Here is a 57,671-nt window from a genome sequence, read left to right on the forward strand (position 1 = left end):
AACAGGAATTGCAGCAACAAGGTGAATTGCTGGAAGCACATTTAAGAAGGTTATCGAGGCGAACAGCCGAAAAGCTCTTTAAAAATGGACTTTAACAATTCCCACCCCGAAGCGTTCAACTTCGGGGTTTATTGATTAATCAGAAAATTTCTTTAAATAAATTAGGCCTTTAAAATAAGTAGAATACTTAACTGCAAGGCCTATAAGATATGTTGTCAAAAAAAAGCTTTTGTTGCCGGGATCAATAATTGCCAGGACTAATTCCGGGACCTCAATAACGTACCTTCTTTTGCCTGGGGTAAAGTCCTTCTTACAAACGTAAATTTCTAAAGGGAATTTATTTTGAGGTCCAACCTTGCCAATTAACCCAACTGATCCTTCATGGTTTTTGTAATAGCCCGTTACAATAATTCGACCTTCTGTAAGATCAGCCTCATTAAATGGGGGCGATGTAACAGGGGCCTCAATAGCTATCTGCGTTAATTGACTGACCTCGGATGCCGCTTCGTGTGCCTTTCTTTTTCGTATATCCTTTTGTGATTTTTTATAAATTCTTTTGAGTTTTGAAAATTCGGACGGGGTTGGATTAGTGTATTTATCCCTTTCTTCCTCAGTAATAAACGTACTGTATTTGCCAACTAAAGAATAAAACTGCTTGATTTTTATGTCCTCCTCGGTTTCTTTCTTGACTTTTGTCGGCGGATCGGATAGGTCAGCTTTTTGAATTTGTGCACTAAACTTTTCCAGGGCTGTTGTGAGGCGATTTACCAAAAAGCCTATGTCATCAATAGTTATTTTTTCTTTAGGCATAAGGTGAATTTAGGAATGCGAAAGCGATTTAAGCGATGCGTTCAAGCGCGGGCGTAGGGTTTCACTGAACACAATGTTGAACGGTGTGCAATTTTGCACCGATCTTTTATTGATTTCGGTATTTTTCAGTTGCTTGATTAACCATATCTATTATTTCCCGCCTTTTCCTATCTCTTTCATTTTCATCTTCCATTTCAACCACCTTAAATCTCGTATCAATAAAAAAATAATACCTACTTAAAACCAATGCACCAAATTTGTTTTTGGCTCTAAAAGTATGTACCAATGAATATCCCTGCAACTTAGGGCTAAATTTTACAGATAATACTGAGTCTAATTTTTTCAAGCTGTCAATTATTATTTCCCCGCCTGCTTTAAGTGACATGTGCTCGTGATAGTCATCATTATTTAATAGCTCTTCATCTCTTTTACCAATTTTATCGACAAAAATAAGATGATCAACTTTGTCATTAAGCGCCTCATACTTTCTTTTTTCAAGGTCTAATTCACTGTGTCTTTCAGATGAATAATAGTCGCTATATTCTTTTTTTAATTTTGTCCACGAAACCGGCTTGTAGCTACCAGGATCATTCATAGCTTTTAGCAGAGAGCTTATGCATTTTTTGCGTGCTAATTCTTGTGACTTTGCCAAAAATGGCAACATTGCAATTGTTAAAAGGAATAGGTATTTTTTCATCACGGCAGGTATGCTAAATATCATCCTGGTTAATAAGATGCCTACAAACATCATTACGCCTGATACAATTAAATAACCGGTAAGGGCAGCTGATTCCATTTTTTTAAGATTAGTAGTGAAAAGTTGAGTGTTTAGATCAGATAAACCTACAATTAAATAATTGGCCGAACGACAAAAGAAAGATTAAATAAATTACTATTGTCATATTCATTTTATTTACCTCTGTACATTTTTAATTTATTGATGTTAAATAATTGCAAATAGTAGTAGATTTACAGGCATTGCAATAGTATGTTTGCAATTGTGCGTGCAAGGTTAATTATAAAAGCTACATAACTAATTGATAATAACATATTTATAACGACATGAATTTTCCCGCTGAATTAAAATACACTAAAGACCACGAGTGGATAAAAGTTGAAGGCAATGAAGCTACTATCGGCATTACCGAATTTGCGCAAAGCGAACTGGGCGATATTGTTTATGTAGATATAGCATCCTTAGGGAAAGAAACTGCCAAAGATGAAGTTTTTGGCACGGTTGAGGCTGTGAAAACAGTATCGGACCTGTTTATGCCGGTAACCGGAACAGTGACGGAAATTAACCCCGCCCTTAATAATCATCCCGACCTTGTAAACGCTGATCCGTATGGCGAAGGCTGGATGGTGAAAATCATCGTTTCCGATCTGTCAGAAATAGACGGCTTGTTATCTGCTGATGACTATAAAGCGGTTGTTGGCGCTTAATGAAAGCAATATTAAAATATCATGGGCTCACAATTTTGTGGGCCTTATTTATTTTTGTCATTTGCTCTGTTAACTTGAGCTCTGCCAGCGATTCGCCGATGTTTTTCCCCGGCTTTGATAAACTTACGCATACCGGGCTGTTTTTTACGCTGGTTGTACTGTTTTGTAACGGTATTATAAGGCAACAAAAAAGGCATACTTTCACGTATAAGCAGATAATAGTTGTTGTTTTAGCCGCTGTTTTTTTTGGCGGAGTGATAGAAATCTTGCAACTAACTATTTTTACCTGGCGCAGTGCCGAGTGGAACGATTTGTTTTGCGATGTGCTTGGCATTTGTATGGGGATTTTTGCTGTTGTATTAACATTAAGCGCGGTTGGTAATGAGAAAAAGTAAACTGATTATAATTGGAGCGGTGATACTATTCAGTTGCTCTTCTTGCGGTATATTTAAAAAAGGCTGCGGATGCCCAACATTTGGTGTTATCAAAAGTGCAGTTGATGCCCATAAATTCTGTTAAACTTTATTTCGATAAACGGTTCAATGATGTTGAACCGCTAAAAAAATAAGAATCTGTGAAAGCTTACGTTTTCATACCAAGAAGTTTTCACAAAAAATATTTTTTCAAAAGTGATCCTTGTCATTTTTAACCATTCTTATTTGGATTTAATATAAATAAGCTTACATTTGCTCAGGTTAAAAAATATACGATGACACTTTCACAACTTGAGGTAGGCGAAATAGGTATTGTAAAGGAGTTTACTGATCTTGAAATGTCGGTAAAATTGATGGAAATGGGATGTTTACCAGGTGAGGAAATCAGAATTTCGCGTATTGCACCTCTTGGAGATCCTATAGCTATTCACGTTTCCGGCTACCAGTTAAGCTTGCGTAAATTTGAAGCCTCCACCATTATTTTGCAGTAGTTTTGTAAACATTGAAAGCCGATATAAGAGTTGCACTTGTAGGAAATCCAAACACCGGTAAATCAACTCTCTTTAACATTTTAACCGGTCTTAATCAAAAAATAGGAAATTTTCCGGGCGTTACTGTTGATAAAAAAACAGGATTTTGCCAGCTGCCTGATGGTCGCACGGCTGAGATCATTGACCTGCCCGGTACCTATAGTATTTACCCCAAAAGTAAAGACGAATCCATTGTATTTTCTGTTTTAGCCGATAAAGCCAGAGGCCTTGTTCCGGATTTGATTGTTGTAATACTTGATGCATCAAACCTGAAACGCAACCTGTTGCTGTATACCCAGATAGCCGATTTAAAAATACCTGTTGTAGTAGCACTCAACATGATCGATGTATCTGAGAAAGCGGGTATTACTATTGACGTTGATTTGTTTGCCAAAAAGCTGGGTGTGCCGGTTGTACCTATTTCGGCCCGGAAGATAAAAGGGATCGATCAGCTTAAAAGTACCATCGCCTATGCCAATAAAATTGCGCTGCAGCTGGAGACTATTGACGTTGAACCCATTGCCCCGCAACTGATAGCCCAGATACAGCAGGAATTAAAAATTGATAATCCCTACTTTGCCCTGCAGCTTGCCCATCAGCATGAAACCCTGAATTTTTTATCGGCTAAAGAAAGCGATCGTATAGAGGAGCTGGAAGCACTGCATTCTTTCCATTCTCAAAAAGCCCAGGCTACAGAAACCATCGCGCGTTACAGTTTTATAAACGATCTGTTGTATGATACGGTTAAGAAGCCCGAAACTGCCCAGGACGAATCTGTAAGCAATAAAATTGATAAGATACTTACGCATAAGATATTCGGCTTTATCATATTTTTTGCCATACTGATGTTCATATTCCAGGCCATATTTTCATGGTCGGCCTACCCGATGTCGCTTATCGAGAATTTATTCATCTGGCTGCAAAGCAGTGTAAACAAGGCTTTACCAACCGGTCCGTTCACCAGTTTACTGGTTAATGGTATTATTGCCGGTTTAAGCGGAGTGTTGGTATTTGTACCACAGATAGCCATTTTGTTTGCAATGATATCCATACTGGAAGATACCGGCTATATGTCGCGCGTTACTTTTATGATGGATAAGGTGATGCGCAAAGTTGGCCTCAACGGTAAATCGGTAGTGCCGCTTATTGGTGGTTTTGCCTGCGCCGTGCCATCTATCATGAGCACCCGCAATATCGAGAACTGGAAAGACAGGATGATCACCATTATGGTTACCCCCCTGGTAGCCTGCTCTGCCCGTTTGCCGGTTTATACCTTACTTATTGCCCTTGTAGTGCCAAACCGCAATGTTTGGTGGCTGTTTAATTTGCAGGGACTGGCACTTACAGCCATGTACCTGTTGAGTATTATATCGGCGGTAGTAGTGGCTTTTGTAATGAAGTTTATTTTAAAGGCCCGCGAGCGCGGCTATTTTATTATGGAGCTTCCTGTTTACCGGATGCCCCGCTGGAAGAACGTAGCCTTTACGATGTATGATCGTTCAAAAACATTTGTACTGCAGGCGGGTAAAGTTATTATTGCAGTATCCATCATTTTATGGGTATTGAAATCATACGGTCCTGGTGATAGGTTTGCACAGATTGACAAAACATACAGCCAGCCGCAATATACTAAATCCATGAAACCCGATAGCCTGAGCAAGGTTATCGCGTCCGAAAAATTAGAAAACTCCTACGCCGGTGTATTTGGTCACGTAATAGAGCCGGTTATTAAGCCGCTTGGTTTTGATTGGAAGATAGGTATAGCCCTTATCAGTTCGTTTGCTGCCCGCGAAGTGTTTGTAGGTACCATGGCCACCATTTATAGCGTGGAGGGCGATGCGGACAAGTTGGAATCTGTGCAGCAAAAAATGCATAGCGCTACTAACCCTGATACCGGTAAGCCGGTGTTTACTTTAGCGGTTGCCTTTTCGCTGATGATGTTTTACGCTTTTGCCATGCAGTGCGCCAGCACCGTGGCGGTAGTATATCGCGAAACCAAGGATTGGCGCTGGCCCGCCGCGCAATTCGCTTATATGACGGCTTTGGCATATACCGCCAGTTTTATAGTTTATCATTTCCTGAAGTAGGTTTTGGTTCATGGTTGATAGATCATGGTTCATGGAATGTTTTTTATTGGCACTCAACTGTGACCTGCTTATCTGCCTTAAGTTCTGCCTATAATCCATGAACTATCAACCGTGAACCGCTAACAAATAATAATCTCTTTGTAATTCTTTAAAAACTATCAGCTATGATCAATGAACCATCTACAATGAACTGATGAAATCATTATATTTGTGTTGAGGTAAACATTGGATAAAGTAAAAGTTTTAGAAAGATATGTCCCACCCGACGCTGCCCCACTCATCGGCCGCTGGATCGACTACTTTAAATGCGAATTTAAAATTTCACGTAACCGGGGCACCAAGTTTGGCGATTACCGTTCGCCACATGCCGGTAAAGGTCACCGTATATCGGTGAATTATGATCTTAATCCCTACGCTTTTTTGGTAACTACCGTACACGAGTTTGCACACCTGCATACCTGGAACCAGCATAAACAAAAAGCAAAGCCCCATGGAGCCGAGTGGAAAAACAATTTCAAAAAAATGATGCAACCCTTTTTTGAAAAAGACATTTTTCCGCATGATGTAAAGCACGCCATAACCAGCTACCTCGATAATCCTGCGGCCTCCAGTTGTTCAGATCTTAATCTTTACCGGTCATTGCGCAAATATGATGCGCCTAAGGAATCATCTGTGCTCACAGTGGAGAAAGTTCCCTTCAAGGCCCTGTTTAAAATAAAAGGCGACCGCGTTTTTCGTAAAGAAGAACAGTTGCGCAAGCGTTTTAAATGTGTGGAGATAGAAACCAAGCGGGTGTATTTGTTTAGTCCGGTTGCTGAGGTAGAATTGGTGGAGGGGTAGTTAATGCCCCTGGCCGCCCGCCCAGCGTCATTGCTTCGTCCCTCGCAAAGACGTGTTGCTAAAAAATCTTTTTTTGTCATTCTGAACGCAGTGAAGAATCTGCTATTCGCCATGCTTCTTTGCCCTGTAAAGTCTCCGATTAGATCCTTCACTATCGTTCAGGATGACAAAGCTATTAGAAGTCATTTATCTTTAGCGTCCCCCAATTTTACAACTCCCAATCACGTTTTTTTCAAACCTTCATACCCAACAAATTAAATCCGTACTTTTACCCCATGGCAGAAGTTAAATCATTTGTAAATAATCCTTACCAGGAAAACACTTATATTTTATATGATGAAACCGGCGAATGTGTTATTATTGATCCGGGAATGTATACCGCTACAGAGCAAAATGTTGTGGTTAATTTTATAAAGGATAATAACTTAACTCCCGTTCTGCTGCTAAATACCCATTGCCATATTGATCATGTGCTTGGTAATAAATTTGTGTTTGATAAATACGGGCTTAAGCCTAAATTTCATGAGGGGGAGTTGCCTGTATTGGCAGCCGTAGTGGCTTATGCGCCTCAAATGGGTATCAGGTACGAGGTTTCTCCAATACCGGAGGAATATCTGCCCGAAACCGGAACCATAAAATTTGGCAATACAGAGTTGGAGTTGATCTTCGCGCCAGGTCATTCTCCCGCGCATTTGTGCTTTTATGATAAGGCGGCGAATATTTTAATAGGTGGCGATGTTTTATTCAGGATGAGTATAGGCCGCACAGATTTGCCTGGTGGTAATTTTGCCCAGCTGATGGATAATATCGAAACCAAGCTTTTTGCTCTGCCCGATGATTGCACCGTTTATCCGGGTCATGGGCCGGAAACTACGATAGGTTTTGAAAAACAAAATAACCCGTTTCTTACTTAAGCACATAACGTAATACTTATCACTCAAAACCAATTTGAATACTTCGGTCTATATAGCTAAACGGTACTTGTTCTCGGGCAAGAAGATGCACGCCATCAATATCATATCGGGCATATCCATGCTGGGCGTGCTGGTAGGCAGCGCGGCCTTGATTATTATATTATCGGTGTTTAATGGGTTCGAGAAAGTTATCCTTTCTTTATATAGCAATTTCACTCCCGAAATAAAGATCGAAACCCGGCTTGGCAAAACTTTCGATCCTAATACGCCCTATTTTAATGCATTGCATAAAGATGCCAGCCTCTTTTCATTCACGGAGGTGCTACAGGAAAAGGCCCTGATAAGATATGGAGATAAGCCGCTAATTGGAATTATAAAGGGTGTGAGCGATGATTTTTTAAAAAACAAACAGCTGGATAGCACTGTACAAAACGGATCTTTTACCTTAAAAAGCGGGGATAAGTATTTTGCAGTAGTTGGGGCAACTATACAAGGTAGCCTGGGCATCAATGTTCATGATGATCTATCGCCCATACAAATATTTTCACCACGGCGTACTGTGGTAAGTTCGGCAAATCCGCTTGATGAGTTTGAAGTGCGATCCATTAACGCATCCGGAGTGTTTGCCATACAGCAGGAGTTTGATGATATTGTGGTAACACCAATAGAGTTTGCCCGCGACCTGCTTAATCAGCCAAAAGAAATTACATCGCTGGAGCTTACCTACAAAAAAGGCACCGATCTATCGGTGGTACAAAACAAAATTAAGGATGCCATAGGCAAGCAGTACACTATAAAAAATCGTAAGGAACAAAATACCGAGCTTTATAAAACGTTAAATTACGAGCGCTGGAGTATATTTATGATTTTGACCTTTGTACTTATCATAGCCATATTTAATATCATAGGTTCATTAACCATGCTGGTTATTGATAAGCGCAAGGATATAGCCATTTTAAGTAGCCTGGGTGCCAATAAACGATTAATACAAGGGATATTTTTTTTTGAGGGGATGATGATATCAATATTTGGTTGTATTGTTGGCATAGCACTTGGCCTTGCATTTTGCCTGGTGCAACAGCGCTTTGGATTTATAAGGATGGGCGCGGCCACTTCGGTGATTGATGCTTACCCGATAGATCTTAAGATAACTGATTTTGGCCTGGTATTTTTAACAGTAGGGGCCATATCTGTTATCGCATCGGGTATTAGTGCACGATTAAGTATTAAAGGATTGGATGAAATCAAACAGGATTTGTAAATTTGTTATATGAGGATAAGGTATATTCAAAATTTCGCCTTCTTAATTATTCTTTTTTTGGCAGCGAGCTCATGTAACGGAAATTCGAAAAAAGTAGATATACCTCTTGTTTACAAAGGTTTGTACAGCTTTGGTCCCGAAATAAAATCATTTAAAGATTGCGACAACGGCACAGAATTTTGGGTTGCAGATAGCTCGGCAACGTTGGAACTGCAATACTCGCAAATGAACTTCGAAAAACCATATGAGCCGGTTTATGTTGAGGTAGAGGGTATTAAATCAAAATCGGGTAAAGAGGGGATGGGATCTGAATATGATAGCACCCTTGTTGTAAAAAAAGTAATAAAAATAACAAAAGAGATACCGCAGGATATGTGTAATTAACACGATATTCAACAAAGGTTAATCAAAATAAATAAAACTCATCTGCCGCAGTGGCGTTAACTTATCATCATGGAATCAAAACGTCAGCAAAAATTTGCCGGAGTAATACAGGAAGACCTGGCAGCTATATTTCAACGCGAGGGTATGAACTATTTGCCTAATACCCTGATAACCATAACCAAAGTACGGGTAACCCCCGACCTGGCCATCGCCCGCATATTTTTAAGCTTTTTTGGCAATACTAATTTGCAGCTGGCTTTGCAAACTATAAAGTCGCATGCTTCAGAAATTCGATATAAACTGGGAGCGCGTATTAAAGACCAGGTAAGGATAATTCCGCAGTTGGAATTTTTTGTGGATGATACCAGCGAATACGTGGAACGCATGGATAAAATATTTGATAAAATAAGCAAGGAAGAACGCCAGCCGGATACAGAATAGCGATTTATCCCGATGGATCATCATGAACAGCTTCATAGTTATTTAAAAAACCACCCGGATGCCATTGGCAGGGTGGTTGATTATAATGCCGGCACCGACCGGCTTTTTTTGTTAGATTTTACTGCTGCCAACACGGAACTAACTACGGATATTATTGCCGATACCCAAAAGTTTACGGATTGGGTAAACGACAAACTGAAAGCAAATAACTGCCGCTACGGAATTGGTGGTTATATGGAGCACCGCACTATTTATGCAGTAAGTGCCCATTTTGATACCGAAGATGAGCCCCGCCGCTTGCATTTAGGCGTTGATATTTGGGGGGCCGAAGGCACACCCATCTATACTCCCTTTGATGGTAAGGTACACAGCTTTCAGGATAACAATAACCTGGGCGATTACGGCCCTTGTATTATTTTAGAACATAACCTTAGTGGCTTAACGCTGTATAGTCTTTACGGCCACCTGAGCCGCAAAAGCCTGGAAGGCTTGATCGTTGGGAAGCCTTTAAAAAAAGATGAGCGAATAGCCAGCCTTGGCGATAATACGGAGAACGGCCAATGGCCGCCACATCTGCATTTTCAGCTGATGTTTGATATGGAGGGGAAGTTTGGTGACTATCCTGGCGTATGTAAATATTCGGAGATGGAAAAGTATAGGACGAATGTGCCCGATGCGGGATTAGTGCTGGGGTTTTAGCCCCCCGGCGCCCTGAAGGGGGAGCTTAGCGTACACAAGTAAAAAGAGCAGTCTGCACCGTTAGGTGCAACCTGTTTGTAGAAAGGATATACCCATTAACTTTGCCTCGTTAGAGGCTACCTTTCAATAGCAATGTTATTTACCTTGTTAATTGGGGGGCACTTACATTTTTTATTTACTGTTTATAACTAATAAAGGGGCAGTCTGCACCGTTAGGTGCTACCTGTTTGTAGAAAACATATGCGATTACCTTTGCCTCGTAGAGGCTACCCCTAAACAGCAATGTTATTTACCCTAACAATTGGGGTTGCACCTACGGAGCAAAGCTTGATTGTTGTTCAAAATTGCTACAAACAGGCAGCTCCTGACGGAGCATACTTGCATGCGTACACATCATAGCTGTTCGGAAGAAATAAAAAGGCGGTCATGCCGATGCAGATCAACATCTCACTTGCAGGGCAACCCCTGTGCTGGCTTCGAAATTATCTATAAAAAACTCAACCTTTCTGATTGGGTGCTGAAATAAATTCAGCATGACTTGTTGTTTTTTAAGCAATTATACGATAAGCAACGTGCATAGCATAATGATTACCGGTTCTGTAAGGTGGCGAAATAAATCCGGCCTGAATCAGCATAAATTACGACATAACAATTCCACAAACCCAATCATTATCCCCGTTTTATTGTCGATATTTATACTATGATAAGGCACTTGCTCATAGGTATAATAGCGCTAACTACGGTGTTTGCTGCAAAAGCTCAGCCTGCGTTTAAAGGTGGGCAAAATGCACTTGATAACTTTCTGCTATCAAAAATTGTTTATCCCGAGTATTCCAGGCAAAATTGCATTTCGGGTACTGTTACTGTTGCTTTCAAACTGGATAAGACTGGTAAAGTGATGGAGGCCAGGGTACAAAACGGACCCGGTATCGATCTGGATGATGAAGCCTTAAGAGTGATCAGGTTAACATCGGGCCAATGGATAATTCCGGCTGACTATAGTTCAACAACTTACCTGTTTCAGCCTATACGCTTTGATCCCGACCCAACACGTTGCAACTCATCAACGGCAAATGATGTGCAGGCAGCAATTGCCAATTACAGGAGCAGGCAGGAACTGGAAAACGCGGTTACCAATTATTATATCAATAAATATCAGGGTAAGGCCGATCCATCTAAAGAATCACTCATCATTGCCCTAAAAAAACAGTTGGGATTTGATGACGAATTGGTGGGCGATTTGCTTAACCAGGCTAATGAAAAACTAAAACAAGGGGATAAGGAAGGCGCCTGTACCGATTGGAACTTTATCCGCAATATTGGCAGCGATAGGGCCGATAGTTTTATTGAAAAATATTGCAGTAAAAAGCCTTAACCAAATTATAATTCGATTAAGGCTTTTTGATTGCTTGCAGAATAAAAATCAGGCAGTTAAGCTTACCAGCTCAACTTCTTTAATGGCCAGCAACATAAGGCGGCCCTGGTATTCAACCCAAACATCGGCAAAACCGTTACCATCATAACCTAAAAACTTCATGAAGGGGTTGCTAATGTTGAGGTTTTTCCACCTTTTACCAATGTACTTAAGTAACTGACCACTTTTTAATGTTGTGTTTGCCATAAGTTTTAATTTTTAAAGTGTGAAACAATGAACTAAGGTAATTAACATTTGCGAAAATATTTAACCCGTAGAAAATAAATTTTCTTTTGTATCCGGTTTATTACAGCAAAGAAAACAGTATTAAGTTGCCGTTACTCTATGATAAAACCAATGCCAAATGGGTAATGTTTTGTTTGTTAGTGCTTTATCGGTAAAATGTTATTTTGCTTTGGTATAGCTTTTGGGGTCGAGCGCACCGGGCGACCAACCTTTAAAAAAATCCAATATTTTGTCCTTACTGTAACCTTTTCCCTCTTCCAGGTATTCGGAGTTTTGAGTGTGGAGGCGCGTTCCTTTACCATCGAGCACAATAAAAACCGGGAACCCAAATCGTTGAGGATAACCCAGTTTGGCTAAGGCCTCTTCGTTCTCGTTTTCCTTGCTGTAATTTACATGTAAAACAATATAGTTGGCATTAAGGTATTTATCCAGCGTGGTGTCTTTGGTTACCAGGTCATTAAAGCGGATACACCAGCTGCACCAGTTGCCGCCTATTTGTAAAAGTACATTTTTATGTTGCGTTGATGCTTGTTTAACAGCAGCTGCAATATCTGCTTTGGCATCGGCCGATGGATTGTAAAGATGAGGCTTCTCCTGTGCCCTTACAGCCAAAGAAAATGCGGAAATCAATATTAAAAAAAGCAATTTTTTCATAAGTGGAAAAATATTTTTTCGCTGCTGTATCAGCAATAAACCGTCGTAGATATGTAAGATGAACAAATTACAGGTTTAAGGTAGAGAATTATTTATAATAATTCAACAAGATTGGTCAAATACAGGCACTTGTAAACACAATGTGGAAAACTTCCAAATTGAATGGTAGCTGAAGAGTAATATTTTTGATATAGAATACCCTAACAACACCCCGATTATTATCGGAAACTTAGGGCCGATATGTGAAAGCGCTTATTTAAAATTGAGTTTTTTCAGTTATAAATAGTTAATATGTGTTAAGCCCCGCCCAATGCGGGGCTTTTTTTGGCACTGTGCCGGGATTTTACCTGGTAAAATATTTTTCAAGAACAGTGTCTTTACATCAAAATCATCCACAGGTTAATTTGCATACCAACACCTCCCGAAAGTTTTCACATAGGCTTATCTAAGATTTAACATTTACATTATTTATCCTTTGCTTTTTTTTTACGACATTTGCGCCGTTAGAACTTTTAGTTATAGGCTATAACCAATAATTTATATGAATTATACCATCAATAATTTACCCGACCGTACAACTAAACCCCGTGATAAAGGCATTACCATGGTGATGGATAAAGGTTTAAGTTTGAGGCAGGTGGAAGATTTTATTGAGGTTGGTGGTACACATGCCGATATTATTAAGTTGGGCTGGGCCACCTCATACGTGACCCCTAACCTAAACGAAAAAATAAAGCTATACAGAGAAGCAGGCATTCCGGTTTATTTTGGAGGCACTTTGTTTGAAGCATTCATTGTACGTAACCAGTTTGATGATTATTGCCGTTTGCTTGATAAATACCAGATGGAGCATTGCGAAGTATCCGATGGGTCGATCACTATTGAACATGATGTTAAATGTGAATACATCCGTAAACTGGCAAAACAGGTTACCGTTATATCAGAAGTTGGGTCAAAAGATGTGCAAAAAATATTTGCGCCATACAAATGGATAAAACTGATGAACGCCGAAATTGAAGCGGGTTCATGGAAGGTGATTGCAGAAGCCCGCGAAAGTGGTAACGTAGGGATCTATCGTGATTCTGGAGAGGTGAGGCAGGGTTTGGTTGATGAAATCCTTACCCAGATACCCGAAGAGATGATAATATGGGAAGCCCCCCAAAAGGCACAGCAGGTTTGGTTTATCAAATTAATTGGTGCCAACGTAAGTTTAGGTAATATTGCCCCGGCCGATATTATCCCGCTGGAAACATTACGCCTGGGCATCCGGAGCGATACTTTTGATCATTTTCTGAGCTTATAATTAACCTTATCATACAGTGCCAAAGCCTTCGGATGAAAATTCAGAGGCTTTTTTTATGCCTTTTAAACCAATAATTAATACTCCATGTTTAGTTACAATAGTCTATTATAATTTTGGGTATGGCAGTTACCGTTTCTGTGTATATCTTTAGGCATTCATTTTAGGGGATAACAAATTATAATACATGAAACATTACGGGCTGATAGGTTTTCCACTTTCGCACTCCTTTTCAAAAAAGTATTTTACCGAGAAATTTAAAACCGAGGGCATTGAAGATGCTGTTTATGACCTATACCCGCTTGAGCATATTAAAGATCTTCAGGATCTGCTGGACGAGAACCCTAACCTGGTAGGTCTTAATATCACCATTCCGCATAAGGTTTCAATTATACCCTACCTGGATTGGATAGAGCACGATGCCCGTACAGCTGGAGCCGTAAATTGCATTTGCATTAGTGCAGAAAGCCCCTTACAGGCCGCTTTTACCGGCGAAGTTGGTATACAAGGTCACGATTTCAGGCTTGAAGGTTATAATACAGATTTGTATGGTTTTGAGATGTCGATAAAGCCACTCATCAATGATACTAATGACGAGGCATTGGTATTGGGTGATGGCGGCGCGGCAAAAGCAGTAAAATGTGTGTTGGAGAATATGGGCATCACTTATAAAACGGTAACCCGCAAACCGCACCCCGATCACTTGCTATTCAGCGATTTGAAACCGCATCACATAAAGAAACATAAGATCATCATCAATACAACACCATTGGGTACCGCTCCTAATATTGATGAGTGCCCGCCTATTCCTTATGAAGCTATTACTGACGAACATTTACTGTACGATCTGATATACAATCCGGAAGAAACGCTGTTTTTGAAACGCGGGCGTGAGCAGGGAGCGGCCACAAAAAATGGTTATGAAATGCTGGTATTACAGGCGGAGAAATCCTGGGAAATATGGAATACTAAAGATTTGCGCGCATGAGATATGCCGGTTTATTAGTTGTGGTGTTGTTATTGTTTGCTGCCTGCGGTGGCAATCATGACTATTCGCCCAAGCCGCGGGGCTATTTTCGCATAAAATTTCCGAAAAAGGAATACCAGGATTATGCCGCTGGCTGCCCTTACACATTTAGCTACCCTAAATATGCGTTCATTGAGCCAGACTTGAGCAGAAATGCCAAGCCATGTTGGGTTAACATGCAGTTTCCTCAATTTAACGCCACCTTGCATTTAAGCTATCAGCCGGTTACTTCAAAAAAGGAATATAATCAATTGGTGGAGGATGCCCGCACCTTTGCTTTTAAACATACAGTAAAAGCAACCTCTATTGATGAGGGCATAATAGCCTATCCCGAGCGCAAGGTTTATGGTATTTATTATACCATTGATGGTAATTCGGCTTCATCTGTGCAGTTTTTCTTAACAGATAGTACCAAAAACTATCTCCGCGGCGCGCTTTATTTTAACTCTGAACCAAAGCTTGATTCCATTCAGCCGGCACTTAATTTTGTTAAGAAAGATCTGGAGGTGTTGATTAAGAGTTTAAAATGGAAATAGGGGGATAAAGAAATAAGAGCAAAAGATTGGTAAACAGATTGGTCATTCTAAGAAATACAATACCGGACTCTGAAGAAGAATTGACATTTTAAACTGTTTGTCATCCTGAGTGGTAAAATCCGGTGGCCTCTGAAGGAGAACATGACGTAACAAAAATGGCTGTCATCCTGAGTCTGTCGAAGGATAGTGGGCAAAGGCCTCTCCGCGCGAGTCTTCGACAGGCTCAGACTGACAGGCCCACACGCCTCAAAATCCAATATGTCATGGGTAGGAACGAAGGATCTATTCGCAGACTGTACAGGGTGAACAAGCATGGCGAATAACAGATCCTTCACTGCGTTCAGGATGACAAAAAGGGTTTTTGCAAATACGTTACAGATAGTGATAGCTCTTTCTAACTCCAATTAATATCCCAACAACTTCTCCACCGTTTCCACTAACCTTGCCTTCGCCAAAAACTGGTCTTCCAGGGCTTTGTTCATGGGTATAGCGGTATCAAGGCTGCCACAGCGCATTACCGGGGCATCCAGGTATTTAAAGCAATGCTCGGCAACGTGGGCTGCTATTTCGGCACCGAAGCCGCTGGTAAGGGTATCCTCATGTAGTATCAACGCACGGCCAGTCTTTTGCACGCTTTTTTCAACAGCTTCTTTATCCCATGGCAACAGGCTGCGCAGATCAATGATCTCTAAAGATTGATCCGGGTGTTTAGCCGCATACTCCAGGGCCCAGTGTACCCCCAAACCGAAAGTAACAATGGTAGCTTGTTCGCCTTGCTGTACAATATTGGCTTTGCCTATTTCTATCAATATATCATTATCCGGTACTTCGCCGCTGATGCTGCGGTACAGATATTTATGTTCAAAATAAATCACCGGGTTGGGGTCGTCAATAGCGGCCAGTAATAGTCCTTTAGCATCTGCAGGGAAGGCCGGGTAAACAACCTTTAGTCCGGGTGTTTTGGTAAACCAGGCCTCATTACTTTGCGAATGAAACGGTCCTGCTCCTGTGCCTGCGCCCGTAGGCATCCGTACTACCATATCCACTGCCTGTGCCCAGCGGTAATGCGTTTTGGCCAGGTTATTAATAATCTGGTTAAAGCCGCAGGTTACAAAATCGGCAAATTGCATTTCAACAATAGCCTTGTAGCCGTTTAGCGCCAGGCCCATGCCTGCCCCCACAATGCCCGATTCGCAAATGGGCGTATTACGTACCCGGTCTTTTCCAAACTCTTCAACAAAGCCCTGGGTAATTTTAAAAGCGCCGCCATACTCGGCAATGTCTTGCCCCATGATCACCAGGTTGGGGTGCTTGCGCATGCCCTGCCGCAAACCATCGCTTATAGCATCAATATAACGCTTGCTGGTTGCTGGCGTAGCCGATGGCTGATTTGCTGGCAATTGATATGACCGGTACATATCAGCAATCTCGGTTTCCACATCCGGCACAATATCTGCCTCGCTATAAACCTTTTCAAACTCCGATTCGATAAGCGCCGTAAATTCTTTCTTGATGATCGGGATCCAGTTTGGCAGCAATATGCCTTCGTTCAGTAAATATTTTTCAAAATTGGCCAACGGATCTTTGGCGCCCCACCACTCAAACAAATTTTGGGGAACATATTTTGTGCCTGATGCTTCCTCATGCCCACGCATTCTAAAGGTCATGCATTCCAGCAAAACCGGGCGGGGATTTTCGCGGATGCTATTTTTAATATGGGTTATAGTATGGTATACCTCCAAAATGTTATTACCATCAATGCGGCAACCTTCCATGCCGTAGCCTATGGCCTTATCAACCAGCTGGCTGCAATGGTATTGTTCGTTTGTTGGGGTCGATAGTCCGTAACCATTGTTTTCTACCAGGAAAATAACGGGTAAATTCCAAACCGCGGCAATATTAAGCGCCTCATGGAAATCACCTTCGCTTGTAGCCCCTTCGCCGGTAAATACCAGGGTTACTTTCTTTTGATTGGATAGTTTATCAGCCAGCGCAATGCCGTCTGCAAGGGCCAGTTGAGGTCCCAGGTGAGATATCATCCCGATGATCTTATAATCCTGCGTGCCGAAATGGAAAGAGCGGTCGCGGCCCTTGGTAAAGCCCGATGGTTTGCCCTGCCATTGAGCCATTAAACGCGAAAGAGGAATATCCCTTGTTGTAAAAACGCCCAGGTTACGATGCATGGGCAAAATGTACTCATCGGCCTGCATGGCTAATGTGCTGCCTACCGCAATGGCTTCCTGGCCAATTCCTGAAAACCATTTGCCAATACGGCCTTGTCTTAATAAGATCAGCATTTTCTCTTCAACCAGGCGCGGAAGCAACAATTTTTTGTAAAAAGATACTAAAGTGTCGGTATCAAGGTTTTTACGATCGAAAATCATAATGTAAAACTAATGAAGTTTTTAAATGGGGACGCCCTCAACAAGGCTAAAAAATAATATTTTCGAGTTAAACTTTGTATGTTTGGTAATCCTAACAAAGAACTTATGAAACGAATTGGATTTTTACTATTGGTGGTGTTGTTGCTCATTGGTTTTGCGGCCTCTTCTCAAGATTATTTTTTGTTGCCCGGTAACTTTTACATGAAAAAGGGCGATAAGCTCAATCTGCATTTATTAAGCGGGAATGAATTTGTGAAAGAAGGTGAATACAAGTATGAAAGCGGGAAGATATCCAAATTTGTATTGTACGAGGGCAAGAAACAAACTGATTTAAGTAAGTCTCCTAAAGATACATCAGCCAATATTTTAAACTATAAACTGGAGAGCGCTGGTTTAGCCATGGTAGAGGTGGTTAAAAGTGAAAGCGTAGAATCGGAAAGGAATAAATTTTTAAAATACCTCAATAGTGAGGGACTTGACAAAATTGCCGAAGATGCCAAGAGCAATAACCAGCAATATTTTGTAGAAAAATCCACACGGTATTTAAAAACGCTTATTGCTGTTGATAAACCGAATGACAGGGATTTCGATAAACCATTGAACGAGGACTACGAAATTATTATCAAACAAAATCCTTACAGATCTGATTACGGTGATGATGTAACAGGCGAGGTGCTTTTTCACGGAAAGCCATTAAAGGATGCCGTAGTTATTCTGTATGTTAAAACCATCAACGGTAATGTCTTTTCTCAAAAATTGAGCGCTGACGCGGGCGGGCTTATTTACTTTAAACTAAGCCGGGAAGGAATCTATATGTTAAGTTCGGTACATATAGAGTCATCCAAAGATAAAAAGGCCGATTTTGAAAGCTGGGGCACTACCTACACTTTTGCCTTTACCAATAATGGCACCATGCCCGATACCTACAGGGAATTTGGGTTTGGAAACAAACATTGATTTGTTGGATAAAGGATTTTTGGAGCAGGGAATAAGGATTCATGGATCGCAGGTTCAATTGCTAACGGCGGGGACACTGCTTATATAAAACAAGAAAGCCTTTCGGATATGAACCGGAAGGCTTTCTTGTTTGTAATCTTTATAGTTTTTAAAGTGGCTTAGGATATAGCAGGATCATAAACTCATTGCGTCTGTATCTATATATCCTTGTTCCCTGCTCCAAAAATTCTTTATTTAATCTTTTTTGCCAAATCAGTCAATGGCATGGTAACCATACGGCCAATAGGTTTTTTACCCCGGTAGGTTATTACTTTTAGCATAGTTGCATCCTTAGGCGCATCTATTGGGCTGGTGTACTTAGGGTAAAAATTATCGGGCAATGAGTTATCAAAGCTGTAATAAGTTTCTAATCCCGGTGCCTCATTGGTTAAAGTGATCTTTAATGTACTATCGGGATTGCGGATTGCGCTAAATGAGGGGTCATAAACACTTGGAGCATATTTGGTTTCAGATTCATCAAGTCGTTCAAACTGTTTTTCTACCTTTCCGAAAAAGTAATTCCAATTCTTTTTTTCTCTTGGCGACCATACCGATTCGGCAATAGCCATACCTCTTGGCCAGGTCATATACTCCGCCTGGCGCATGTTGTAAACCTGCTCTGTCCATAAATTGGCCTGCCCGCCTTTTATCAGTTTGGCATCTACACCTTCGGGTACAGGTTCAAATTCATAAGTTTTATTCAGGCGCAACTTAGCGTAAACATGGGTCTCGTTCACGTCGCTTTGCATGTAATCAAGGTAAGCAAATGTAGTTGGGCTCATTACTACATCATGCCCCATTTTAGCTGCTTCAATACCTCCCTGGATACCTCTCCAGCTCATTACCGCGGCATTGGGGCCTAAGCCACCTTCCAGGATCTCATCCCAGCCCATGAATTTTTTACCCTTTGATTCCACTATTTTTTCCAAACGTTTTTCAAAATAGCTTTGTACTTCCTGTTGGGTTTTCAGGTTTTCTTTAACCATTAATGCTTTAACGGCCTCGCTTTGTTCCCAAAAGTTTTTGGCACACTCATCGCCACCCATGTGGATGTATGGGAAAGGGAAAAGCTGGGCTACTTCGGTTACAACCTTATCTAAAAACTCGTATACATTTTCATTGGCAGGGCATAACGTGTTATCAACAATAGCGGTATTGTGCTGGCCTTCCCATTTCATAAAGGGCTCGCCAGAGTTTACTACGTATTTATCGGCACCGGGAGTACACGATAATTCTGGATAGGCGGCAACGGCAGCAAGGCTATGGCCGGGTACATCAATCTCTGGCAGGATATTTACAAAGCGGTCTTTTGCGTATTGTACCAGGTCTTTAATATCTTCCTGGGTATAAAAGCCGCCATAGGTGCGGGGCTCATCTGGCGAGGGCTGGCTGAAAGTGCCAAACTGCCCAACTTTTTTAATATTATGAGCGCCTACCGTAGTAAGTTTTGGCAGACTTTTAATTTCAACCCGCCAGCCTTCATCATCGGTTAAATGCAGGTGCAGCAGGTTAAGCTTGTATTTAACCATGGCATCTATATACTGTTCAACCTCGGCTTTGGTAAAAAAGTGGCGCGATACATCAAACATCAAGCCTCTCCAGCCAAACCTGGGGTAATCGGTTATCTCAACGGCAGGGGCTGTCCACTTAACACCCTTTGCCAGTTCTTTGCCTTCAATCTCTTTTGGTAATAGCTGTATAAAGGTTTGCAAGCCATAAAATAACCCTGCGGCCTCATTTGCCCTTATCACCACCTTTTTTGCTGTTACTGATAAATAATAGCCTTCTGATTTTAAAAGGGTATCCACCTTTTTATTAAGTACAAGTTTGATTGATGCGGCAGGTGCTACACTTTTGGTAGTTACCGTGATACCTGCGGCGGTATTTAACTTGTTTTTAAGATAGCTGATTACCGGACTTAGCTCGGGCTGTTTGCCGGCCTCAACAATAACTGTTTTGGGTAAAATGAAATTACCTGTTTTTTTAATAACCTTAACAGGTTCTGGAATAATAGATAAGCCATTATTGGTCACCTGGCCAAATGATAATAGATGCAGGCTACAGCAACATAGCAACAGGGATAGTTTTTTCATACTTGAATTTGGTTTGTAAGGAATACTTAATTGGAACGTTATGCAAATTAAACTTTTTAAAGAATATTAAAAAGTTTGTATTGAAAAATTATTGTTACAACAAAAAGCCCCGCTTCGTATTGCGAAACGGGGCCTTGCATATTTAATTAAGCTGTTTATTTAAGCGTAAAACCTGTTTTACCCATTGTGCTGCCATCGGCATACAGCAATACGGTATAGGTGCCTTTTACAAATGGAGGCGTTGGATTAACCCAATCAATGGTATACTCGGTACCGTCATCCTTAAAATCAATAGATGTTTTATAGGTGTATTGCAGGTCTGCGTTATCGGCAGTGAAAGTTCCGCCATCAGGTGCGGTGATCAGGTTGCCTGTTGGATCAATGATGCGTACATAAATATCATGCAGTGCTTTTGTAGCCAAAGTGTTGCTGGCAACAGTAAAATTGATCTTGATTTTTTTTGCTGGCCCGGCACGGGTAACGTCAACCTCTTTGCCGCTGCCTTTAATTTTGTAGGCTACTATATTTGATGTAGCCAGCTTTATGGCTTGTGCTACTTTTACTTTAGCATCAAGGTCCTGATTTTGTTTCTGCAGGGTATCGGCCTTTTTAGCAACAGTTGCCAGGTTGCTTTTTAAGGTATCCCGTTCGGTTGCTAACGTTGCGTTTTGTTTATGCAGCTCTTCAATATCAGCTGTATATTTAGTTACAAAGTACCGGAGTTGTTTAACATCTTCCTCGGCTTTTACCAATTCGACCCTGGTAAGTTTCCCTTTTGCCAGCTGGGTTCTTAATACCTGGATCTTTGCCTTTAACGAATCATTTTTTGCGATTAACTCTTTCGACATTTTGGCCTTGCCAGCGGTTACCTGATCAACCTGGGCCTCAAGGCTGTCAAGATCAGCTTTTAACCTTGTTTGTTCATCCTGTTGGGTGACTATCCGCACATCCGATTTGTTTTTTTGGAGGTACAGGTACACATCGGTACCCAATAAAGCCAGTACCACCACGATAAGAAAGTAAATTACGTTTGAATTTTTTTTAGGTGGTTGCCCAGATTGATTTTCCATAGCAATTAAATGTTTAAAGTTTAAATACAGTTTTAAGTAGAAAGCTATTTTAAAAAAAAACTTCTGTTTAACTGTGGTGTTTAGTTTACAAGCATATCTATATTAATTGATATTACTTGTTTTTATTACAATTTTAAGTGTTGTTTAAAAGTATTTACACAACGCTATTAAACGTAAAAAGGTTTAAAATATGATTTTTTTTAAAAATTGAGATTTTAAAATGGCGTTGGTAAAGGATAAAAATAAGTACAATAAGCCAAAATCGCAATATGAGGACAAATTTATATAGTATAATAAAACCCCTACCATATGAGTTTTATATCTTTGCATCTTTAATTAATTAGGTTTAATGCATATATACCGCCCGTTTTTACTATTGATAGCCACCCTGTTTATTGTTATAAGCGTTAAGGCACAACCGGCTGAACCAACAAATGCGCCTGTAGCAGCTAAGACCGAACCCAAACGCGAATTTAGAGGGGTGTGGGTAGCAACCGTAGTAAACATCGACTGGCCAACCAGTGCCAAATTCACATCCGAAAAGCAAAAGCAACAACTGATTGATATATTAAACTCGCACCAGGAAACCGGCATCAATGCCATTATGCTGCAGGTAAGGCCTGCTGCCGATGCTTTTTACGCGAAAAGCCGCGAGCCCTGGTCAAAATATTTAACGGGCAAACAGGGACAGGGACCCAGCCCTGCATATGACCCGCTGGAGTTTGCTATTACCGAAGCCCACAAACGCGGAATGGAACTGCATGCCTGGTTTAATCCTTACAGAGCAACTTTTGATGGTAATTTTGCGGCACTTAGCCCGCAGCATATTACTAAAATAAAACCGGAGTGGTTTTTTACCTATGGTGGTATCAAAACATTTAATCCGGGTTTGCCGGAAGTGCGCGATTATATTGTACAGGTGATATTGGATGTGGTTGATAATTATGATATCGACGGCGTACATATGGATGATTATTTTTATCCATACCCTATTGCCGGGCAAAAAATAAACGATGACGCCTCCTATGCCAAATACGGCGAAGGATATGATAATGTAAAAGATTGGCGCCGTCATAATGTTGATTTGTTAATAAAGATGATTGGCGATAGCGTGCATGCGCATGACCCGGACATTAAATTTGGTGTAAGCCCATTTGGCATCTGGGCTAATAAATCGCAGAATGATGAGGGATCTGAAACCAACGGAGGATCATCCTATTATGAAAACTACGCTGACTCACGCGAGTGGATCAAAGAAGGATGGGTTGATTATATAAACCCACAATTGTACTGGCCTATAGGCAACCGGGCGGCAGCTTTTGATAAATTGTTAAACTGGTGGAGCGATAATACCTTCGGCCGGCATTTGTACATAGGGCAGGCGGCTTACCGCATTAATGAGCGTAAAACTGCAGCCTTTAAAAACCCCGGCCAGGTGCCCGAACAGATCAACATGATCAGGAATAACCCGCGGGTGCAGGGAAGTGTTTATTTCAGCTCCAGTTCGCTTACCAATAATCCGCTTGGTATTACCGATTCTTTGCGGAACAATTATTACAGGTACCCGGCGTTGCCCCCCGTTATGCTTTGGCGCGATTCTGTTGCTCCTAATGCCCCGCAAAATGTTACCGTCCGGCCGATTGTAAATAAAAACAGCGTTATGGTAAAGTGGCTTACACCTACGCTTGCTAAGGATGAAGAAGCGGTGTATGGCTACGTGATATACCGGTTTGAGAATGATAATGAGAAAATAAATATCGACGACCCGAAAAACATCCTGAAGATCATCTACAATACTAACCTTACCTATGAGGATAATACGGTTCAAAAAGGCAAGACGTATTTTTATGTTGTGACGGCACTTGACAGAATGAAGAATGAGAGTGAACGATCGCCTACCATAGCGGTCACGGTACCTTAATGTTTAACTGTTCATTATAGCTCCGCAGTTGATATCCAGGCTTTGGCCGGTTATACTTTGCTGGCTTAGCAGGTATGCAACCAGGTTAGCAACCTCTTCTGGTTGGCTCATGCGTTTTAGCGGTACGCTTTGCATGGCTATTTCATAAAACTCCTGTTTGCTGATGCCAATGCCATCGGCAATACCCTGCAATCCGTTTTGCGACATTTCTGTGTCAACCCAACCGGGGCAAATAGCATTTACCAATATTTGCTGTGGGGCAAACTGTATTGCCCATGAACGCATCAAACCAAGTAAGCCCGCTTTTGATGCGCAGTAGGCCGAATAATTGGCCACACCCAACCTGGCCAATACCGATGAAGTAATGAGGATATGTTTATTATTCCCTGATGCTTGCAGGGCAGGCAAAAAAGTATTTACAAAGTTGTAAGTGCCGGTAAGGTTGGTGTTAATAATATCTCCCCACCGGTCATCGTTGCCCCAGTAGTTTTCGCCGCCAATGCCAGAGTTCGCTATAAGGCCGTTTACAGCAGTATCTCCTAATTGCGTCAGTGCATTAGCTAAGCGTTCCTTATTGGCTATATCTGCAATAAGGATCAGGTGCTCTCCTTTGGGCAGCGTTGATAAAGTTTCTTGCAGCTTATCGGCATTGCGGCCAAGTAAAACACAATTGTGACCATCATTAGCCAGTTTTTGAGTGATGGCTCTGCCTATGCCGCTGCCAGCGCCGCTGATAATATAGGTGTTAGTCATTATTATAGTTCAATAAGTTGCTTTTGTTTAAGGCGGTTAAGATAAATATCAATTTCCGAATCGCCCATACCATAAATTTTTTCTGTAGACCAAAAGGCCTGGTATATTTCAATTTTGGTTTTGATGCCGCTGTTATAAATATCCAATAGCTTTTGTTCAATGTAATTCAGACCCTCTGCATTGGTTCGCAACCTTTTTATATGGGCTTGCAGGGCAGGCTTAAGCAGGTGCAATATTCCCCAAAACGAGTTTTCATCAAGCCATAGCTGCAGATCATCAGCACTGCTGTTTACATACAATGGCCAGGCCTCGGCGGCAAGTTCAAATTCCCATTCACTTAGCTGCTCCCTGCTGTCATAAAGGTCTTCCAGCTGATCGCCGTTTAACTCACCCATCCCCCTAAAATCATCTATTCCCGGATAACATGCCGGGCAAATAAGGTATACCGCCGGCAATGACATATTGGTTTGCTGATTTAACATTTGCATCACCCCCAATAGATTTACCTGGCAATGCAGGTCGAACTCAAACCAGAGGTTAATCTCCTCATAAGATCCGTTCAACTTGCCCAGTTCTTCAATCATTTTATGCTGATAATCTTCAACAGGCTCATTAAATGTTTTACTGATCCATTCGGAGCGCGCTGTCCAGAAACTTGCCGATGAAATATTTTCCTGCAATGGCCCCTCGGATAATACTTCGCGCCAAACCATTACATCGCCATCAAGTCCGGTTTGATTGAAACCGTATAATGTAGAATCGCCATTAAGGATATGTAGAATACTGCTCATAGATGCCTTATTTTATTACAAAGCAACGTGTTTTATGATAGTTTGGGTATGGGTTTGTAAAATAAAAGTGTGCCTGTTCTGAATCTTTCTCTGTTGATGGGTTTATTACCATCCCTTCAGCTTTTTTAAATAGGCTGTTAATTCACCGGCAATAAGCTGGTGTTCGTCAAGATCGGGATGGGTACCGCAGCCGTTATAATACCTGCGAGAGAAAAAGTATTTATATACCTTTTTATCGCCGTTGGCATTCGCATAGGCTGTAATTGCTTTAATATAACGTTGCAGGGCATCTGTTAGCTTGCCATCTGCCATTGGGCTGGTTAGGCAAACAATATCGGCCCTGGGGTACCTTTGCCTTATAGTACCAATAAATTGAAGGTAGGCGCCACAATACAAGGCCGAGTCCTGTACGCCATCGTTTTGCCCCAGGCAAATAGTAACCAAATCTGGCTGATAGCGCTTAAAATCCCATGCTAAGGAATCATTACGGAGGTATACTTTATCAAATACCTGTGGCATGACTACGTTCATATTGCAACAGCTATGTACAAGGCCAATACCGGCTACCGAGGTAAGCTGCCAGTCGGCGTTTAAATTACGCGATGTGGTTGGCCCATAGCTCATATAGGCGTTGTGTTGATCGTACCACTCGCCTTTATCGCAAGGTACTAGCGATTGATCCATGCCTGCACCACTGGTGATAGAATCGCCGATGTACTCTATTTTATGCTTTGCCTTTGATGTTGCTAACAGCTTGTTGCAGCGGATGCCAAGGAAATCAATAAACCCGATCATTGATTCGGTGTCTTTACAGATCAACACAGTGTGGATACCTTCATCCAATCCATCGGCTATAGTGATCACATTGGTTTTACCTGTGGTTTGTATACGATAAGGGTTTTTGTTATCAACGGCAATCTCCAGGTAGTTATGGCTTTTGCCATACATCTCCTGATCGTTGATAAGTAACTGGCATTTACGGCCTCTAAAGCGCACCTTGATATATACACCAGGCGACCACATTCTTGGCCTTAATGGGTTTGACAGATCAACCCTGCCAACATACTGAATGAGGGGGTTATCGGCCCGGTACAGCGTGAGGGAATCGGCCGGCGACGCCTGCGCGCTTATTGACAATATAATAAGGAATAAAGCTGTTAAATATTTCATGCTCGGTAATATGCAATGGGGTATGGTAAAAATAGCTATTTACCGGGTATGCCATTAATACTTTTATAGCGTTTAATGAGCCCCAATTAAATAACAGGATGTTCCGCCGAATTGCTCAGTATTGGCCAATAACAAAGCAGGCCGCTTCATTACTGAAACAGCCTGCGCCTGCATAAAAAAAATTGAATTGAATTTATTATTGTTGATCCGGCTCGTCAGATGGTGTACCTACAATTTTGTAAACGGTATCACCATTATTATTTTTACTTTCCTGATAGTAGAAGCCATCGGGAGAAACAAACAGCTTTTCGCCATTGATCTTTATTTTTCTGCAATCATCAGGTAACTGGTTAACAATATCACCTATTTGCGGGCCTTGTTGAACATCACCATTGCCGCCATTATCGGTATTTAACTCGCCATCTTTACCTGCAATTACATAAACCTGTGTACCATCATCCTTGGTATATGGTTGATAGTATACACCGTTTGATTCATAATACTGCTCGCCATTAATGCTGATAGACTTGGCATCTGATGGCAGGTTTTTAACTTCGGCACCTATAGGTGGTTCAACAACAGTATATTGATCATTATATTGACGGTAGTATAAACCATCGCTATAGTAATATTGATAATCGCCGTACCAGAATGGATAATAGCCGAAAGGCAAAAATCCTATGCTGAAACCAATACGTGGATAATAGTATGAGTTATAATAGTTGTGATATGGGTAGTATCCATGGCTTCCAAAATATCCACCACGGCCGCCGTACCGGTAACCATTTGCATAAACCCTGTTGCCGTATCCGTTAGCGCCATTGTAGTAAGAACCACGGCCGCCATTATAAGCGCGCCTGTCAACACTGTTATAGCTACGGGTACCGCTGTAAACGCGTTGTCCGCCCCCGTTTATGCTACTGCGTTGAGGAGCTACAGCTACGCTATTTGTCCTGTTGCCATAGCCACGCTGAGGGGCTACATTTACATTACCACGGGTTACATTACCATTGCCGCTAAAGCCACGGGATACCGGGGCTATAGCTGACCGCTGACCACTGCCGCCGCCACCATTAAATGAAGGACGGGCAACACCTACGTTGCCGCCACCTGAAGAACGGGAAACGCCAACACTTCCGCCGCCACCGCCGCCAGATCTTGAACCGCCGCCACCTCCGCTGCTGCTTCCGCCACCACCGCCGCCTCTATGCTGTGCATTTGCTGTAAAAGCTAAAGGCAAGCTCAACAGGCCTGCTATAGCGAATGAAAATAAATTTTTATATGTCCTTTTCATGATCGAAAGTTTTTTAACTGTTCAGCAGGTATTTTGCTGATGATATATAAGTATAGACTAAAGAATGTTTAAACGGTTTAATTGATATTTAATAATTATTTACAACATAATACAAAAAGCACACCAATATAAATTTCACCTTAACAACAACCCTAAAAAGCCGTTTTTATTACACTGAGCTTATCAATTTAAAGCCTCGGCAATCAGCAAAAAAGGCTCTTCAAACTGCAGGCTAAAAAAACCGTCACCGGTGGTTTTATAAAGTCCTTGCCCGGTGTTTTGCAAGCCTTTGTATTGCAGTGTATTAGGTAATGTTAATAACTCAATTTGCTCGCCGGCCGGTTTCCATTTGCTGAAGCCCGATGTAACGGGATAAATTTTTTGCCGGTTGTTAAAAATAACCAGGTTAATTTTATCAGCATAGGGCAAAAAATCGTCTAATGCCAACTCGTCAGTAATAATGTTCACCGCCGGATAGCTATTAGCCGTAAGGAACTTCAATGCTGTAACGGCCAGGCTATCATTTGCCGCCGGTATCAGTTTGATATCCGATTGCTGGATCACCTCATCTCCATAGCTAACTATCCAATCTACCTTGATCCCAAAACTGTTTAGCTTTTCGGCAGTATCGGGTATCGTGATCACCGTTGGGCTCCACTCCAGTAGTTGGCCCAGCAGTTCTTCCTCAAAATTATCTATCCCCAGCACCAGTAATGCAGGCTCCTGTTTTTCGCGAACAATATGATGGGATGACATTTGATAAAGTTATGGGGAATAAATGAATATTTAATGAAATGAGGTGTATGGAAAATGTTAAATTATAATATTTAACATTTCAGGTTTTTTATGGAAGGAGAATAAAATTTAAAGTATTTTCTTTTCTCAATCGTCTTAATAAGCATAACGCGTAAGATGATTGAGAAAACTAATATTTAAAATATGTTAATTGAAAACAAAAAAATATCAATTGTTGGTGGTGGCCCCGGCGGATTAACACTTGCTCGGCTTTTACAAATGAACGGTGCAGATGTGAAAGTATATGAAAGAGACTTAAATAAGCATGTACGGGTGCAGGGTGGTGCTCTTGACCTTCACGAGGAATCTGGATTAGCAGCTTTAAAGAAAGCGGGATTAATGGAGGCTTTTAAAGCCAATTACAGACCAGGAGCAGACAAAATCCGCATCGTAGATAATAAGGCAAATATTGTGTTTGATCAACACGTATATGAAACAGTTGAAGCATTCGGAAATGAATGGTTTAGACCGGAAATTGACCGGGGCCCGTTAAGGGATATTTTATTAGCATCATTAAAACCGGGCACTGTTGTTTGGGACAGCCATATTGTATCACTTGAGCCGGTTAACGATTCCTGGAAGCTTGAGTTTCAAAATGGAAAATCAGCTATGGCAGATATTGTAATTGCTGCAGACGGCGCTAATTCTAAAATTCGTTCATACATAACTGCCGTAAAACCTTTTTATGTAGGTATCACAATGGTAGAGGGATTTGTAAGCGATTCGGAAAAAATAACGCCGAAAATTCACGAACTGCTTAAGGGCGGGAAAATTTTTGCTTTTGGAAATGAAAAATCTTTAATTGTAAGTTCAAAAGGCGATGGTAGCCTGGGATTTGCTACAGGTTGTAAAACGGATGAATTTTGGTTTCGTGAAAGTGGAATAGATTTTAAAGACAATGTAGAAATGCTGACCTGGTTTAAAAAGGAATTTTCTGAATGGGGCAGTGTTTGGCTCGAATTGTTTGAAAATGATAAAACAAGTTTTATTGTGAGGCCGCAATATTGTATGCCCTTAGATCAAAGCTGGGAAACAATACCCAATATAACCATGCTGGGCGATGCCGCCCATTGGATGCCACCTTATGCCGGAGAAGGTGTAAATATGGCAATGTTGGATGCGTTGGAATTAAGCGAATGTTTAACCAACCCGGCATTTACTGATATGCAAAAGGCTATTGCAAGTTATGAAAAACAAATGTGCGCAAGATTTGCTGATGTTGGAAGGATAACGCTGGAATCAACCGCATCATTACACTCGGCCAATGCGATAAACAATATGTTGGCAATGTTTGAGCAATAGAGAAATATCTCCCCCGGTTACCATAAAAGCCGGGGGACAAGAATTTGTTAGTTAAAGCCCAATTTTAGATAATCTCATTGTAATTGCAGTAATTGATGTTCCAAGAATCGAAAGCCGGGTCTGGATGAAACATCTGCCGCCATACAAGCATCCCTGATACCGGCGATCTTTATTAAATTTTCATCACTTTTTGCTTCCTTATTAAGGCTAAGCAGATCATCAAGCAGGCAGCCATAAGCTCTCACTTCAAGCCGCTCAAGTGCTGATGCTATTTTGTTATCTGTTTTATTGTAAAAGGTAGCGGCCCCAAAATCGCCAAATAAAGTATTTCCTTCATCATCTATTAAGGTATTATGGGTGTACATATCACCGTGCATAATGCCTCTATCATGTAATTGAACAGCAACTGAGGCAATGGTACTGGCTATTTTCAGTATTTGCAGAACAGAAAGGGCCATATTTTCCTTAAAAACATCCCTGGTGCAGCTTTGCAGACTGGGGGGTAAACCGAGGTTATAAAAAAATGAGGGGATCAAACCCATAACTAAACCTTTTTTACCTTCGGGATGGGCTGTTATCTGGCCAATTAGTTTTACCAATCCGTGATGAACTCCTGCGGTAATACAGGCATCCATCTCATCTTCCGGCAATCCATCGCTGGTGACTGAGCCTTTAAAGGTTTTTACGGCTACTTCTTCTATTTGGCCCGCCAGTTGCCTGGTTGCCTTGGATATAATGCCCGATGCGCCTTCTCCAAGCTTATAATTGATCTCTAAATCATGCCAGTTGATCAAAACAAGTGGTTTCACAACAGGTTTTTCGCTAAATGGGTTTCCTGAAAACGCAAGCCACGATAGCTTCGGCATATGTAAAAGCCACTCGGGCATACTACTTAGCTGATTGGCCGAGATTCGTAAAAGCTCCAGGTTACTACAGCGGCTAAGTTCCTGGGGTAACGTTGTTAACTTATTACCGGCAAGCATTAACTTTTGCATTCTTGTGCAATTACCTATGTCGGCGGGTAGTTTTGTAATGTTGTTATTGGTAAGTATCAGCCAGCGCAGATTGGGGTTAAGAGACCTTGCCGGTACAGTTGTTATTTGGTTTGCTTTAAACCCAACAATATCCAGCAGCGGACAATCGGCTAAAACTTCGGGTAAAATGGTAAATGAATTTTCTGAGCAGAAAAGGGTTCTCAGATTTTTAAGCCGGCCAAAATCTGCGGGGAATGAGCTAAGGTTATTCCGCGAAAGATCAAGCGTTTCCAGCGTATCTGCCAGTTCAAATATTTCTTCCGGAAAAGAAGAAAGCCCTTCGGCGAGCGACAACGAAACGGCTCCTTTTAGTTCGCCGTTTTGTAGCTGTAATAATGTTTGCATGGGTAAGGTTCAGTTAAAACAACCCCTCAATAATGTCAGCAGCCGATAGTCCTTCTGCTTCGGCATGGTAGCTGCGTACAATGCGGTGGGTTAAAATAGGTTTGGCAACGGCCTGTACATCTTCAATATCAGGTGAATATTTTCCGTTGATAACAGCATGGCATTTGGCGCCCAAAACTAAAAACTGTGATGCGCGCGGACCGGCACCCCAGGTAAGTAAACGGTTGATGTGTGGTGTGGCAAACTCAGTATTGGGACGGGTTTTTGATACCAGCTTTACGGCGTATTCCATCACGTGATCGGTAACCGGGATGTTGCGCACCAATTGCTGAAAGTAAGTGATCTGCTCGGCGTTCAGTATTTTTTTAACGTCCACCTTTAATGTGCTTGTGGTGTTTTTAACAACCTGCAATTCCTCTTTAAATGAGGGATAATCTAATGCAACGTTAAACATAAACCTGTCAAGCTGTGCCTCGGGCAGCGGATAGGTTCCTTCCTGCTCAATGGGGTTTTGGGTAGCCAGTACAAAAAAAGGTTTTGCAAGCTTATGTGTTATACCGGCGGCGGTAACCGCTTTTTCCTGCATGGCTTCCAGTAAGGCAGCCTGTGTTTTTGGCGGGGTACGGTTTATTTCATCGGCCAGGATGATGTTACTGAAAACGGGGCCGGGTATAAATTTAAAATTCCTGTCTTCGCCTAAAATTTCTGAGCCGATGATGTCTGATGGCATCAGATCGGGTGTAAACTGGATGCGTTTAAAATCCAGGTCGAGTACCTGCGATACGGTTTGCACCAACAAGGTTTTAGCAAGGCCGGGCACGCCTACCAGTAAACAATGCCCGTTGCTGAAAATAGATATCAGCACAAATTTTACCACCTCGTCCTGCCCAATGATTACTTTTCCAATTTCGGATCGTATTTGCTGGTAAGCAAGCTTTAAAGCATCGGCTGCTTCAACATCAGAACGGTGTGGCATAGATTGGGTGTTATTTAGTTTGGGCGCTTGTACTTGTTGGTGTTGTTACCCATTTTTTCAGGATATCGCAGGTTTGGTATTCCTTGTCAATTTTAATAAAAGTTTCCTTGCGGCGTTTATCAAACCATTTGTTTACCGTTTTGCTGTTTTTATCCTCAAAAGCAAACTCCTTTAATTTAGGAAAATCCTGTGCCAGGTTTGCCTTGTGCGCATCGGTAGCTGATTTCAAATATAAAATTTTGTAACTCTTTTTGCCATCGGCGCCGGTAAACAAATCCGGTTTTGAAATGCTGCCAACTTTCATGGTATCAATAGTAAGTGCAACTTTAGGGTCAAGCTTATCGGTAGGGATAAAGGTTGAGCGGTTTTGCACGTTTTCGGCATTAAGCATCATACCACCATTGAATTTAGTTTCCTTATCATCTGAATAATAGGCTGCAGCAGCCGAAAAGTCGAATGTTTTTTTGTTTGCCAGTATCAGCGTATAAATGCTATCAGCTTTGGTTTTAGCTCTATCCAAACTGGCCTGGGTTATAGCAGGCGAGATTAATATATGCCTTACGTGTACCTGCTCTCCGCGGCGTTCAATAACCTGCAAAAAGTGAAATCCAAAATCGGTTTCAAATACGGGTGATAGTTGCCCTGCTTTAAGTTTAAAAGCGTTGGCGGTAAACTCTTTTACAAATATGGTACGATCGGCAAAACCAAGGTCGCCACCCTCAACTGCAGATTGTGGATCCTGTGAGTAAAGCCTTGCTAAAGTGCCGAAGTCTTCTCCTTTTTTAACCCTGGCCAGCAGTTCTTCGGCCTTTTGCTTATATAATTCCTTTTCTTCTTTATTCAATTTGGGCTGAAAAACTATCTCGCCAATCTCTACCTCTTTATTAAATGATGGTAAACTATCTTTCGGAATGGTATTGAAATAATCTTTAACATCCTGAGGGGTAACATTCAGTTTTTCGGTAATTTTTGACTGCATTTTTTGAGCAATCATTTGCTCTTTCATGTCGGGGCGTATTTCATCCTTATATTGGATAAGCGAACGGCCTAAAAAGCCTTCCAGTTTATCCTGGCCTCCGGCACGTTGCATCATTTCGCGCATACGGCGGTCAACACTGGCGTCAATATCATCGTCTTTAACATCAATACTATCAATAATAGCTTGCTGGGCCAACAGTTTTTGAGTTAATAATGATTGCAGTATGCGGCATTTCATATCTGGGTTTGGCTGCATGCCCTGTACCAGATATTGGGCGTATTGTTGTTCAATATCGGATAGTAGTATGGGGCTGTTACCAACAATGGCTGCAATTTTATCCAGCGTTTTGCCTGGTGTTCTTGCTGTGGTAGTAGTATCGGCCTTTGCAGTTTTGGCCGAATCTGCTTTTACCTGTGCCCTGGTAACTGATATAATAGAAATAAAACTTAAAACTAATAACCCTAACTTTCTCATGTAATGCTTATGTACTAAATAAAACGGATTAAATGCATCCGTTAAAACTTCAAATTTCGGTAAAATTTATTAATTATAGCTGTACAATTAATTTCAATAAAACACAGTTTGCTATAATTGTGCTAATATGGTTATAATGCTTGAAACCGTTTAACTACTTTTGGTTAAAATTTGTTAAAGTGAAAGTTGAAAACCCGGTTGCCCTGCGCTTTATTTTACAGGATGAGCTTTATCTGCTAAATACCGATAAGCCACTATATGAAAATATAGCTGTGGCCGCACCAATAGCGGAAGAAGCCACGCCTATAATTACGGAGGCGATGCCAATAGCCAGGCAACCTGAACCGGTAATAGCAGCGTTACAACCCGAAGTAAAAACGCTGCCCGTTAGTTTTAATTATCTGGGGAAAAATTTAAAGAGCTTTCTGGTGCTGGTGCATTACCCCGATTTGGAATTTATTGATGAGGCGCACTTAACCGCGCTTACCAGTATCATTAAAAGAAAGGACCTTGCTGTTGATGATTTGGCCATTGTTAACCTGGCTAAGCAGGTGAATACTCATTATGATGAATTGCTAAAGTTTTTTAAGCCCACAAAATTGTTGGTATTGGGAAATAAAGCCCTGCCACAAGGTATTCCGCCATTGGTATTAAATACCCCCAAATCATTAGGTAGTTTTACCGGCCTATATAGTTTTGCCTTTGGCGATATGATGGACAGTGTTGATCATAAAAAAGCCTTTTGGGAACAAATGAGAACACTATAATTTGAAGATTAGAAGCTATTTAAATTTGATTCAATAATGTTTTTATACTTCTAATGAGGCATTTAGCCACCCGTCATTGCAATCTTTTTCTCTATTTTTAACAGCTTCTTAAAGAATTTGAAGATGCGGGAATTACCCCTTGAAACCGGGCTTCATTTTCAAATCATCAAATCAAAGTCCTTTGTCTTTAATCCTTTGTCAATAATCTGAAAACATGCACAAATTAGTATTTGCAACCAATAACCGCCATAAGCTTGATGAGGTAGCTGCCAAAATAGATGGTAAAATTGAACTGCTTACCCTTAATGATATTGGCTGCTATGATGATATTGAAGAAACAGGCACTACTTTTAAACAGAACGCTTCGATAAAAAGCCAGTTCATTTATAAAAAATATAACCTGGACTGTTTTGGGGATGACAGCGGCCTGGAGATAGATGCCCTTAATGGCCAGCCCGGAGTATATTCTGCACGTTACGCGGGCGAGCATGGTAACCATGCGGCTAATATTAAAAAGGTTTTGGATAACCTGGAAGGCGAAACCAACCGCAAGGCCCGTTTCCGCACGGTAATATCGCTGATCTGGAACGGAGAGGAGCATTTTTTTGACGGCACGGTAGAGGGTACTATCCGCACCGCGCCCAGTGGTAGCGATGGTTTTGGATACGACCCTATATTTGAGCCGGATGGTTACAATATCACCTTTGCCGAAATGAGCATGGATGCGAAAAATCAAATCAGCCACCGCGCTAAGGCGATGGAACTACTGGTTAATTTTTTAAGCACCAGGTAGAATATTAAGCTATGATTAATTTTCATGTAACCTTTACGCCATTAATACGTAAATAGGCAGTATACCGAACGCCTCATGAAAATAATAACTCAAATAAGACGTAGCTTCTTTTCAACAGATACCGATTATCGTTTTGCAAAAAGCCTGAAGAAAGTAAAAGAAGCGGATCAGGTTAGCGCTTCAATTAATGAACGTTTACTGGAGATTAAAAAAAGCTTTAAATTAAAAAGTATTGAAGTGAGTTAAGCGTTTTGGCAGGATTTATGCTAATGAGCATTTAAATAAACTACTGTCATGAAAAAGTTACTTAAAACCCCGATTGCAATTCTATCTCTCATTTTTGTATTATCAGCCTGTTCATCTACAAAAAACACAGTTTCAACCAATGTATCCCGCGGCAAATTTGTTGGCACGTGGACGCTTAATAATGTGAAATACGATGGTTTGGTTCAAAATGCGGTTCAAAACGTGTTTGACCAGGCTGCCCCGGAAGCATTTGTTGGTAGCACCTGGAAACTAACCAATAGTGGTAACGGCATCTATACGCTGGCTAATGGTACATCACAAACCATATTTTGGTCGGTTTTTAACGGCGGAACAACAGGTACACAATTCCAGTTCAAAAAAATATTTGAAGGCGATAAAGCCAAAAACGTAGCAGAAGGCTTCCGCTTAGATATAGGAAACAATGATGGCTCGGCCATGACGCTTAAATCACCGGTTACCGTAGGTGGCGGAACAGGATATATCATTTATTCGTTTACTAAAAATCCGTAATCTCTTTAGGTTAAAGGCGAAAGGTAAAAGGAGAAAGGTCAAAGGTTCTCCTTTTTTTAGGTCAAAATAAAAGGGTAAAGGCGAAAGGTGATGTGATTCACTTATGCCTTTACCCTTTTTACTTTTATATGAAGCAATCTGTAGCTGCGTCTTTTATCCTTTGCCCATCAAATCCTTACATCCCTAAAAGACCTTTTACCTTTCGCTTTTTACCTTTCGCCTTTCACCTGTTATTCAGCTGAAGTAAACTTCAGGCAAACCGGGTTTCCAATGTCTATCTTAATACCTGTTTGTTGTAATTTACCTGTATTTTGATCTATTTTAAATACAAACATATTGTCGCTGCCCTGGTTGGCTACAACCAGATAATTCCCTGAAGGATCTATAGCGAAATCGCGCGGGTTTTTGCCATAGGTTGACTGGCGTGATACAAATGTAAGTTCGCCAGTTTCCTGGTTTACAGCATAGCAACTGATCTCGTTAGTTTCTAAACGGTTTGAGGCATAAAGAAATCTTCCATCCGGAGATATGTGGATAGCTGCTGCCGCTGTTTTGCCTGTAAAGCCATCGGGCAATAAGGTTATTACCTGTTTTTGTTTAAACTTGCCGTTATCATAATCAAATACAAAAATATTTGATCCCATTTCAGTTACCAGGTAAACACGTTTTTTATCAGCCGAAAACTCCAGGTGGCGGGGACCGCTGCCGGGGGTAACACTAACAAAAGCAGGATTGGCAGCTGTTAATGGCGACTCTTTACCAGCGCGATAGCGGTAGATGTTTATCTTATCAGTGCCAAGGTCATTATAAAACAAATACTTTTCATCTGGCGATAGGATGCTCATGTGCGCATGCGGCCCTTCCTGGCGCTCTTTGTTTGGTCCATGCCCATCATTACGCACAGTTTCACTGCCATTAGCCAATGAACCGTCCTTATTTATAGGCAATACCGTAACCTGTCCGCTTGAATAGTTAGCCACAAAAGCATTTTTTTGTGCCTTATCAACAGCGATATAACATGGATCGGCTCCTAAGGATGATTGCTTATTGATAAAATCCATTCTGCCGGTTTTAGCATCAAATGTAAATGAGCTTACCTCACCTTTGGTCACCTCGTTTACCGCATAAATAAATTTGTTGTTTTTACTTAGCGTTAAATAGGATGGATTGGTTACACCGTCTACCTGGCTTAAATAAGCCAGCTTACCACTTTGGGTATAAAAACGGTAAACCACAATACCTTTACTTGTGCCGGTGGTGTAGGTGCCCACAACAAGATCAAAGGTTTTGGGGATTAGTTTTTTATCCTGGGCGAAATTAAGCAGCGGCGATAGCATCGCTATGATCAAAAGGACTTTTTTCATATGGGTAAGAATTGATTAAGGAACGCAAGTTAACAAAATCGGCAAAAAAAATGCCCCGTTGGTTAACGAGGCATTTTATTATTATTTTATCAGGTGTTTAAGCTGGATGATCTCACTTTCTTCCAAATGGCGGTAGCGGCCTCTCGGAAGGTCCTTTTTGGTAAGGTTGGCATAAACCACCCTGTCCAGTTTTACAACTTCGTAACCAAGGCTTTCAAAAATGCGGCGTACCACACGGTTTTTGCCACTGTGTATCTGTATACCTACTTCTCTTTTTGAGCCACCGGCTACGTATGATACCGAATCGGGTTTTATTAAACCGTCTTCCAGCTCAACGCCGTAGATGATCTTGTTAAGGTCGCCTTGTGATAAGCTTTTGCTTAGTTCAACCTGGTACAGTTTGCTGATGTTACTGCGCGGGTGCGAAAGTTTATCGGCCAGTTCGCCATCGTTGGTCATTAACAACAAGCCTGTGGTATTCCTGTCTAAACGGCCAATTGGGTAAATGCGTTCTTTAGTTGCTTTTTCAACCAGGTGCATCACCGTACGGCGTTCCTGCGGATCTTCTGTAGTAGTTATATAGTCTTTTGGTTTATTTAATAATACGTAAACCATTTTTTCGCGGCGCAGGGTTGAGCCATTGTATTTGATCTCATCTCTCATGGGATCAATTTTAGCACCCAACTCATCAACTACCACCCCATTTACCGATACCACACCGGCAATGATCAGCTCATCGGCCTTACGGCGTGAGCAAATACCTGCATTTGAAATATAACGGTTAAGGCGGATAAGTCCGTCGTCCTTAGTTTTGCTTTCTGCAGGTTTTTTACGACCACGCATGGTTTTTGCGGGCGCGTCAAGATCTTTAGTTATTTTATCATATACCGGCTTGCGTTGCGGCCTGTCGGCGTTGTAAGCTGGTTTATCTTTAGAGAAACTGCCTTCGCGTTTTTTAAATCCGCCATCGGCTGGCCTGTCGCCAAATTTTTTCTCTGTTGATCTTTCTGCTCCTGCACCAAATTTACCTTCGCCACCTTTATCCGCGCCGAAGCTTCTTTTAGGCTTATCGCCAAAATCTGTATTTGATTTACGCGTACGTGGAGAAGAGTATGGTTTCTTTTCGCCTGGACCAGAACTTGCGCCGAAGCTTCTTTTTGGTCTTTCTTCGCCCTCGCCGGATGATGGTCTGCCAGCGTAAGGTTTTCTTTCACTCGGGCCAGAACTTGCGCCGAAGTTTCTTTTAGGTCTTTCTTCGCCTTCGCCGGATGATGGTCTGCCGGAGTAAGGTTTTCTTTCACTTGGACCAGAACTTGCACCGAAGTTTCTTTGCGGCCTGTCGCTATCACCAGATGATGGCCTGCCAGAGTATGGCTTGCTGCGTGGCGAAAAACTTTTTTTATCACCAGATGAAGCGCCGTCCCTGAAATTGCTTTTAGGTTTATCGCTATCGCCGGATGTTGGGCGGCCAGAATATGGCCTTGATCTTGTAGATGATTTTTTATCGCCAGATGAAGCACCGTCCCTAAAACTGCTTTTGGGCTTGTCGTCACTGAACCTGTTGCTTTGGAAAGGTTTTTCCGGGCGGGTTAATTTCTTTTTATCTCCGTTTGGAGTGGCCTTGCCTTTTGAAGCGGATGATGATCTTTTGGGTTGATCATCACTTCTTGAACTTCTGCCGGTAGAGTTTCTACCTGTTGCTTTTCCCGGCTTGTCGTCGCGACTACCTGTTGGTCTCTTAAATACCATATTTTTTTGTTTAGCGCTTTCGCAGCGTGAGGGTCAAAGTTACGCTTTTTTGGCAAAAACTAATCAAAAATTTCAAAAAAATATTGCGGTTCAAAAACTGGGTTTAAACAGTTTTAAACCCGGTTTTTGAACCGAAAACCAACACTAAAAAAGTTAGCAAAAAGCTAAGTATTTGATTATGTGAATCGTATGACCTACCTTTGCAGCACATTTTACCTAATGTATAGTTAATGATAAAAAAAGAAATGATTAAAAAACACTTACTTACGTGCTCCGTAACGCTGGTGCTGGTTCTCATTTCCATGCTTAATATCTTCAGTACAACAATTACTGAATCGGTTGCAAAACCGGCACGATTAAGCGATCGAACCTCGAAATTTATTTTTATTAAAAGCAATACCGCTGCCTATAATTTTGCAGCCGAAGCTTTACCTGTTAATGATGCCAGGGTTACTTTCAAACTCAATAAATCGCTCAGACAACATGCTTTTAAGAATGTACAATCAACCTTGCTGCATCGTAAGGCCGAAGTACTGTTCCCTATTATTGAGCCTATATTGAAGTTTTACGGTATTCCTGATGATTTTAAATACATTCCGCTTGTGGAGTCGGGTCTTAAATCGGGCACTTCTTCCAAAGGAGCATCGGGTTTATGGCAATTTATGGCAGGCACCGCGCGTACCTACGGCTTAAAGGTAGGTCATGGGGTTGATGAACGGCAGAACGTTCGCAAATCAACAATTGCGGCCTGCAAGTATATTAAAGAACTATACGGTGAATTTAACAGCTGGACATTGGCTGCCGCTGCTTACAACAATGGCTCTATTAAATTAGCTAAAGCCATCAACAAGCAAAACGAAGATAATTATTTCCGCATGAGCCTGAACCGCGAAACCGGTTCATATGTTTACAAGCTTATTGCCATGAAAGCAATTATTGAGCAGCCTAAAAAGTTTGGGTATAAAAACTACATTAATATTACCCAGCCAACACAACTGCTGGCATTTAATTGATATTGACTGTCAATGTCATAATTAATTAAAGATTACACTACGGAGCACTTTGAGGCCGACCTTCCCAGCTGGAAGGTCGGCCTTTTTTGCGTATATTTGCGGGCTAATTAGTGCGTTACTGAATTAGTGATTTGGTGATTTTTTTTTTGCTTCTCCTGTTTAAGATTGGCAAAGGTTTTTTCTAATTGGTCTTAAAAATCACTAACCCGCTAATTCACTAAATCATCCTTAATATATGATTACAAAAACTGTTGATCTGGGCGAGCAAAGTGAAGTTGAAGTTTACGGAGCCCGGGTACATAACTTAAAAAATATTGATGTTTCTTTTCCGCGCAACAAGCTGGTGGTAATTACCGGTTTAAGTGGCAGCGGTAAATCATCACTGGCATTTGATACCATTTATGCCGAGGGGCAGCGCCGTTATATGGAAACGTTTTCGGCATACTCCCGTCAGTTTATGGGTGGTATGGAACGGCCGGATGTAGATAAAGTATCTGGCCTTAGTCCGGTTATTGCTATTGAGCAAAAAACCACCAGTAAAAACCCACGATCAACCGTAGGTACCATTACCGAGATCTACGATTTTATGCGTTTGCTGTTTGCCCGTACCGGGGATGCTTATTCCTATACTACCGGCGAGAAAATGGAGCGCATGTCTGAAGATCAGATCCTGAAAACCATTACCGAAAAATTTGACGGCGAGCCGGTTAATATACTGGCCCCGGTGGTAAAGGCACGTAAAGGTCATTACCGCGAATTATTTGAATCCATACGTAAACAGGGATACCTTAAGGTTTGGATTGATGGCGCAATGGCCGATGTGGAACCTAAGATGCAGGTGGATAGGTACAAGATCCATGATATTGATATTGTGGTGGATAGGCTGGTTGTAACAGAAAAAGATAGCAAGCGTTTATACACCTCTGTACAAACCGCGTTAAAAATTGCCAAGGGCATCATTAGGGTGGGCGATAAAGATGGTAATGTAGCCTATTACAGTAAATATTTGATGGATCCGGTTTCGGGTATTTCATATGATGAGCCGCAGCCCAATACATTTTCATTCAACTCGCCTTATGGCGCCTGCGAAAAATGTAATGGCCTGGGGTATATTTTTGAGGTTGATGAAGCTTCGGTTATTCCTAACCCAAAGCTTACCATCATGAATGGTGGTTTGGCGCCGATAGGGGAATACCGCGAAACCTGGATTTTCCAGGTATTGAAAGCCTTGGCAAAAAAATATGAGTTTTCGTTAACTACACCGATAGAAAAACTAAGTCGCGATCACCTGGATATCATCCTGAACGGTGCGCCCGATACGATTAATGTTTCTGTTGAATACAACAAGTGGAATGTGCAAAGCTACTCCATCACTTTTGATGGTATAGTGCGTATGCTTGAAGAGCAGCAGGAACGCCGTAATGATGAGGGTATGGACGATATGGAAAACTATCGTGTGCTTAAAACCTGCCCCGTTTGTGAAGGTGCAAGGTTGAAAAAAGAGTCGTTACATTTTAAGGTAGATAACAAAAACATATTTGAGTTGGCCTGCATGGATATCAATCATCTGCAGGAATGGTTCAACGGGCTGGAAGACAGGCTTACCGAACGCCAGAATGTTATAGCCAAAGAGATATTGAAAGAAATTAGAGCACGAATCGTGTTTCTGCTGGATGTAGGGCTGAGTTATTTAACGCTCGATCGTACGGCCAAAACACTTTCTGGCGGCGAGGCACAGCGCATCAGGCTGGCCACACAAATTGGCTCGCAGCTGATGAACGTAATGTACATTTTGGATGAGCCAAGTATCGGTTTGCATCAGCGCGATAATGAGCGTTTAATAAATGCCCTCAAAAACCTGCGCGACCTGGGTAACACCGTTTTGGTGGTTGAGCACGATAAAGATATGATACTGGAAGCCGACCATGTGATAGATATGGGCCCGGCAGCCGGAGTACACGGCGGGCAGATAGTTGCACAAGGAACCCCTGCCGAACTAATGAAAGAGCATACGCTCACAACCTCCTATATTAATGGCGAGCGTTCTATCGCTGTGCCCGAAAAGAGGAGAGAGGGTAACGGCAAAACCTTAAGCCTTAAAAAAGCAACCGGTCATAACCTTAAAAAGGTATCGGTTGATTTTCCGTTGGGTAAACTTATTGGCGTTACAGGCGTATCGGGTAGTGGTAAATCAAGCTTAATTACCGAAACTTTATACCCTATCTTGAACCATCATTTTTTCAGGGCTAAAAAACATCCGCTGCCTTATGATAAAATTGAGGGCCTGGAAAATATTGATAAGGTGATCGAGATAGATCAAACACCTATCGGGCGTACGCCACGCTCAAATCCGGCTACTTATACCGGTGTGTTCTCGGATATTCGTAACCTGTATGTTGCATTGCCCGAGTCGCGGATCAGGGGGTATAAACCCGGGCGTTTCTCGTTCAACGTAAAAGGTGGCAGGTGCGAAACCTGCCAGGGTGCCGGTATGAAAGTGATAGAGATGAACTTTTTACCAGATGTACAGGTGCCTTGCGAAGAATGCGGCGGTCGCCGTTACAACCGCGAAACGCTGGAAGTACGTTACCGCGGCAAATCCATCAGCGATGTACTGGATATGAGCATTGAAGATGCCACCCCATTTTTTGAACATATCCCGGCCATCTATCGTAAAATAAAAACCTTGTTTGATGTGGGGTTGGGCTATATTACGTTGGGCCAGGCATCAACCACCTTATCGGGTGGAGAGGCACAGCGTGTTAAGCTGGCTACCGAACTATCAAAAAAAGACACAGGTAATACTTTTTATATATTGGATGAACCAACAACCGGTCTGCATTTTGAAGATATCAACGTGCTGTTGGGCGTACTTTATCAATTGGTTGATAAAGGCAACACGGTTTTGGTTATAGAACACAACCTGGATGTAATTAAAGTGGTTGATCACGTAATTGACCTTGGTCCCGAAGGCGGCTCTGGCGGTGGAAAAATCCTTTTCAGCGGCACTCCCGAAGGTTTGTGCAAGGTGAAAGATAGCTTTACTGGCCAGTTTTTGAAGAAGGAAATGGGGCTGTAGGTAGAACTTACAGCCTCTGCCCTATGGCGATGGGTTTTTAAGCCAGAAGTGTTCGAAAGCTTTTTTATTCCCTCCCAACGGGAGGGGTGCGGTTGGGAATGTGCGCAAATGCAGGGAGGGGTTTCTAAAAGCGACGAGAAATGCGGCAGTGAATGGCTGGTCAAACCCCTACCTCCTCCTTCCCCGAGGAAGGAATCGCACATCCTCCTGCTCCTTTTAACCTTTCGAACATTCAAGGGCTAAAATCTATCACTATCGGATCCCCTCAAAAAAACAACAAATAACTCACATGCTTCAGCGTTTGCCTTAGCTTTTCAAGGGCGATACTTACCTGGCGTTCTACAGTTTTGGGCGAAATATTAAGCTGGCTGGCAATCTCTTTATACTTCATATCGCTAAAGCGGCTCAGTACAAAAATTTCGCGGCACTTTTCGGGGAGGGTGTTAATGGCAGCTTTTATCTGGCGAGCCAGCTCCTTTTCTTCGTAGCCATTTTCTACAGTGCTGCGCACTTCATCAAACAGGTCATTTTTTTCAAGGTAGCTAACGTATAGGTTCTCTATCTTTTGGTGCTTTAAATAATTAAGGCTGCGGTTTTGCACCATCTTATATAGATATGAACTTACCGATGTTGAAAAAGTAACCTCGTGCCCCTTCTCCCACAAATCAGTAAATACATCAGCCACTATCTCTTCGGCAACCGACAGGTCATTCACAAAACGATTGGCAAAAAGGGTAAGGCGGGTGTAATGAAGTTTAAATAAAACTTCAAACGCCCGGGCATCACCCTGCGTGAGTTTTGTAATTAAGGCGTCGGCGGGTTTGGTAATCATCTATTCATATTACAAGTAAAATGAAATACTTTTTAAAAAACTTTAACAAGTTAGCGATTAAAATTTGAAAGATTCAAATTTAATATGGAAATAATGATAAGCTAATGTACAAAAATTCTGTGTTAACAACGTTGTGCGCAATTAGCGGGTGGCTTTTTGTGATATCCCCCAATTTAATGAAAAAATATTTTCAAAGTGCTTGAGGGTATTCGCTTTTTCAATTGTCTTGTAATCATAATAAGAATGGACAACGAAGAGATAAAACTTTTACTGGTAAAGTATATAACCCGCGAAGCCGATGAAAAGGAGACCGCGCAGGTAAGGGAATGGGTAAGCGCGCACCCGGAGAATGAACAGTATTTTGCACAGTTGTATGAAACCTGGCAAAATATGCTGTACCTGCAGCCGGGAGTGGTGAATGAGGAAAAAGCCTTTGATAAATTTGCTTTGGCAACAATACCGCAAGAGGCAAAATATGTGAGGCTAAAAGTGTGGAGTAAGGTAGCCGCTGTGGTAGCCATGTTTGGCGTGCTTACAGCGTTGCTGGTAAACCATTACTCACAAAATATTCAGCGTGTAAGGCAGGTATCGGTTAAAAATGGCGGCATCAAAAAAATAATTTTAAATGATGGTACCATTGTTTGGTTAAACGCAGGGAGCAAGCTTAATTACAGTACTAATTTTAATAAAACCAACCGCACGGTTTACCTGGAGGGCGAAGCTTTTTTTGAGATAGCTCCGGGAAAAAAAACTATTCCTTTTTTGGTTAACACTAAAAATTATACCATCAGGGATATCGGTACAAAATTTAACCTGAAGGCTTATCCTAACGATTCGTTTTTTGAAACAACAGTGGTAAAAGGAGAAGTATCAGTTGAGGGCAATGTAGATAACAACGCCAATGAAATGAGCCGTATTTATGTGAAACCACAACAGGTGCTCAGGATCTTTTATCCCAAAGCAGAGCGATACGCGGCAAAACAGGATGATAAAGAGCTAAAAAACCTGAACGAGATACAGGTGCTGCAGGTGGATTCGGCGAAGCTGAACCGGTATGATGGATGGAAGGATGATTTGCTGGTGTTTGATGGCAATACGCTTGATGAGATCTCCAGGGTTTTGGAGCGCAGGTACAATGTAAAAATTATGATGGATGATACCGTGCTGCAAAACATCCGCTACTCTGGCAGCTTTAAAAATGTGGCCAGTATTGATAAGGTTCTGGAGTTAATTAAAGGCAATACGGCTATCAACTATGCTATAACGGGTAACACTGTAAATATTACTAAAAACAATAAAAACTAATCAGCTAATCTTAAAAATTAAAAAACAAACTATGATAAAAAACTAACGCTCTCTTTCAAAATAAAAAACCCGAAGTGCGCTAACACCCGGGTCCTATAAATCAATAGCTAATACCCTACGCTTGGGGAAGCATCGTATTAACTAATTAAAACACAAATTTATGATAAATTTTGACAGAAAATCTGTAATGGCTGTGCGTGCATGGCAAAAAACGATTAAAATTATGAAGCTTGTAACTGTTTTACTCTTAACGGGAATAATGCAAATACACGCTGCCGCTTACTCGCAAAATGTTTACAACTTTAGTGTGAACAATATATCTGTTAAACAGATGTTTAAGCAGATTGAGAAAAGCAGCAAGTACACGGTTTTTTACCGGCTGGACCAGGTTAACGTAGATAAAAAGATCAACGTTGAACTACAGGATGCCAGTATTGAAACGGTAATGAACCATGTACTTAAAAATCAACAGCTCACCTTCCAGGTGGTGGATGATATCATTATTATTAAACCAACAGATGGGGAGGCCATTGTTACCCTTACGGTAACAGGTACAGTTACCGATGCTGCCGGCGCGCCATTGCCGGGAGTAAGTATAAAGCTTAAGGGAAGTACCTTAGGTACGGTTACCAATATTGATGGTAAGTATAGCTTAACGCTGCCCGATGGTACCGGATCACTTCTTTTTAACTTTTTGGGTTTTACACCCCAGGAGATAGCTGTTAACGGGAAAACCATCATCAACGTAAAATTGGTAGAGGAGTCAAAGGCCCTCAACGAGGTAGTTGTGGTTGGTTATACCACCCAAAAGAAAAAGGATCTTACCGGTGCCGTGGCTGTTGTAAATGTTAAAGATTTAAATAAGCAGGCTTCATCATCAGTAAACAGCCAGTTGCAGGGCCAGGCATCTGGTGTTACAGTAACAGGCTCGGGCCAGCCGGGCGAAGAACCCCAGGTACACATCAGGGGGTTTAACACATTTGGGGATAATACGCCATTGTACGTGGTGGATGGTATGGAAACTTATGATGTAAGTACCATTAACCCCAATGATGTGGAATCGTTACAGGTGTTAAAGGATGCAAGTTCGGCCTCTATATACGGAGCCAGGGCGGCAAACGGGGTTATCATCATTACCACTAAAAGAGGTAAGGGTAAAGTGAGTGTACAATACGATGCTTATTATGGCACACAGGTGCCAAAAGGAGGCAACGTTTGGAATACGCTTAACCCGCAGCAGATGGCCAACCTGCAGTTAACAGCACAAAAAAACTCGGGTATTACTGATCTCCAGGATCCGTTGTATAATCCTTCGGGCACCGGAACAACCTTTACACTGCCTGATTATATAACACCCGCCGGGGCCAAAGAAGGCGATCCATCGGTAAATCCTTCAAAATACTATGTCAATCCTTTTTATACATCGCCCAACGACTATAATAATTTTTACAGGATAACAAGAGCCAATAAAGCCGGTACAGACTGGTATCACGAGCTGTTTAAAACCGCGCCGATAGAAAGTCATAACTTAACATTAAGTGGCAGTACCGAGCAGGCAAACTACCTGTTTTCGCTTAACTATTTTAATCAGCAGGGTACGTTGATAGATACCTATCTTAAACGATACACACTACGCTCAAACACCAACTTTAATATAACCAAACACATCAGGGTAGGCGAAAACCTGTCATATTCCATTACCAGAACGCCACAGGTAGCCGCGGCCAACCATGCACAGATCACCGCCAACAGTCCGGATGGTGTTATCGCTATGGGCTTGAGAGAGCAGCCAATAATCCCGGTTTATGATATAAAAGGTAATTATGCCGGTAGTTATGGTACCGGCCTGGGCGATGCCAATAACCCGGTGGCTATACAGCAGCGCACCAAAAACAATGGTTCTACAGCTTACCGCCTGTTGGGTAACATGTTTGCCGAAGCGGATATTTTTAAGGGGCTTACCCTGCGTACCAGTTTTGGAGGCGATATCACCAATAGCAACGACCACGCGTTTACCTATCCAACCTATGAAAACGTTGAAAATTCTCTCATAAACAGCTATAACGAAAACTCTGCCAATAGTTACAGTTATAACTGGACCAATACCCTAACCTATCAAAAAATCTTCGGGAAGCATAATCTTAACGTTGTGGTAGGTACCGAGTCGGTTGAAACGTATGATAAAAGCCTTGGAGGCAGTATACAGGGCTTTTATAATTTTGATCCTGATTATGTGAACCTTTCGACAGGTACAACAAACAAAAACAATTACAGTAGTAAAAGCTCCACATCGTTGTTGTCTGAATTTGCGCGTCTTGATTATATTTATGATAACAAATACCTGTTTAACGCAACCATTCGCCGCGATGGTTCATCAAAATTCCCTGTAGACCAACGCTACGGTTATTTCCCGGCATTTAGTGCGGGCTGGCGTATATCACAGGAAAGTTTTCTTAAAGATGCAAAATGGCTTACCGATCTTAAAGTGAGAGGTGGCTGGGGTATAATGGGTAACCAGATTAATATGGGATCAAAGGATGCTTATACCACCTTTGGTACTAATATTGGCCAGTCATATTATCCCTTAGATGGTAACTCCGCACTATTGCCGGGCTTTTACCAGGATCAGATAGCCAACCCTCATGCTTTATGGGAAAAGGATATCAACTCCAACTTTGGGTTTGATGCTACCATACTTGATGGTAAAATAGCAATAACAGCCGATTACTATCGTAAGGATATAAAGGATCTTTTATACGCCGCCACGCAATTAGGCACGGCCGGTAACGGGCAGGTACCCGCTCAAAACGTGGGTAAAATGAAAACTGAAGGTCTTGATATATCTGTAACCGGCAACATCAGAGCGAGCAAAGACCTTAATTTTAGCGCTACCGGTACTATAACTACTTACAATAACAAAATATTAAAAGTATCTGATGACAGAACCTATTTTGTAGGTGATGCCACAAGCCGTTTTGATAGCCCAATTACCAGGAGCGCCGTGGGCCACTCATTAGGTGAATTTTACGGATACCAGGTAGTAGGCTTTTGGAATAACCAGGGCCAGATTGATGCCGCCGATGCCAGCGCTCAAAAAATAAGTAATGATCCAAATGCGGTTTACCAATCAGATACAAAGGTGGGCCGCTTCAGGTATAAAGATGTAAATGGCGATGGTATAATTACCGATGCTGACCGTACATTTATTGGCAATCCTAACCCTAAGGTTACTGCCGGGCTAAACCTGGGTGTAAATTATAAAAACTTTGATGCCAGCATATTTCTTTATGGCTCATTCGGCAACAAATTGTGGAACAGTGTTAAATACTGGAGAGACTTTTATGCTTCATTTGGAACAGCTAAAAGCTACACCGCCCTTAATGATTCATGGACCCCGACGCATCAAAATGCAAAGGCTCCTATACAGGAATTGGATGCATCAACCAGCAGCGGCGCAACACCCAACTCGTATTTTGTTGAAAACGGAACCTATGTGCGTATGCGTAACGCGCAAATTGGCTACACATTTAATATTAACAGTTTAAAAAAGGTTGGTGTTCAAAAGTTAAGGATATATGTATCGGCAACCAACCTGTTTACTTTAACCGGTTACAGCGGGATTGACCCCGAGCTAAGTGGTAATACCAAAGACTTTGGTATTGACGAAGGCAGCTATGCCAGTCCACGTACATTTTTATTCGGAGTTAATTTTTCATTATAACAACAGCATTAAAAGTATTACAATGAAAGCAAAAAAATATTTCAGCATCATGTTGTTCAGCGTTTTGGCTCTTGGTGCATGTAAGAAAACATTTCTTGATAAACCAATTACAGGTGCGCTTGAGCCGCAGTTTTTGGAAACAGAAGCAGGAGCTAATGAGCTGCTTGTAGGCGCTTATGCCGTTTTAGACGGGCAGCAGGGTGGGGATGCGGCTATAGGCGGCGGCGGAGCCTGGGAGGCATCGCCTGATAATTGGATATATGGAGGAGTTGCGGGTGGTGATGCTTCAAAGGGAAGTATTGCCGGCGATCAGCAGCCCATTGAACCTATCCTGAAGTATAACCCCGATGCGAGCAACGGCTTTTTTGATAGTAAATGGAGGGCCGATTTTGAAGGCGTTTCAAGAACCAATAACACTATTAAAATAACAGGAAAGGTTGCCGTAATTACTGCCGCGGCAAAAACCAATATATTGGCCCAGGCAAAGTTTTTACGGGGGCATTATTATTTCGATCTGAAAAAGATGTTTAATAATGTGCCTTATCTTGATGAAACCACAACGGATATCAATCAGCCCAACACAACTGATATTTGGCCAAAAATTGAAGCTGATTTTAAATACGCGTATGATAATTTGCCTAATACGCAGGATAATGTTGGCCGTGCCAACAAGTGGGCCGCGGGTGCTTATTTAGCAAAAACATATTTATATGAACATAAATATGCCGAGGCAAAAGTGGTTTTTGACGCTGTTATAGGCCACGGTGTAACCGCTTTGGGGCAAAAGTATACGTTGAACACTAGGTTTAATGATAATTTTAGGGCGGCAACCAATAACAGCGCCGAGTCTGTTTTTGCGGTTCAGGCAGCTGCCAATACAGATCCGGGTGGCCCTTCAAATGCCAACAATGGCGATATGCTGAATTTTCCTTACGGTAATAGCAGTCCGTTTAGTTGCTGCGGTTTTTATCAGCCTTCCATTGATCTGGCAAACCATTTCCGCACAAATGCGGTTACCGGCTTACCATACCTTGACGATTATAACAGCCATGCGTTAAAAACGGATATGGGCATTGCCGCCGATGGAGATTTTACCCCCGAGGCCGGAACAGTAGATCCGCGGTTAGACTGGACGGTTGGTCGCAGAGGCATTCCTTTTCTTGACTGGGGCTTACACCCGGGTACCGATTGGATAAGGGATCAGCAGTACGCGGGCCCTTACTCGCCCATTAAAAATGTTTACGGTCAGGCCGAGCAAACTACCAATGGTGATAATACATCATGGGCTCCAGGCTCTGGCATCAATTATAACCTGATCCGTTATGCCGATGTATTGCTCATGGCTGCCGAAGTTGAAGCACAACTTGGTAATTTTGATAAGGCAGAAAGTTATGTTAATATGGTGCGCAACCGGGCTGCTAATACAACAGGGTGGGTGCATAGTTATAAAAACGATGATAACCCTACCGCGGGTTTTACCAATACGCCTGCTGCAAATTATAAAGTGAGCCCTTATTTGCCCGGTGCTTTTGCAAGTAAGGATTTTGCACTTAAAGCCATTTATTTTGAGCGGAAAATTGAGTTAGCCATGGAAGGTCATCGCTTTTTTGACCTGGTAAGATGGGGTATTGCTGATACAGAGCTTAATGCCTATATCGCTTATCAAAGTACACTAACCAATGATGTTAAAGGGGGCAAATTTGTGAAAGGGAAAAGCGAATACTACCCAATTCCACTTACCGAGATTGACCTGAGCGCGAAAGGTGGCGCCCCTGTACTTAAACAAAATCCAGGATACCATTAATTAATGCTGCCGGGATAGCAATATCCCGGCATATTTTATAGACTACCGGGTATTGTTCCCTGCTGCAAACCGGTAAAAACTTTTTTAAACCAAAACATGAACAAATCATCAACACGATTTTTATCGCTGGATGTATTTAGAGGGATGACCATATGCTTTATGATCATTGTAAATACACCCGGTAGCGGTGCGCAGGCATTTTCGCCATTGGAACATGCGGCCTGGCATGGTTTTACACCTACCGACCTGGTTTTTCCTTCATTTTTATTCGCCGTTGGTAATGCCATGAGCTTTTCTATGAAACGCTACCTGGAAATGGGTAACGCAGCGGTGCTAGCGAAAATATTTAAACGTACCCTGCTGATATTTTTAATAGGTTACCTGATGTATTGGTTCCCCTTCTTTAGCTTAGATAAGGGACATGTTGAGTTTTCGCCTATAAGCCATACCCGTATTATGGGGGTTTTGCAAAGGATAGCATTGTGCTATTGTTTTGCATCACTCATGATCCATTTTCTGTCAAAACAATCGGTTATCATACTATCGGTATTGTTTTTAATTGGTTACTGGGTAATCCTACTGGTTTTTGGTGATCCATCAAATCCCTTGAGTATGACGGGGAACGCGGGTATCTTTCTTGATAAATTTGTATTAGGCGATAACCATCTGTATCATGGCGAGAAGATAGCTTTTGACCCCGAAGGTATATTGAGTACGCTACCGGCTATTGTTAACGTAGTTGTTGGTTATTATGCCGGGAAGTTTATTCAACAAAAGGGCAAGGGATATGATGTGATATCTAAAATGTTGCTGATGGGCTGCCTGTTCATATTCCTGGCCTTGTGCTGGAATATGGTATTCCCAATCAACAAAAAGCTGTGGAGCAGCTCATTTGTACTGGTTACAACCGGACTCGACCTGGTGATCCTTTCTTTCCTGGTTTATGCCCTCGAAATAAACGATTGGAACAAAGGTAACTGGACCCGTTTCTTTACCATTTTAGGTAAAAATCCGCTGCCAATTTATGTACTGTCAGAAACGCTGGTTATCTTTTTTTACATGTTCACGGTAAAGGGCGGCAGTTTATACGGCTGGATAAATGATAATTTGTACCAGGTAATAGCGCCCGGCGCCATAGGCTCACTATTATTTGCTATCAGCTATATGCTTATATGTTGGAGCGTAGGTTGGCTGTTAGATAAGAATAAGATCTATATCAGAGTTTAAAAGATTTTTTTAATATCCCCTACAGCAGCGTGACCGTGAAAATGGTCGCGCTTTTTTTTGCAAAAAAAACTTTTTGTCATCCTGAACGCAGTGAAGGATCTGTTGTTCGCCATGCTTCTTCGCCCTGTACAGGTCGGCGAATAGATCCTTCGTTCCTCAGGATGACAAACCTTTTAAAACGTCATTTCTACTTCAGCGTTTCGCGAAATTTTACAACTTATAATTGACGGATGGTGTATTTATTTTAGAGAGCCGCTAAAGTTCTATATCGCTAAATGATAGATACGGCCGGAGGCAGGAGCTTTATCAGTTACCTGGCCCAGGTATTTTTTGGATACCGATTTTGGCGCGAAACCAAAATCAACAACGGTAACGTTAACCGTTCCATTGATGGATTTATCAGCGGGATTAAGCAAGCGGTAGGTATCGCCCCCGTAGCTAAAATAGTTATCGGCAACTTTGGTGTTATCAAAGTTGTATGTGGCTTTCAGGCTGTTTACCGAGAAGCCGGAATCTTGTACCTTTTTGCTGATATGCTCGAAGTTTACCGGTACATCATTTTTAAAAGTAATAAGATAGGTATTGCGGATTAGGTCGGTTTTAATTTCGCTTACAAAAGGAAGTGCGCGTAAAGACTTTTCTGTTGTTTTGGCACAAAGAGCACAGGTAAGGCCGCTAACCTGCAACTCGGCTTTGATAAACTGTGCTTTGGCAAGGGTAGCAGACAGGGAAAACAGGATGATGAATATTTTGAGCGTTTTCATTTTTAAACTACTTTTTGAGATAAACCGAAAGTGAAATTGCCGGGGCGTTCAATTAATTTATCAGTTACGGAAAATGAAGGTTTGGATAAATGTTGCGGTACCTCGCGAGGGTTCGTCGGTTGGTTCCCTGTCAAAAACTTTCGCAAATACAGATTGCCGTGGTGAATAGAAAAGGTTTTAAAGGGTAACTGTGGTAGTGCAAACGCGAATACTTTGCTAAAAAAAGATGTTGCTTCGTCGTGGAAAGTATCATTAATTTTTGGCTTAACCGGAGTGCGTTTGCAACAATTTGTCTTTCCTGTTGAACTACAATTGATAACTGCCGTGTTTGTTTTTGCAGAAGCAGCCTTGCTGCCTACATAATGCAGATTAAGAGCAAAGCCCAATACCGTAACAGCGTACAGCACAGTTAGTAATATCGCTCCTGATCTTTTTAACATATAACAAATGTAATTGATTAACTCATTGATTACAAATTGTTTTTTGTGTTATTATAATATCCGTAAAATAAAAAACCCGGCCCTCGCGGCCAGGTTTTTACAATTAACTTGATCTTTTATTATAACAATATATTATTGAAATTGCTTATTACTGACCGGCTTGTTTGGCTTCGTTTTTCATTGTTGTGTTAGCAACAATTACAATCTCTACCCTACGGTTTTTTGAACGGCCATCAACTGTTGTGTTATCAGCAATTGGCTCAGTTTCGCCTTTTCCGGAAGTTTGTAAACGTGATGAAGCAACGTTGGCTGCGGCTATAAATGATTTTACAGATTCGGCCCTTTGCACAGATAAAGTCATGTTGTGGGCATTGGAACCAGTATTATCGGTATGGCCAACAATTAAAATATTTGTTTCGGGATTATTTTGAAGCGAGGCCGCTAATTTTTGTAAATTAGATTGCGCTTCTGCTTTAAGCGCCGATTTATCGGTATCAAACAAAATACCTGAGTCAAATTTTACAAGGATACCTTCGCCTTCACGGGTTACGGTAGCACCGGGCACAGTTTGTTTTATTTCTGCAGCCTGCCTATCCATGTTACGGCCAATAAAGGCACCTGCTGTACCACCTACAGCACCACCTATAATAGCTCCTAACGCTGTATTGCCAGCTGCCTTGCCAATAAATGCACCTACGGTACCACCGGCACCGGCACCAATTGCAGCACCCTTTTGCGTTTTGGTTAATGAGTTACAGCCTGCGCTTAAAATGCCTGCTGTTGCTAATGCTAAACTAAAAGTAGCTACCCTTATTCTTAAAGATTTCATAATATTATATATGTATATAAGTTGTTATTTGCAAAGCTAATGCCAAAAGGTATATTCCCTAATATTGAAGGCGAATCATTACTATGGCGTTACTTTTTTAACAATTAAGAAAGTGGATTTCGGGCTTGCGTGCACCCTTTAGTGTGGGCACTAAAAAGTGGCTAATTTTTAGTACATCAAATGTAAAATTATCGATACACGGAAAGGGCCCGGTTAATTATTAACCACTATTAAGGTAGCCGGAAATATAAGTTTAAAAGTGCTGCCCGCATCTTTTTCTGATACTACCTCAATTTCGATATCATGAAAGCCGGCTATTGATTTTACAATTGGCAGGCCAAGTCCAAAACTCTCCTGCTGTAACGACTGGCGAATTTTTTTGAAGCGATTAAATATGGATGGAAGCGCATCGGCGTCAATGCCTATGCCTGTATCCGTAATGCTGATGATAAATTTATCATGAACTGCTACTGCCGTTACCCGGATGCTGCCACCTTCGCGGTTATATTTAATAGCGTTATTGATAAGGTTAAAAAACAGGTTGAACAGCAGGAATTTATTAATATTAACCAGGTACCAGTTATCGGGGATAGAAATATCATAGCTGATGTTTTTATCCTGCAAGCGGATGGAGATTTCATCATATACATCCTGCAGTAATTCGCTTACGGCTACTTTGTCTTCCTTTAAAAACTGTTCGTTCTCAATTTGCGATATCAGGAGTAGTGTTTTGGTAATGCTTTTTAAACGGTTCAGGATCTTTTGCATCTCCAGTAAACGTACCTTAATCTCGTCGCTGATATCCTCCTCTTCAAACATGTTCTCGATTTTTGATTGAAGGATGGAGATTGGGGTCATGAGCTCGTGCGAGGCATTAGAAATAAACTCACGCTCCTTATGGAATTTATCAGCAATGGTCTCAATCATTTTATGAATGCTCAGATCAAGGTGTTCAAAATCAGAGGTGTTGGTCCGCACTTTCCGGTACGACTGGAAATTAGGGAACTTTTGACCAATCAGTTTTGTTTTTATAATAGTGCGGAGTGGCTTAAGTACGTAATTGGAATAAACCTGGTCGGCCAGGATGGTAAGCAGGATCATGCCCAGCAATACCTGGAAGGCTATGTTTTGAAGCGGGGTACTGGTTTCATCAAGTGTATCAACACTTTTGCCTATCTCCAGTAGGTAATTTTTATTTTTTACTTTAAAAGTATGGCTCAATATGCGGTATTCAAGCGTATCTCCCTCACTAAAAAGGCGTTTCCCTCTTTTAATGGTATCTAAATAATAATTAGGTTCAACCTCGTCAAGACTTATATATTCATCTTTAAGGGGCAGGTAACTTCCGTACCCTTCGCCGTTTACAATGTAGGTTTCAATGCCCCGGCTTTTTACTATTTGCAGTAGTTTGTTTTTTTGTTTTATCAGCTTGCTATCTACATAATTACTGCTGATATTTTTGATCAATACCGGTACCAGCAATACAAATAGTATGGCAATCACCAGTTTTGATATGGCGTTAAAAAGCGTAAGTTTTGTTCTGAGTTTCAATACTTAAGCGTTGATTTTAATTTTGTAGCCCAGTCCTCTTACGGTTTCCAGCCAATCGGGCGATGCAAAGGCATTTAATTTTTTCCGGATATTTTTAATGTGCGCATCTATATAGTTGGAGTCGTAATCATTATTAACCACGCTGCCCCAAATGTGTTCACTTAGCTGCATGCGGGTAAGGGTGCGGTTTTTATGTAAAATTAAATAAGCAATAAGATCAAATTCCTTTTTTGTGATGGCATTTACCGTACTGCTGCCGTATGTAATGGTACGGTTTGTAAGATCGATAAGGAAACCGTCGAGTTCAATTATATTGTTTTTAACACCAAATTTGCGGCGGATTATTGCCTGCATGCGGCTTTGAAGCTCTAATAACGAAAATGGTTTGGGCAGATAATCATCGGCGCCAAGATCAAGACCTTTAATGCGGTCGGTAATTTCGGCGCGTGCTGTAAGTATGATGCAGGCCGCGTCCGAATCGAGCTTTTTGGCTTCTTTCAGCAGGTCAAGCCCCTCATAATCTGGCAGCCCCAGATCTATCAAAATAAAATCGTAGAGATTGGTAGCAATCTTTTCAGATGCCGAAGTTCCGTCGTAACAAACCTCGCATATGTAGTTATAATTTGTCAGGAAGATTTCAAGTTCCTGTGCAAGTGCTTTTTCGTCTTCAATTATTAAAACATTCATATACCCGGTTTAATAAAAGAGGTAGTAAAAGGTAAAGTTAAAAAATGATTCTTTTCTGTTTTCAAGCGCCCCCTCAACGTTAACCGGGATAGAGTATCGCCACGATGCTTCCAACGTATAATGCGGTCTGTTATAGGCAATGGGCAATTTAAAACTGTAGTTGAGCATCTTAAACTTCCTGTTATAACGTGCAGAGTTGGGGTCATTGTGTACATAAATATTGTCTATATCATCTTTAAAACGATGGTCAAGAGAATAGCGCTGTACAAAATTTTGGGTGCCCGTTATAAAATTAAAGGATGGATTAAAGGAAAGGTAATCCTTGTCATCAAAAATACTCCAGCTGGTTTCAATATATTTGGAGTTGGTTACGGTTACAAAAAAATCGTTTGATTTGCCAAAAAGGTAATCCATGATCACACTTGTTTTTACGAAGTGCCAATCATAGGAGTTTTTGAGGTTGACATCATTTGATGATGCTGATTTTATAACATTGGCATCTTTATTAAAAATAAAGCGCGTGTAGCTTGCCGCTCCCGAAAAATCTTTAGAAAATTTGTAAAAATATCCACCACCCAGATCTACTTCATCAATCGGTGTGTATCCCAAAACTTTGAGTATCGAACCGTAGGCAAAGAAGCCCTGTTTAGTGTTATAGATAAGGTCGCCGGTTACAAACGGGTATTTGACTGGCCCGGTACGACCAAAAAAGAGCGCATCGCTGCCGTAATTTATCCCTACAGAAACAGATTGCTTTCTGATAATGGTATCTGTATCGGCAACAACATGGAGGTTGTTGCGCGTAAAAAGGTCTGTGTTAATACCTGCAGCATATAAGGTATTACTACCCATCACAAAAAAAAGTAAGCAAAGGTACTTCATCAAAAATCGGTAAATTGTTTGTTAACCTGTTTAATTGCCATTTCTTCGTGGTATTTCTGGCGGACGCTCCAATCCTTCGGGCCGACGCTGTCTTTTCGGTTTTGGTTTGGCTGGTGTAGTATTGCCATTTTCGTCAACCTTTTCGGGCTTTGCCTGTCTTCTTGCCTTAGCTACCTCTTTAATTTTATTTTTTTCATCCAGTTCCTGCTGTTTTTTGCTTTTTGACAATATAGTATCCGCAGATAGATTATCATGCAATACCGTAATCATACGGAAATTATAAACAGAATTTAACGGGCTGTTTTTAATAACGGCAGATGATAAATATGGTGCAAATATCAATACGAGGACAATATACGCAAACCACTTTATCATTGGGGGGAAGAAAAACTTAAAATTGTATTCAAATATCGGTCAATTTAAACAGTAATACCCAAGGGGGAGGGGGCTGTTGATAACAATTACGTTACTAAATTATTTAACCGGCAGGTATTGCCCGGATAATTTGTAAATAAACACGTTGCCTGAATAATTGATAGGTTATAATTTATTTTATATCAGATGGTTACATCTTTTGATGTGTAAACCCTGTTTTGATCGTCAATAATGATACAAGCTATTTGATTTAGCTGGTTTATTAAGTACATACCTGCGTTAACGCCAATATTAATTACCGGCGAAGCCATTGCA

Annotated in this window: 53 protein-coding genes (1 of these 53 running past the window's edge); 27 read left to right on the forward strand and 26 right to left on the reverse strand. The window is 41.5% G+C overall.

Annotated features, from left to right (window positions below):
* Positions 1-135: 135 nt before the first annotated feature.
* Both Q0R88_RS13270 and Q0R88_RS13275 read right to left on the reverse strand, forming a co-directional pair.
* Entirely contained in the window at positions 136-810 is a 675-nt protein-coding gene (locus Q0R88_RS13270) for a hypothetical protein (protein ID WP_295716792.1), read from the reverse strand.
* 106 nt (positions 811-916) lie between these two features.
* Entirely contained in the window at positions 917-1,606 is a 690-nt protein-coding gene (locus Q0R88_RS13275; RefSeq protein ID WP_295716794.1) for a hypothetical protein, read from the reverse strand.
* A 266-nt stretch (positions 1,607-1,872) separates the two neighbouring features.
* On the opposite strand from Q0R88_RS13275, the gene gcvH reads away from it, so the two are divergent.
* The 11 genes from gcvH (at position 1,873) to Q0R88_RS13330 (ending at position 11,218) form a co-directional block, all read left to right on the forward strand.
* Entirely contained in the window at positions 1,873-2,253 is a 381-nt protein-coding gene (gcvH, locus tag Q0R88_RS13280) for a glycine cleavage system protein GcvH (RefSeq protein ID WP_295716795.1), read from the forward strand.
* Positions 2,253-2,648 carry a VanZ family protein gene (locus Q0R88_RS13285; protein WP_295716796.1) on the forward strand — a complete coding sequence of 132 codons (396 nt, stop codon included), beginning with the start codon at positions 2,253-2,255 and terminating at the stop codon, positions 2,646-2,648. The genes gcvH and Q0R88_RS13285 overlap by 1 nt, the downstream gene beginning before the upstream one ends.
* 314 nt (positions 2,649-2,962) lie before the next feature.
* Positions 2,963-3,178, forward strand: coding sequence for a ferrous iron transport protein A (locus Q0R88_RS13290; protein ID WP_183562073.1), 216 nt, complete (start codon positions 2,963-2,965; stop codon positions 3,176-3,178).
* Between the two features lie 11 nt (positions 3,179-3,189).
* Positions 3,190-5,304: a ferrous iron transport protein B gene (feoB, locus tag Q0R88_RS13295; protein WP_295716800.1), complete on the forward strand. Its 2,115-nt coding sequence runs from the start codon at positions 3,190-3,192 to the stop codon at positions 5,302-5,304.
* A gap of 225 nt (positions 5,305-5,529) precedes the next feature.
* Positions 5,530-6,144, forward strand: coding sequence for a SprT-like domain-containing protein (locus tag Q0R88_RS13300; protein WP_295716802.1), 615 nt, complete (start codon positions 5,530-5,532; stop codon positions 6,142-6,144).
* 275 nt (positions 6,145-6,419) lie between these two features.
* A complete protein-coding gene (locus Q0R88_RS13305; RefSeq protein WP_295716804.1) occupies positions 6,420-7,058 on the forward strand; it encodes an MBL fold metallo-hydrolase in 639 nt (212 codons plus the stop codon).
* Between the two features lie 34 nt (positions 7,059-7,092).
* The gene (locus Q0R88_RS13310) at positions 7,093-8,319 is read left to right on the forward strand and encodes an FtsX-like permease family protein (RefSeq protein WP_295716806.1); all 1,227 of its coding nucleotides are present in this window, start codon (positions 7,093-7,095) and stop codon (positions 8,317-8,319) included.
* A gap of 57 nt (positions 8,320-8,376) precedes the next feature.
* The gene (locus tag Q0R88_RS13315) at positions 8,377-8,703 is read left to right on the forward strand and encodes a hypothetical protein (protein ID WP_295716808.1); all 327 of its coding nucleotides are present in this window, start codon (positions 8,377-8,379) and stop codon (positions 8,701-8,703) included.
* A 69-nt stretch (positions 8,704-8,772) separates the two neighbouring features.
* Complete coding sequence (gene rbfA / locus Q0R88_RS13320) at positions 8,773-9,144, forward strand: 30S ribosome-binding factor RbfA (RefSeq protein WP_295716810.1); 372 nt, start codon at positions 8,773-8,775, stop codon at positions 9,142-9,144.
* A gap of 12 nt (positions 9,145-9,156) precedes the next feature.
* Entirely contained in the window at positions 9,157-9,843 is a 687-nt protein-coding gene (locus Q0R88_RS13325; protein ID WP_295716811.1) for a peptidoglycan DD-metalloendopeptidase family protein, read from the forward strand.
* A 700-nt stretch (positions 9,844-10,543) separates the two neighbouring features.
* A complete protein-coding gene (locus Q0R88_RS13330) occupies positions 10,544-11,218 on the forward strand; it encodes a TonB family protein (RefSeq protein ID WP_295716813.1) in 675 nt (224 codons plus the stop codon).
* A gap of 48 nt (positions 11,219-11,266) precedes the next feature.
* Here Q0R88_RS13330 and Q0R88_RS13335 read toward each other — a convergent pair whose 3' ends face one another.
* Together Q0R88_RS13335 and Q0R88_RS13340 are read right to left on the reverse strand one after the other, a co-directional pair.
* On the reverse strand, positions 11,267-11,464 hold the full coding sequence (locus tag Q0R88_RS13335) for a hypothetical protein (protein WP_295716814.1): 198 nt from the start codon (positions 11,462-11,464) through the stop codon (positions 11,267-11,269).
* 198 nt (positions 11,465-11,662) lie between these two features.
* Positions 11,663-12,157 (reverse strand): thioredoxin family protein, encoded by a 495-nt coding sequence (locus Q0R88_RS13340; protein WP_295716816.1) that lies wholly within the window; start codon positions 12,155-12,157, stop codon positions 11,663-11,665.
* A 541-nt stretch (positions 12,158-12,698) separates the two neighbouring features.
* Between Q0R88_RS13340 and Q0R88_RS13345 the strand changes: the two genes are divergently transcribed.
* The 3 genes from Q0R88_RS13345 to gldD all read left to right on the forward strand — a co-directional run bounded on the left by Q0R88_RS13345 (position 12,699) and on the right by gldD (position 15,020).
* The gene (locus tag Q0R88_RS13345; RefSeq protein ID WP_295716818.1) at positions 12,699-13,460 is read left to right on the forward strand and encodes a phosphosulfolactate synthase; all 762 of its coding nucleotides are present in this window, start codon (positions 12,699-12,701) and stop codon (positions 13,458-13,460) included.
* Positions 13,461-13,644: 184 nt separating this feature from the next.
* Positions 13,645-14,445, forward strand: coding sequence for a shikimate dehydrogenase (gene aroE, locus Q0R88_RS13350; RefSeq protein WP_295716820.1), 801 nt, complete (start codon positions 13,645-13,647; stop codon positions 14,443-14,445).
* Positions 14,442-15,020: a gliding motility lipoprotein GldD gene (gene gldD, locus Q0R88_RS13355; protein WP_295716823.1), complete on the forward strand. Its 579-nt coding sequence runs from the start codon at positions 14,442-14,444 to the stop codon at positions 15,018-15,020. Before aroE ends, gldD begins: the two co-directional genes overlap by 4 nt.
* A 404-nt stretch (positions 15,021-15,424) precedes the next feature.
* Here gldD and Q0R88_RS13360 read toward each other — a convergent pair whose 3' ends face one another.
* Positions 15,425-17,404 carry a dehydrogenase E1 component subunit alpha/beta gene (locus Q0R88_RS13360; RefSeq protein ID WP_295716825.1) on the reverse strand — a complete coding sequence of 660 codons (1,980 nt, stop codon included), beginning with the start codon at positions 17,402-17,404 and terminating at the stop codon, positions 15,425-15,427.
* 105 nt (positions 17,405-17,509) lie between these two features.
* Between Q0R88_RS13360 and Q0R88_RS13365 the strand changes: the two genes are divergently transcribed.
* Positions 17,510-18,361: a DUF4198 domain-containing protein gene (locus tag Q0R88_RS13365; protein ID WP_295716827.1), complete on the forward strand. Its 852-nt coding sequence runs from the start codon at positions 17,510-17,512 to the stop codon at positions 18,359-18,361.
* Between the two features lie 230 nt (positions 18,362-18,591).
* Here the strand turns inward: Q0R88_RS13365 and Q0R88_RS13370 are convergent, their stop codons facing one another.
* Positions 18,592-20,493, reverse strand: coding sequence for a family 20 glycosylhydrolase (locus Q0R88_RS13370; protein ID WP_295716829.1), 1,902 nt, complete (start codon positions 20,491-20,493; stop codon positions 18,592-18,594).
* 155 nt (positions 20,494-20,648) lie between these two features.
* Positions 20,649-21,563: a hypothetical protein gene (locus Q0R88_RS13375; RefSeq protein ID WP_295716830.1), complete on the reverse strand. Its 915-nt coding sequence runs from the start codon at positions 21,561-21,563 to the stop codon at positions 20,649-20,651.
* 349 nt (positions 21,564-21,912) lie between these two features.
* Between Q0R88_RS13375 and Q0R88_RS13380 the strand changes: the two genes are divergently transcribed.
* Positions 21,913-23,484: a family 10 glycosylhydrolase gene (locus Q0R88_RS13380; RefSeq protein ID WP_295716831.1), complete on the forward strand. Its 1,572-nt coding sequence runs from the start codon at positions 21,913-21,915 to the stop codon at positions 23,482-23,484.
* A 3-nt stretch (positions 23,485-23,487) separates the two neighbouring features.
* Here the strand turns inward: Q0R88_RS13380 and Q0R88_RS13385 are convergent, their stop codons facing one another.
* The 5 genes from Q0R88_RS13385 to Q0R88_RS13405 all read right to left on the reverse strand — a co-directional run bounded on the left by Q0R88_RS13385 (position 23,488) and on the right by Q0R88_RS13405 (position 28,248).
* On the reverse strand, positions 23,488-24,237 hold the full coding sequence (locus Q0R88_RS13385; protein ID WP_295716833.1) for an SDR family NAD(P)-dependent oxidoreductase: 750 nt from the start codon (positions 24,235-24,237) through the stop codon (positions 23,488-23,490).
* 2 nt (positions 24,238-24,239) lie between these two features.
* Positions 24,240-25,028, reverse strand: a complete 789-nt coding sequence (locus Q0R88_RS13390; protein WP_295716834.1) for a DUF1835 domain-containing protein — start codon at positions 25,026-25,028, stop codon at positions 24,240-24,242.
* A 105-nt stretch (positions 25,029-25,133) separates the two neighbouring features.
* Entirely contained in the window at positions 25,134-26,198 is a 1,065-nt protein-coding gene (locus tag Q0R88_RS13395; protein ID WP_295716836.1) for an SGNH/GDSL hydrolase family protein, read from the reverse strand.
* Between the two features lie 196 nt (positions 26,199-26,394).
* Positions 26,395-27,492, reverse strand: coding sequence for a DUF6515 family protein (locus tag Q0R88_RS13400; RefSeq protein ID WP_295716838.1), 1,098 nt, complete (start codon positions 27,490-27,492; stop codon positions 26,395-26,397).
* A gap of 183 nt (positions 27,493-27,675) precedes the next feature.
* Positions 27,676-28,248, reverse strand: coding sequence for a thiamine diphosphokinase (locus Q0R88_RS13405; RefSeq protein ID WP_295716839.1), 573 nt, complete (start codon positions 28,246-28,248; stop codon positions 27,676-27,678).
* 183 nt (positions 28,249-28,431) lie between these two features.
* On the opposite strand from Q0R88_RS13405, the gene Q0R88_RS13410 reads away from it, so the two are divergent.
* Complete coding sequence (locus Q0R88_RS13410) at positions 28,432-29,589, forward strand: NAD(P)/FAD-dependent oxidoreductase (protein WP_295716841.1); 1,158 nt, start codon at positions 28,432-28,434, stop codon at positions 29,587-29,589.
* A 74-nt stretch (positions 29,590-29,663) separates the two neighbouring features.
* Here Q0R88_RS13410 and Q0R88_RS13415 read toward each other — a convergent pair whose 3' ends face one another.
* From Q0R88_RS13415 to Q0R88_RS13425, 3 genes are read right to left on the reverse strand one after another with little or no spacing between them, the layout of a single operon-like run.
* Positions 29,664-30,968 carry a leucine-rich repeat domain-containing protein gene (locus Q0R88_RS13415; RefSeq protein ID WP_295716843.1) on the reverse strand — a complete coding sequence of 435 codons (1,305 nt, stop codon included), beginning with the start codon at positions 30,966-30,968 and terminating at the stop codon, positions 29,664-29,666.
* 13 nt (positions 30,969-30,981) lie between these two features.
* Positions 30,982-31,944 (reverse strand): MoxR family ATPase, encoded by a 963-nt coding sequence (locus Q0R88_RS13420; RefSeq protein WP_295716844.1) that lies wholly within the window; start codon positions 31,942-31,944, stop codon positions 30,982-30,984.
* Positions 31,945-31,954: 10 nt separating this feature from the next.
* A complete protein-coding gene (locus Q0R88_RS13425; RefSeq protein ID WP_295716846.1) occupies positions 31,955-33,397 on the reverse strand; it encodes a peptidylprolyl isomerase in 1,443 nt (480 codons plus the stop codon).
* 179 nt (positions 33,398-33,576) lie between these two features.
* Here Q0R88_RS13425 and Q0R88_RS13430 point away from each other — a divergent pair, with 179 nt between their 5' ends.
* The 4 genes from Q0R88_RS13430 to Q0R88_RS13445 all read left to right on the forward strand — a co-directional run bounded on the left by Q0R88_RS13430 (position 33,577) and on the right by Q0R88_RS13445 (position 35,734).
* Positions 33,577-34,164, forward strand: coding sequence for a hypothetical protein (locus Q0R88_RS13430; protein WP_295716848.1), 588 nt, complete (start codon positions 33,577-33,579; stop codon positions 34,162-34,164).
* Positions 34,165-34,378: 214 nt separating this feature from the next.
* The gene (locus Q0R88_RS13435; RefSeq protein WP_295716850.1) at positions 34,379-34,957 is read left to right on the forward strand and encodes a non-canonical purine NTP diphosphatase; all 579 of its coding nucleotides are present in this window, start codon (positions 34,379-34,381) and stop codon (positions 34,955-34,957) included.
* 75 nt (positions 34,958-35,032) lie between these two features.
* Positions 35,033-35,203 (forward strand): hypothetical protein, encoded by a 171-nt coding sequence (locus Q0R88_RS13440; RefSeq protein ID WP_295716852.1) that lies wholly within the window; start codon positions 35,033-35,035, stop codon positions 35,201-35,203.
* A 48-nt stretch (positions 35,204-35,251) separates the two neighbouring features.
* Positions 35,252-35,734, forward strand: a complete 483-nt coding sequence (locus Q0R88_RS13445) for a hypothetical protein (RefSeq protein WP_295716854.1) — start codon at positions 35,252-35,254, stop codon at positions 35,732-35,734.
* Between the two features lie 230 nt (positions 35,735-35,964).
* Here Q0R88_RS13445 and Q0R88_RS13450 read toward each other — a convergent pair whose 3' ends face one another.
* Both Q0R88_RS13450 and Q0R88_RS13455 read right to left on the reverse strand, forming a co-directional pair.
* Positions 35,965-37,098 carry a lactonase family protein gene (locus Q0R88_RS13450; protein WP_295716856.1) on the reverse strand — a complete coding sequence of 378 codons (1,134 nt, stop codon included), beginning with the start codon at positions 37,096-37,098 and terminating at the stop codon, positions 35,965-35,967.
* Positions 37,099-37,179: 81 nt separating this feature from the next.
* Positions 37,180-38,847, reverse strand: coding sequence for a pseudouridine synthase (locus Q0R88_RS13455; protein WP_295716858.1), 1,668 nt, complete (start codon positions 38,845-38,847; stop codon positions 37,180-37,182).
* 230 nt (positions 38,848-39,077) lie between these two features.
* Here Q0R88_RS13455 and Q0R88_RS13460 point away from each other — a divergent pair, with 230 nt between their 5' ends.
* Positions 39,078-39,860, forward strand: a complete 783-nt coding sequence (locus Q0R88_RS13460; protein WP_295716859.1) for a lytic transglycosylase domain-containing protein — start codon at positions 39,078-39,080, stop codon at positions 39,858-39,860.
* 235 nt (positions 39,861-40,095) lie between these two features.
* The gene (uvrA, locus tag Q0R88_RS13465) at positions 40,096-42,939 is read left to right on the forward strand and encodes an excinuclease ABC subunit UvrA (protein WP_295716861.1); all 2,844 of its coding nucleotides are present in this window, start codon (positions 40,096-40,098) and stop codon (positions 42,937-42,939) included.
* Between the two features lie 265 nt (positions 42,940-43,204).
* Here the strand turns inward: uvrA and Q0R88_RS13470 are convergent, their stop codons facing one another.
* Positions 43,205-43,771: an RNA polymerase sigma-70 factor gene (locus Q0R88_RS13470; RefSeq protein ID WP_295716863.1), complete on the reverse strand. Its 567-nt coding sequence runs from the start codon at positions 43,769-43,771 to the stop codon at positions 43,205-43,207.
* Positions 43,772-44,014: 243 nt separating this feature from the next.
* Between Q0R88_RS13470 and Q0R88_RS13475 the strand changes: the two genes are divergently transcribed.
* The 4 genes from Q0R88_RS13475 to Q0R88_RS13490 all read left to right on the forward strand — a co-directional run bounded on the left by Q0R88_RS13475 (position 44,015) and on the right by Q0R88_RS13490 (position 51,828).
* Positions 44,015-45,076, forward strand: coding sequence for a FecR domain-containing protein (locus tag Q0R88_RS13475; RefSeq protein ID WP_295716864.1), 1,062 nt, complete (start codon positions 44,015-44,017; stop codon positions 45,074-45,076).
* 160 nt (positions 45,077-45,236) lie between these two features.
* Positions 45,237-48,797, forward strand: coding sequence for a TonB-dependent receptor (locus Q0R88_RS13480; RefSeq protein WP_295716866.1), 3,561 nt, complete (start codon positions 45,237-45,239; stop codon positions 48,795-48,797).
* A 22-nt stretch (positions 48,798-48,819) separates the two neighbouring features.
* Positions 48,820-50,601, forward strand: a complete 1,782-nt coding sequence (locus tag Q0R88_RS13485) for a RagB/SusD family nutrient uptake outer membrane protein (RefSeq protein ID WP_295716867.1) — start codon at positions 48,820-48,822, stop codon at positions 50,599-50,601.
* A 96-nt stretch (positions 50,602-50,697) separates the two neighbouring features.
* Positions 50,698-51,828 (forward strand): heparan-alpha-glucosaminide N-acetyltransferase domain-containing protein, encoded by a 1,131-nt coding sequence (locus Q0R88_RS13490; RefSeq protein ID WP_295716869.1) that lies wholly within the window; start codon positions 50,698-50,700, stop codon positions 51,826-51,828.
* Positions 51,829-52,091: 263 nt separating this feature from the next.
* Here Q0R88_RS13490 and Q0R88_RS13495 read toward each other — a convergent pair whose 3' ends face one another.
* From Q0R88_RS13495 to Q0R88_RS13530, 8 genes are all read right to left on the reverse strand, one after another.
* Positions 52,092-52,592, reverse strand: coding sequence for a heavy metal-associated domain-containing protein (locus Q0R88_RS13495; protein ID WP_295716870.1), 501 nt, complete (start codon positions 52,590-52,592; stop codon positions 52,092-52,094).
* Between the two features lie 2 nt (positions 52,593-52,594).
* Positions 52,595-53,032 (reverse strand): hypothetical protein, encoded by a 438-nt coding sequence (locus tag Q0R88_RS13500; protein WP_295716871.1) that lies wholly within the window; start codon positions 53,030-53,032, stop codon positions 52,595-52,597.
* Between the two features lie 148 nt (positions 53,033-53,180).
* Positions 53,181-53,861: an OmpA family protein gene (locus Q0R88_RS13505; RefSeq protein ID WP_295716872.1), complete on the reverse strand. Its 681-nt coding sequence runs from the start codon at positions 53,859-53,861 to the stop codon at positions 53,181-53,183.
* A gap of 213 nt (positions 53,862-54,074) precedes the next feature.
* Complete coding sequence (locus Q0R88_RS13510; protein WP_295716874.1) at positions 54,075-55,412, reverse strand: HAMP domain-containing sensor histidine kinase; 1,338 nt, start codon at positions 55,410-55,412, stop codon at positions 54,075-54,077.
* A gap of 3 nt (positions 55,413-55,415) precedes the next feature.
* Positions 55,416-56,099, reverse strand: coding sequence for a response regulator transcription factor (locus Q0R88_RS13515; protein WP_295716875.1), 684 nt, complete (start codon positions 56,097-56,099; stop codon positions 55,416-55,418).
* A gap of 9 nt (positions 56,100-56,108) precedes the next feature.
* Positions 56,109-56,981 (reverse strand): hypothetical protein, encoded by an 873-nt coding sequence (locus Q0R88_RS13520; RefSeq protein ID WP_295716877.1) that lies wholly within the window; start codon positions 56,979-56,981, stop codon positions 56,109-56,111.
* A gap of 30 nt (positions 56,982-57,011) precedes the next feature.
* Positions 57,012-57,356, reverse strand: coding sequence for a hypothetical protein (locus tag Q0R88_RS13525; protein WP_295716879.1), 345 nt, complete (start codon positions 57,354-57,356; stop codon positions 57,012-57,014).
* A gap of 182 nt (positions 57,357-57,538) precedes the next feature.
* Positions 57,539-57,671, reverse strand: the final stretch of a protein-coding gene (locus tag Q0R88_RS13530; RefSeq protein WP_295716880.1) for an FAD:protein FMN transferase. It continues 815 nt past the right edge of the window; 133 of the gene's 948 nt are visible here — the last part of the coding sequence; its start codon lies off the right edge, out of view; it ends in the stop codon at positions 57,539-57,541.

The organism is Mucilaginibacter sp., assembly GCF_025362475.1.
GTDB lineage: Bacteria > Bacteroidota > Bacteroidia > Sphingobacteriales > Sphingobacteriaceae > Mucilaginibacter.

Excerpts from the sequence above, each read along its gene's own strand:
- rbfA (WP_295716810.1), top strand. The coding sequence starts at position 8,773 with ATGGAATCAAAACGTCAGCAAAAATTTGCCGGAGTAATACAGGAAGAC.
- Q0R88_RS13325 (WP_295716811.1), top strand. The coding sequence starts at position 9,157 with ATGGATCATCATGAACAGCTTCATAGTTATTTAAAAAACCACCCGGAT.
- Q0R88_RS13420 (WP_295716844.1), bottom strand. The coding sequence starts at position 31,944 with ATGCCACACCGTTCTGATGTTGAAGCAGCCGATGCTTTAAAGCTTGCT.
- Q0R88_RS13400 (WP_295716838.1), bottom strand. The coding sequence starts at position 27,492 with ATGAAAAGGACATATAAAAATTTATTTTCATTCGCTATAGCAGGCCTG.
- gcvH (WP_295716795.1), top strand. The coding sequence starts at position 1,873 with ATGAATTTTCCCGCTGAATTAAAATACACTAAAGACCACGAGTGGATA.
- Q0R88_RS13470 (WP_295716863.1), bottom strand. The coding sequence starts at position 43,771 with ATGATTACCAAACCCGCCGACGCCTTAATTACAAAACTCACGCAGGGT.
- Q0R88_RS13395 (WP_295716836.1), bottom strand. The coding sequence starts at position 26,198 with ATGAAATATTTAACAGCTTTATTCCTTATTATATTGTCAATAAGCGCG.
- Q0R88_RS13485 (WP_295716867.1), top strand. The coding sequence starts at position 48,820 with ATGAAAGCAAAAAAATATTTCAGCATCATGTTGTTCAGCGTTTTGGCT.
- Q0R88_RS13475 (WP_295716864.1), top strand. The coding sequence starts at position 44,015 with ATGGACAACGAAGAGATAAAACTTTTACTGGTAAAGTATATAACCCGC.
- Q0R88_RS13520 (WP_295716877.1), bottom strand. The coding sequence starts at position 56,981 with ATGAAGTACCTTTGCTTACTTTTTTTTGTGATGGGTAGTAATACCTTA.
- gldD (WP_295716823.1), top strand. The coding sequence starts at position 14,442 with ATGAGATATGCCGGTTTATTAGTTGTGGTGTTGTTATTGTTTGCTGCC.
- Q0R88_RS13440 (WP_295716852.1), top strand. The coding sequence starts at position 35,033 with ATGAAAATAATAACTCAAATAAGACGTAGCTTCTTTTCAACAGATACC.
- Q0R88_RS13495 (WP_295716870.1), bottom strand. The coding sequence starts at position 52,592 with ATGAAAACGCTCAAAATATTCATCATCCTGTTTTCCCTGTCTGCTACC.
- Q0R88_RS13360 (WP_295716825.1), bottom strand. The coding sequence starts at position 17,404 with ATGATTTTCGATCGTAAAAACCTTGATACCGACACTTTAGTATCTTTT.
- Q0R88_RS13275 (WP_295716794.1), bottom strand. The coding sequence starts at position 1,606 with ATGGAATCAGCTGCCCTTACCGGTTATTTAATTGTATCAGGCGTAATG.
- Q0R88_RS13410 (WP_295716841.1), top strand. The coding sequence starts at position 28,432 with ATGTTAATTGAAAACAAAAAAATATCAATTGTTGGTGGTGGCCCCGGC.
- Q0R88_RS13345 (WP_295716818.1), top strand. The coding sequence starts at position 12,699 with ATGAATTATACCATCAATAATTTACCCGACCGTACAACTAAACCCCGT.
- Q0R88_RS13450 (WP_295716856.1), bottom strand. The coding sequence starts at position 37,098 with ATGAAAAAAGTCCTTTTGATCATAGCGATGCTATCGCCGCTGCTTAAT.
- Q0R88_RS13515 (WP_295716875.1), bottom strand. The coding sequence starts at position 56,099 with ATGAATGTTTTAATAATTGAAGACGAAAAAGCACTTGCACAGGAACTT.
- Q0R88_RS13330 (WP_295716813.1), top strand. The coding sequence starts at position 10,544 with ATGATAAGGCACTTGCTCATAGGTATAATAGCGCTAACTACGGTGTTT.
- Q0R88_RS13285 (WP_295716796.1), top strand. The coding sequence starts at position 2,253 with ATGAAAGCAATATTAAAATATCATGGGCTCACAATTTTGTGGGCCTTA.
- Q0R88_RS13385 (WP_295716833.1), bottom strand. The coding sequence starts at position 24,237 with ATGACTAACACCTATATTATCAGCGGCGCTGGCAGCGGCATAGGCAGA.
- uvrA (WP_295716861.1), top strand. The coding sequence starts at position 40,096 with ATGATTACAAAAACTGTTGATCTGGGCGAGCAAAGTGAAGTTGAAGTT.
- Q0R88_RS13525 (WP_295716879.1), bottom strand. The coding sequence starts at position 57,356 with ATGATAAAGTGGTTTGCGTATATTGTCCTCGTATTGATATTTGCACCA.
- Q0R88_RS13390 (WP_295716834.1), bottom strand. The coding sequence starts at position 25,028 with ATGAGCAGTATTCTACATATCCTTAATGGCGATTCTACATTATACGGT.
- Q0R88_RS13480 (WP_295716866.1), top strand. The coding sequence starts at position 45,237 with ATGATAAATTTTGACAGAAAATCTGTAATGGCTGTGCGTGCATGGCAA.
- Q0R88_RS13365 (WP_295716827.1), top strand. The coding sequence starts at position 17,510 with ATGAAACGAATTGGATTTTTACTATTGGTGGTGTTGTTGCTCATTGGT.
- Q0R88_RS13405 (WP_295716839.1), bottom strand. The coding sequence starts at position 28,248 with ATGTCATCCCATCATATTGTTCGCGAAAAACAGGAGCCTGCATTACTG.
- Q0R88_RS13505 (WP_295716872.1), bottom strand. The coding sequence starts at position 53,861 with ATGAAATCTTTAAGAATAAGGGTAGCTACTTTTAGTTTAGCATTAGCA.
- Q0R88_RS13500 (WP_295716871.1), bottom strand. The coding sequence starts at position 53,032 with ATGTTAAAAAGATCAGGAGCGATATTACTAACTGTGCTGTACGCTGTT.
- Q0R88_RS13490 (WP_295716869.1), top strand. The coding sequence starts at position 50,698 with ATGAACAAATCATCAACACGATTTTTATCGCTGGATGTATTTAGAGGG.
- Q0R88_RS13370 (WP_295716829.1), bottom strand. The coding sequence starts at position 20,493 with ATGAAAAAACTATCCCTGTTGCTATGTTGCTGTAGCCTGCATCTATTA.
- Q0R88_RS13375 (WP_295716830.1), bottom strand. The coding sequence starts at position 21,563 with ATGGAAAATCAATCTGGGCAACCACCTAAAAAAAATTCAAACGTAATT.
- Q0R88_RS13290 (WP_183562073.1), top strand. The coding sequence starts at position 2,963 with ATGACACTTTCACAACTTGAGGTAGGCGAAATAGGTATTGTAAAGGAG.
- Q0R88_RS13335 (WP_295716814.1), bottom strand. The coding sequence starts at position 11,464 with ATGGCAAACACAACATTAAAAAGTGGTCAGTTACTTAAGTACATTGGT.
- Q0R88_RS13340 (WP_295716816.1), bottom strand. The coding sequence starts at position 12,157 with ATGAAAAAATTGCTTTTTTTAATATTGATTTCCGCATTTTCTTTGGCT.
- aroE (WP_295716820.1), top strand. The coding sequence starts at position 13,645 with ATGAAACATTACGGGCTGATAGGTTTTCCACTTTCGCACTCCTTTTCA.
- Q0R88_RS13455 (WP_295716858.1), bottom strand. The coding sequence starts at position 38,847 with ATGGTATTTAAGAGACCAACAGGTAGTCGCGACGACAAGCCGGGAAAA.
- Q0R88_RS13270 (WP_295716792.1), bottom strand. The coding sequence starts at position 810 with ATGCCTAAAGAAAAAATAACTATTGATGACATAGGCTTTTTGGTAAAT.
- Q0R88_RS13380 (WP_295716831.1), top strand. The coding sequence starts at position 21,913 with ATGCATATATACCGCCCGTTTTTACTATTGATAGCCACCCTGTTTATT.
- Q0R88_RS13305 (WP_295716804.1), top strand. The coding sequence starts at position 6,420 with ATGGCAGAAGTTAAATCATTTGTAAATAATCCTTACCAGGAAAACACT.
- Q0R88_RS13425 (WP_295716846.1), bottom strand. The coding sequence starts at position 33,397 with ATGAGAAAGTTAGGGTTATTAGTTTTAAGTTTTATTTCTATTATATCA.
- Q0R88_RS13415 (WP_295716843.1), bottom strand. The coding sequence starts at position 30,968 with ATGCAAACATTATTACAGCTACAAAACGGCGAACTAAAAGGAGCCGTT.
- Q0R88_RS13435 (WP_295716850.1), top strand. The coding sequence starts at position 34,379 with ATGCACAAATTAGTATTTGCAACCAATAACCGCCATAAGCTTGATGAG.
- Q0R88_RS13460 (WP_295716859.1), top strand. The coding sequence starts at position 39,078 with ATGATAAAAAAAGAAATGATTAAAAAACACTTACTTACGTGCTCCGTA.
- Q0R88_RS13445 (WP_295716854.1), top strand. The coding sequence starts at position 35,252 with ATGAAAAAGTTACTTAAAACCCCGATTGCAATTCTATCTCTCATTTTT.